The organism is Aquiflexum sp. (genome assembly GCF_041749095.1).
In the GTDB taxonomy this organism is placed as follows: domain Bacteria; phylum Bacteroidota; class Bacteroidia; order Cytophagales; family Cyclobacteriaceae; genus Aquiflexum.
Window position 1 is genome coordinate 1 of record NZ_JBGTCA010000492.1, and the last position, 50,409, is coordinate 50,409.

A 50,409-nucleotide genomic window follows, 5' to 3' on the forward strand; every position below is an offset into this window, starting at 1 on the left:
ATGTGTCGCTCAAGGTGTACCTTTTGCAAGAGAATATGGAGGATTATTAGCCAATCGTTCTTTTGGCGGTGCGCAGGTTTCAAGAACTTTCTATGCCAAAGGACAAACCGGGCAACAGTTGCTTTTAGGAGCTTATTCAGCTCTCAGTAGGCAGGTAGCCAATGGAAAAGTGAAATTATATCCAAGGACAGAAATGATGGACTTGGTGACAATTGATGGTAAAGCCAGGGGAATTGTTACCAGAAACCTTATTACGGGAGCAATTGAATCCCATGCTGCCCACGCAGTATTGCTCTGCACAGGTGGATATGGAAATGTGTTTTTTCTCTCCACCAACGCAATGGGATCGAACGTAACTGCGGCTTGGAGAGCGCATAAAAGAGGTGCTTTGATGGCAAATCCGTGTTACACTCAGATCCACCCAACTTGTATTCCTGTATCAGGTGATCATCAGTCAAAATTGACTTTGATGTCTGAATCCCTAAGAAATGATGGTAGGGTATGGGTTCCTGCAACAGTTGAAATTGCTGAAAGGTTGAGAAAAGGTCAGTTTTCAGCCAATGAAATCAAAGAACAAGACAGAGATTACTTCTTGGAGAGAAAATATCCTTCTTTCGGCAATTTGGTTCCCCGTGATGTGGCATCAAGGAATGCCAAATATATGTGTGATGAAGGAAGAGGCGTCAATGAAACCGGCGAGGCTGTATTCCTGGACTTTAGAGATGCCATCAAGCGTGACGGAAAAAGCACCATTGAAGCCAAATACGGCAACCTCTTTGACATGTACATGCAAATTACGGGAGATAATCCTTATGAGGGACCAATGATGATATATCCTGCTGTTCATTATACCATGGGAGGTCTTTGGGTAGATTACAACCTGATGACCAATGTTCCCGGCTTATATGCTTTGGGAGAGGCAAATTTCTCTGATCATGGTGCCAATAGATTGGGGGCCTCTGCGCTGATGCAGGGTCTTGCAGACGGATATTTTGTTATTCCGTACACTATGGGAGATTATCTTGCTCAATCGGCTGCCGCTAAGTTGGATTTAAATCATCAAGCGTTCAAAGATGCTGAAAAAAATGTGAAGGATAGGATTAAAAAACTTCTGAGCATCAGCGGCAATAAAACAGTTGATCATTTCCATAAAAGATTGGGTAAAATCATGTGGGATTATTGTGGTATGGCAAGGTCAGCAGAAGGTTTGACCAAGGCCAAGGCCATGATCAAAGAATTGAAAGCAGAATTCTGGTCAAATGTCAATGTACTTGGCGATAATGAAGAATTGAATCAATCTCTGGAAAAAGCCCATAGAGTAGCAGATTTCATTGAGCTTGGAGAGTTGATGGTGGATGATGCGCTTAACAGAGCTGAGTCCTGCGGGGGGCATTTCAGAGAAGAATATCAGACTCCGGAAGGTGAGGCCCTCAGGGATGACGAAAATTTTGCCTACGTCGCTGCCTGGGAATATTTGGGAGAAGGTAAAGATGAAGCTCTTCACAAAGAGCATCTTGTGTTTGAAAATGTGAAGTTGACCCAAAGAAGTTATAAGTAATCAGAAAATTAAAATCATCAGAGCAATGAATCTTACATTGAAAATCTGGAGACAGAAAAATCACTCCGATAAGGGAGGCTTTAAAGAATATAAAGTAACGAATATTTCCAAAGACATGTCGTTCTTGGAAATGCTGGATGTGCTGAATGAACAGTTGACCAATAAGGGAGAAGATCCGGTCCATTTTGACCATGACTGTAGAGAAGGTATCTGTGGTACCTGTTCCTTGTATATCAATGGCCATCCTCATGGACCATTACAGACCACTACCTGTCAGCTTCACATGAGGTCTTTCAAAGATGGGCAGACCATCACCATTGAACCTTGGAGGGCCAAAGCTTTTCCGGTGGTCAAGGATTTGGTAACTGATAGGTCATCATTTGACAGGATTATTCAGGCAGGTGGATATGTATCAGTTAATACAGGTGGTGTTCCTGATGCCAATGAAATCCCTATCACAAAAACCATCGCTGATATGGCCATGGACGCTGCACAATGTATCGGATGTGGTGCCTGTGTAGCTGCCTGTAAGAATGCCTCAGCCATGCTGTTTACTGCAGCAAAAGTCTCTCAGTTGGCCTTATTGCCACAAGGCAAAGTAGAAAGAAAGACCAGGGCAGAAAAAATGGTTGCTCAAATGGATACTGAAGGATTCGGAGCATGTACCAACGTAGGGGCATGCGAGGCTGAGTGTCCAAAAGCTATCAGCATTTCCAATATAGCCAGAATGAACCGGGAATATTTCGTTGCGGTGGTAAGCAGTCAGAATGTTTAAAAAATTAAATTTAAATTTCCGAAAACTCCGGGTTATTTTCTCAGAGTTTTTTTATTGCATTTAATCCTTTGTCTCCGCGCTGCGGAAAGTTTTCCGAGGAGCAGATTTCTCCGCAATGCAGAAACAATTCCATTTTTTTAAAGAAGGCAATACGACTTGACCAATCTCGGGGAGTACAGCAGTATCTATTTTCACATAGGGATTTTGCCCAAGCTCCGTAGGAGTGGACGATATACAAACATGGATTTGAATCCTAGGGAAAGCTGTAATGGTGGAAAGAAAAAGTGCCATAGGCACGACCGAAAAATATGGGCAAGAACCCTTCCTGAAAAAAACTTTTCTACTCGAATCCTCAGCAATAACAATTTTATATGTATGGGGAATGTTATAGGTCCGGAAGATGGTGATGTTTGGGAATGGCAATTTAAAGGTAATATCTTTGTATTGGAAATAGGTTCTAAAATTGATTTGCTTCCCAAAACATCCCTAACTCAAAGCCTTCTGTACCAGCTCCAATGCCTTATCTGAATGCCCCATTTTCAAAGCAGCCTCATGCCCTTTATCTGACATTTTTTTCCAGGTCTTTTGGATGATGTCGATGATTTTTTCCTCCTCTTCGGCATGTTTCGCAATAAACTCACCAAAGTAATATTTCAGGAAGACCAGACAGACCACATCTTCCAAGCATTGTGTCTCGGGGTCGGTTTTCAATCTTCTTTTGTTGATGAGGTAATCGACATGCTGAATGTCTTCAGGTGGGTAGCCGTATTTTTCCATAATGGAGGAAACCAGTTTCCCATGGATTTTCTTGAGCTCCGTCCTCCACATCAGGTATCCTTTTCTATCCATGGGATAGGAATCCCTTGGAATCGTCCACCTTTGGATATGCTGTCCCCGTGCTGCGATTTTCAAGGTTTCCGAAGCATTTTGGTCAAATTCCAACAACATGGTGGACATCCTTTGGCCATAAAGGAGTTCCTTGGGAATAGACTTTCCATCCTTGTTCTCCATATTGGGATCCTGGGCGTTGAGGCGGTCTATTTCGGCAATGGTATCGTGAAATCTATCTTGGGACATTTGGTCTATAAAAATTTGCTTTAATATAAATGTAGGAATTTTGGGCTACAAATGGGAAATAGCTTCCTTCAATTCATGGTTTGGTTGAAGTCTTTCTGCTACCACCTGCCCTATAACCATAATGGCAGGTGCCTCAATCCTAGCTTCTTCCTGTTTTATTAGAATGTTCCCCAGGTTACCAATGAGGGTTTTTTCATGGGGGAGGGAACCGTTTTGTACCAATGCAATGGATTCCCTTTTCCCTCTTTCTTCCTTAAAAATCCGGATGATCTCCGGGAGTTTGGATATGCCCATCAATATGACGACCGTTGCACTTGTCTGTGCCGCTAATTTCAAGTCCTTTGAAATACTTCCATCCTTCAAGGTTCCTGTAATGACCATAAAGCTTTCATTTGCTCCTCTTTTGGTCAAAGGAATACCTGCCAATCCCGGAACAGCTATCGCCGAACTGATACCAGGTACATAAGTTCCGGGAATTCCATGCATCTTGGCATATTCCAATTCTTCGTGTCCCCTACCAAAAACATAAGGATCACCGCCTTTGAGACGCACTACATGTCCCATGGTTTTCGCATAGCCTACGATCATCTTGTTGATCTCTTGCTGCTGCCTATAATGGAGACCGGCCCTTTTGCCAACAAAGATTTTCAGAGCCGTAACAGGCGCATATTCCAATAGGTCCGGATTGGCCAGGGCATCATATAATACAACATCGGCACTTTGAAGTGCCTTGATTCCTTTTAAGGTGATCAGCTCCGGATCCCCCGGACCTGCCCCTACCAATGATAGTCTAGGTGCTGGTTTCATTTTTCTTCTAAGTATAACGTGAAATAAAATTAAGTAAAAATACGTAAAAATACTTAGATTATTGAAATTTAATTTTTACTTTAGCGGTGTGTTAAAACCTTTGATTCCGCACCTGTGGAATCGAAGCTTTTAGGGTCAGGAGAAAAAGTTTCTGGTCAGAAAGGAAAAAACCTTCGAGATCCTGTCATCGCGGTAGGGAAGACCTCAAAGGTTCCGGGTTTAACCTTTGAGGTTTTTTTTCAAACCTCGAAGGTTTTGGGTCGGGAGAAGGGTTTGATTAAAAGGAAAAACCTTCGAGGTCCTGTCGTCGCGGTAGGGAAGACCTCAAAGGTTTTCAGAGTTAACCTTTGAGGTTTTTTTCAAACCTCGAAGGTTTTGGGTCAAAAGAGGAAAAACCTTCGAGGTCTTGAATCCCAGTGAATAGGATTTCAAAGTTAATTCTAATAGACCTCAAAGGTTAAAAACATAAAACAACTATGAAAAAAATCGTTGTAGTCGGAAACGGCATGGTAGGTTACAAATTCTGTGAAAAATTGCGGGATGCCGATAAAGGGGAGAAGTATGAGGTAAGCGTTTATGGTGAAGAACCTTGGCCTGCTTATGACCGGGTACATTTGAGTTCCTATTTCTCAGGAATGGGGGCAAAAGACCTAATGATGGCCCCATTGGAGTGGTATTATCAAAACAAGATCCAACTTCACACCAAAGAACTGATTGTCAAAATTGACAGGGAAAACCGGAAAGTTTTCAGCCACCTGGGCAATGAGGAATCTTATGATTTTTTGATCTTGGCCACAGGTTCAGGCGCATTTGTTCCATCTATTCCCGGAGTGGAAAAAAGAGGCGTTTTTGTTTACCGGACTTTGGAGGACCTGGATGCCATGAAAGCATATGGCAAGCATGTGAAATCCGCAGCGGTTTTGGGTGGGGGGTTGCTTGGGCTTGAAGCAGCCAAAGCGGTGTTGGATATGGGATTGAAAACCCACGTAGTGGAATTCGCACCCAGATTGATGCCAAGACAGTTGGATGAAAGCGGTTCCGCATTGTTGAAATCCAAAATGGAAGATTTGGGGATTTCAGTCCACTTAAGTAAAAACACGCAGAATATTGAAGGTAATGGTAAACTGACAGGGATGTCTTTTGCCGATGGCTCATTTTTAGATGTAGACATGTTGGTCATTTCAGCGGGTATTAAGCCTAGAGATGAGCTAGCCAAAGACTGTGGGCTGCCTGTTGCACAAAGAGGGGGAATAGTGGTGAATGAAAATTTGCAAACGTCAGAGCCGAATATTTACGCCATAGGGGAAGCAGCTTCTTATAATAATATGGTGTATGGATTGGTGGCACCTGGCTATGAAATGGCCACTCAGGTCGTCAATCAGTTGATGGGAAAAGAAGGGAAACCATTTCAAGGGTTCGACATGTCCACCAAACTCAAGTTGATTGGAGTGGAAGTGGGCAGTTTTGGAGATCCTTTTGGGGAAACTGAATCTTGCAAACCTATCGTTTACGAAAACAAAAGCTCTGGTATTTATAAGAGAATCAATATTTCACAGGACGGCAAAAGGCTTATTGGGGGTGTTTTGGTTGGTGACACTTCTGCCTACAACATGATGTTGCAGATGGTGCAGAACAATATGCCTTTGCCTCCAGAACCTGAAGATCTGATACTCGGGTCTAGGGGGGGCGACAAGCCTGCCGGACTTGGGATAGCCAATTTGCCGGATACGGCACAAATATGTAGTTGCGAGAATATCAGCAAAGCTGATCTCTGTGGTGCCATTCAGGATGGCCAATATGACATTGCTTCCCTGAAATCCTGTACCAAAGCAGGTACGGGGTGCGGTGGCTGCCTTCCGCTGATGGGTGACCTCTTAAAGCATCAGCTTCAGGCCATGGGCCAAAAAGTTAAAAACGTATTGTGCGAGCATTTTGACTATTCCCGACAGGAATTGCTCGATATCGTCAAAATTAAAGGCATCCGAACTTATGATCAATTGTTGGATGAATTTGGGAATGGAGACGGCTGCGAGACATGCAAGCCGGCTGTTGCCTCCATACTTGCAAGTACGTGGAATGAACTCATCACCAAGCAGGATACCATTCAGGACACCAACGACAGGTTCTTGGCCAATATCCAAAAGGGTGGGACTTACTCTGTAGTTCCCCGAATTCCCGGAGGAGAAATCACACCAGAGAAACTAATTGTGATCGGTCAGGTAGCCAAAAAATATGATCTCTACACCAAAATTACCGGAGGGCAACGCATTGATATGTTCGGGGCAAGGGTGGAGGATTTGCCGGATATCTGGGAAGAATTGATCAATGCAGGATTTGAAAGTGGACATGCCTATGGCAAATCCCTTCGGACAGTAAAAAGCTGTGTAGGTTCCGTTTGGTGCCGATATGGAGTTCAGGATGCGGTTTCTTTTGCCATTGAGGTGGAAGAAAGGTATAGGGGATTGAGATCTCCCCATAAACTCAAGGGGGCAGTTTCGGGCTGTATCCGTGAATGTGCTGAGGCCCAAAGCAAGGATTTTGGTATTATTGCCACTGAAAAAGGGTGGAACCTGTACGTCTGCGGCAATGGAGGTTCCAAACCCCAACATGCGATTTTGTTGGCCAATGACATAGATTCCGAGACTTGTCTGAAATACATCGACCGTTTTTTGATGTTTTACATCAAGACTGCCGAACCACTCAATAGGACTGCCACCTGGCTGAACAAAATGGAAGGAGGCATTGATTACCTGCGGGATGTGGTGGTCAATGATTGCCTGGGCATTGGAGATGAACTGGAAAGGGAAATGGAGTTTATGGTAGAAACGTACGCTTGCGAGTGGAAGGAAGTCGTCAACAATCCCGAACTGAGGGCCAAGTTCAGACACTTTGTCAATGTGGAAGAAAAAGACCAAAGTGTGGATTTTAGGCCTATGAGAGGACAGAAGGTGCCTGTCGAGTGGGCGGTGAAGGCGTGAGAAGTGAGATGCGAGATACGAGATGCGAGAGCCTAGAAACAAGAAACAAGAACCAAGAGACAAGATGTAAGACCAAATGAAAAATGAAGGTTTCACAATTTAGCAAGGCAAAGAAATTAAAAAAGGCTTTTCCTTGTCATGTCGATCCCGACAGCTGTACGGGAGAGACATCTATTGAAGGCATGAGATGTGGGACCTGGTCTGTAAAGCAAGAGGTAAGACACAAGGATGACGTTGTCCTAAGGTTTTACCTTCGGGCCACTGGGTGTATGGAGTTTCTAACTCCATTAGTAGATGTTAGCCAGAGGCTCAGAACTCAGCAATCCGAAGCCAGAGGCTTTGGATAACTTGAACCGAACAGACCTGCCAGGTTTTTAAAACCTGGCAGGTCTAAGGAAATCCGAAATAAGCTTTAGTCAATCAATAACCCAAAATCAACCTATTTTCATTTCAAACCTATTAAAGCTATTGCCAAATGTTTACAGAATTTGAAAAATATCGAAAAGCAGTACTTAGTACAGATGTCACATGGTTCAAAGCAGCTTCGGTCACTTCCTTTCCGGAAAACGGTGGAGCATGTGTCAAATACAAGGACCTTCAGATTGCCGTGTTCAACTTTAGCAGGAGAGGGGAGTGGTATGCCTGTCAGAACCTCTGCCCACATAAAATGCAGATGGCCTTGTCAAGGGGAATGATCGGTTCCTGTGAAACGGAACCAAAAGTAGCCTGCCCTTTTCACAAAAAGACCTTTTCACTCAAAGATGGCAAAAACCTGAATGGAGACGATTGCACCATTACCACCTATCCGGTAAAAGTGGAAGAAGGATACGTGTATATTGGTTTTGATCAAAATTACTGAGAAAGAAATATTGCAAAACCATTGATCAGAAATTAATGGTTTTATTCTAAGTGGATTTACGTAAATTACCGAATTAATATACCAGAATGGCAAACGCTAAAAACGAAAAAGGCTACAGGCAGTTTGAGGATCTCCGATGGAGGTACCTTTTTGCATTATCAGCAATTGCACTGACCATCATAATTTCCCAGGCCATTCTGCAGTATTATATTTCGCAACAGGTAAGTGATTCCATTGAAGTGAACCTTTCGGGAAGGCAGAGGATGTTGAGTCAACGCATTACCAAATCAGCTATTTTATTGCTTTCGACTGAAGACAGTTTGTCCTGTAAAAACTATTTGGCTGAGTTGAAACAAAGTCTTCAGGAATGGAAAAGAGCTCATGAAGCTTTACAAGTAGGAGATCAGGGACTGGGAGTCAGGGGAACTAATAACAAAACCATACAGGGACTTTTTGCCGAGATACAGCCCAATTTTGAAGCTATGGTTTCAGGAGGAGAAAGGTTGGTCGAAGGATTTCAATATGGGACAGATGATGTATCCGATTCTCAGGCTTTATCCTCCATTTTGATAAATGAACCGGGATTCCTCAAAGGAATGGATGAAATCGTATTCCAGTTTGACCGACAGGCCCAAGCAAAAGTGGCCCGATTGCGAAAGACGGAGATTATCCTTTTGGCTGTCGCCCTTTTCCTGATATTCATAGAAGTCAGGTTTATATTTTGGCCTTCAGCAAAACTCATCAAACAGAATTTCCAGCAATTGGCCGAAAAAGAAGCCAATTCCCGGAATATGGCATTGGAAATCACATCCCTTTACGACTCTTTGGAAAAATCCTATCTGGAACTCGCTGAAGCAGAAGTGGAAGTGGAAGACCTGACACTATTTGCCAACTGTTCCGCTACAGGGGATTTCCAGTATTTCTCAGAAAGGTTTTGTGAAGTGATGGAATTTGGTGCGGATAAGCCGGGCAATTTTTTTGGATGGTTGGAAAATCAGGGATACAATGCCAAATATGTCCATAAAATCCAGGATTTGGTGAGTCAGGGCAAAACCTGGGAAGGAGACCTGAAACTGGTCAATGAGGAAGGTGATTTTGTCTGGCTCAAACTACACCTTGTACCTGTCCTTGGTCAACAGGAGCAAGTGGAAGGGTTGATGCTGATTTCTGTAGATGAAACAGAAGTCAAAGAAGCACAGGCCAAATCACAGGAAATCCACAAGGAAAAGCTTGAAAAGAAACTTAAGGAACAGCAATACCGATCTGCCCTAATCCTGGAAGGCCAAGAGGAGGAACGAAGGAGGATTTCCCGTGACCTTCATGATGGAATTGGTCAGTACCTTACTGCTCTAAAATACAGTCTGGATGGTATCAATGAAGTAAAATCATATCCTGAAGAAAAACGACTGGAAGTTTCAAAGAGGCTGATCGGGGATGTGATCAAAGAGGTCAGAAGAATTTCTTTCCACCTCACCCCTGTTGCCCTTTCCGATTACGGCCTGACTTCTGTGCTGAACAAATTCAGTGAGGAAATGACCAAGATTTCCAAAATCCCTGTCGTGTTTGAAAATCCAACTGGCTTTATGTCACGGTTGGAAGCGAAAGTTGAAAATAATATTTACAGGATTGTGCAGGAAGCCGTGAACAATGCGATCAAATATTCCGAGGCAACCGAAATCAAAATCAGTCTTTCCCATAATTCCAAATATCTCTACCTTCAGGTTTCGGACAACGGCAAAGGTTTTGATTACAACAAACTGAAAGAAGACGGACATTTTAGCGCCTCCGGTCACGGGATCTTCAATATCAAAGAAAGAGTCAATTTTATCAATGGCCAGTTTCAAATGGAAACTTCACCTGGAATGGGAACCATCATCCATATAGAACTGCCATTGGAATCATAGTCATAAACCCAAATAAATGGAAGAAATAAGCGTAGTATTGGCAGATGACCATGTGGTGGTCCGAAACGGCATCAAAATGCTGTTGGAAAATGAAGGTGAAATCAAAGTAATCGGAGAAGCTTCGGACGGCTATGAGGCATTGGAAGCGGTGAAAATCCTGCAGCCTGATGTGTTGGTGATCGATATCCGCATGCCTAATATGGGCGGATTGGAGGCTACCAGTAAATTGAAAAATTATTCAGAAAAAACCCGTGCCTTGATCTTATCCATGCACAATGATGAAGACTATATCCTGCAGTCAGTGGAAAGCGGTGCATCAGGTTACCTGTTGAAGGATACAAGCAAAGATGAGTTTTTGAAGGCCATTCGGTCAGTTTCCCAAGGCGGGAAGTATTTCAGCGGGGACATCAGCAATGTCCTGGTCAATTCCTACCTGACCGTCAAAAACCCAAAATCCGGAACTTCGAAAGACCAAGGCAACGACTATGACCTGACCAAAAGAGAAAAAGAGATCCTCAAGTTGATCTATGAAGGGGTTGGTAACAAGGAAATCGCCGAGCAGCTCAACAAAAGTATCCGGACCATCGAAACACACCGATTCAATATCATGAAAAAACTCAAAGTGGGCAATGTGGTGGAACTGTTCAAAAAAGTGGAGGAGGAAGCTGCTTTGAAAAGGAGTTTGGGAGTGGGGGGTGGCTAAATCAAATTTAAGCATTTGTTTTTTCTAATGATGGGGTTCTCCCACCTAAATCAATTTTTGCATAAATGTCCAAACTAATATATTTGCCATTTTTAAGTTCACAATCTTCCATTAATCCTTCATAGTTAAAACCAAGTTTGGCCATTGCTTTTTTGCAATTTATATTTTCTGTCTCCACAAAACCTTCGATTCTATGGAGTCCTAAATTGTCAAAGCCATAGTTGCATATGATTGGCATTGCCTCTGCCATAATACCTTTACCCCAAAAGTCCGGCATTAACCAAAATCCTATTTCTGCTTTTTGGTGATCTTTGTTTACATTATTTAGTCCACCTGCACCGAAAAAAGTATCGTTGGCCAAAGAACAAACTGCCCACCAAATTCCAGTTTCATTTTTTTCCAGATCGGCAAAGAATTTCATTTGTTCTTCTGCCGCTTCCAATGTCTGATAACTCACACCATAATATTTGATGATGTCCGGGTGGGAAAGACCTTTGAATACATTTTCATGATCGGTGTCAACAAATTGACGGAGCAAAAGTCCTTCTGTTTTTATAACCGGAAATGTTTTCGGCATCTTAATTTGATCTTGTTTATGAAATTAAAATCATCTTGGCCCTCCTTTGTCAAAAAATAATAAAGGAAGAAACCTGCCAGGTTTATATGCTGTAGATGCAATAAATTAACAATTTAAAGGGTTAAAAACCTGGCAGGTTTTTAACTCATTCCCAAACATACCAAAGTAGGAATGGTCTTCCCCCAAAAACTATTTCACAACAAATTCCCAACCTCTATTAATCAATCACCAATTCTCTTTCAACCCCCCGAGAATGGTGGCAGCAGTGCAACTTCAGCACCAAGCGGTATCATGGTTTTTCCAACAGCCTGCTTTTTATTGACTGCGAGGCTGAATTTGATATGTTTGAGGTCGGGAAACTGTTGGTGAAGAAAACCAAGAAGGACTTCGGTATCTGGCATGTATTGCAATTCCAATTCGTTAGTCTTTAATTTTTCGGCGACCATTCCGAAGGCTTTAATCTTAATCATACGCTATTATTTTTGAGACATTAATTTAATCAAAATCCATTACCCTGTCCAGATTAATTTGACAGCAGCAATAAACAGGACTACTGTGAGCAAGTATTTGATGGCAACAGGATTGAACTTTCTGGCACCCAAATAAGCACCAAGCCCTCCTCCCAAAATAGTCAGGGGCATCACAATCCATAATTGCTGATCAATCTGAATCTGAAAGCCATCAGCCCCCAGAAAACCGGAAACTGAATTCAGGAAAATAAACAGGGCACTGACCGCAGCGGTTTCTTTCATAGTGGTCCAGCCCAACATCAACAGAATAGGGGATAGGATGATTCCACCACCAATTCCTATCAATCCGGAAAAGAAACCGATCAACAAACCCAAAAGAGGAGCCATCCACCATTTTTGATCAACTGAATTGCCTTCATTGATAGGGAAGACATTCAGAAATCTCAGGATAGGGAAGAAAAGCAAAATGCCTAAAATCCTTTTGTATAGAATGGTATCCACCAAAATTGAACCGCCAAGATAAGCTGCGGGTATGGAAAAAATGATCAGGGAAAGAAACAGTCTATTTGGGAAAACTACAGTCTTTCTGAATCCGAGAAAGGCCATCATGGACACAAACATATTCATGATAAGTGCAGTGGGGCGGATCTGCTCGGGTGCAAAGTTCAACAAAGCCAATACCATCAGATAACTGCTGGCACCTCCATGACCCACTGAAGCATATAAAAATGCCACCAAAGGAAGGATCAGATATAAAAAAAGATCGCTCAGCTCCAATCCCATATCTTACCAAAAATAAATTTTCACGGGATCGCCTGTTTTAGAAAGGTGTCCTAAGTTTTGTTCGAAGTAACTCATCTGCCTTCTCCGGATTCAAGCCTTCCTCGTCCCATACTTTATTGGCCGATTCAATGGATTTTTTGGCAAAAAAGTCCGCAAGCATGTCCTTTATTTGAACAAGGTCTTCCTCACTCAATTGATGCGAAAAGGCCTTGAGCAGTTCGAGCTGTAAATTTGACAATGGTCTTTCTAATGTCTCCATACGCTTTCCTGATTGAATTTCTTTCCAATATAACATTTTTTGTAGTAAATGGCTCATGAGAGCGTTGAGTTCCCTTTCGCCATAAATCACCAATCCGTCTCTTGATGTCCCACCGACTTTTGGCTTACCATCCGTATACAGGGACTAATGCTCCTGCTTGCAGGGATTCTGTTTCTTCTCCTATCTCTGCTATGCAATTTGCAGTTCCATATGAAATCAGATTAAAAGATTCCTGTCCCGGCAGGATGTGTACTGAGCCATTTTCTAATTTTGCTTTGAGGAAGAGTGTGATTCCTGGTTTTTTGATGAAATCATATACCAATGGGAAACTTCCGAAAGGTTCCCAAACATTTGTTTTGCCCATCCAAGCCATCAGACAGGGCTTGACATATTGGTTGAAACAGGTGAGGGTGGAGGCCGGATTTCCGGGTAAGGCAAAGATCCATTGGTTTTCTCTTTGGCCTACAAAAAGCGGTTTGCCGGGCTTTTGCCTGATTTTGTAGAAAAGTTCTTTTACTCCTGCTTTTTCCAGACTCCCTTTCACAAAATCATAATCACCTACCGAAATGCCACCGGAAATCAGGACTACATCGTATTTTTCAAGAAAACGATCAATGGTTTCCTGCAATTTGGCTGGTTCATCCAAGGCCGTGGCCAATTCAATTTCATCGACTCCCAACTGTTTGAGATAGGTTTTGAGAACAGGGCCATTGGAATTATAAACTTTGCCAAAACTCAGGGGTTTACCGATTTCCTCTAACTCATCCCCTGTCAGAATGATTCCTAGCGTGGGTTTGGAGAAAACCCGGGCTTCATGAAGGCCAACCGAAGACAGCAAACCGATCATTCCCGGAGTTATTTCGGAACCTTTTAAGGCTATGATATCGCCAACTTTATTTTGGGCTCCCTGAGACCTGAGGTTGGATCCTTTTTCAAATTTATCTATCTCAAATGAAAATGTATCTCCGTCTATTTTCACCCATTCCTGAGGGATAATGGTATCTGCACCTTTAGGAACAGGGGCTCCTGTAAAAATCCGAATGGCTTCATTTTCACCCAATACAAAATCCTCCAATTCCCCCGCCCTGATTTTAGTCTCAGGCCTCAACTTCCTCTTGTTTTCCCCATCCTTCCAGGCAATGGCATAGCCGTCCATCGCTGAGTTGTCAAAAAATGGGATGTCATAATCCGAAGGAATATCCTCCGCCAAAAACATCCCCAAGGACTCCTCTAAAGGCATGTAAACGGATGAACCCTGAATGATATGTTTTGATAAAATCTCTTTGGCTTCTGTTACGGATATCATAATGGTCTTTGATAGTTTCCAATTAAAAAAAATCGGGAATCAACCTCCTATTTTGATCATACTGCGGTTTTCGATTTTATCGGCATCGGCCTTTTCGTAATCCTGGGTAAACTGTCCGCCCAGGATGGCATGTTTCCTAAAAATAGAAAGTTTGATCAGGGGAAGTATATCTTCACCTTTTCTTAAGGTTCCCAATAGGTCCATTTCTTCTTTTCCAAAAAGGCAGTTTTTCATCTTGCCGTCCGCAGTGATTCTCATCCGGTTGCAGGTACCGCAAAAATGCTCACTCATGGTGGTGATAAAAGCAAAGGTGCCTTGATGGCCTATAGCTTTGAATTTTTTGGCAGTATCGTGTTTTTCGTCCACCAATTTGACGGTATCAAATTCAGTCTGTACCGTTTCCAGCATTTGGCGGGCAGTGATTACTTTATCACTTTTCCAGTGATTTCCGGTGAAAGGCATGAATTCAATAAAGCGTACGTGCAGTGGTAATTTTTCGGTGATTTTTACAAATCCCAAAAGTTCTTTTTCAATGATCCCATTGAGGGCCACTGCATTGATTTTGACACGAAAGCCATGGTCCAACAGCAACAGGATATTATCCCAAACTTGTTGGAACTGATTTCTTTTGGTCAGTTTGAAAAAAGTCTCCGGATCCAAAGTATCCAGGCTGACATTCAAGGAACGGATGCCGGCTTCTTTGAACAGCTCCAAATGCTTGTGCACCAATACCCCGTTGGTAGTCAGGGTCAGTTCAACGGGAAGTTTGGCTAACCTTCGGACAATCTCGGGAAACTCTTTCCTCACCAATGGTTCTCCACCGGTCAGTCTGATTTTGTTGACCCCCAAACCCACAAATGTCCTGGCAATGGTCTCAATTTCATCAACAGACATCAAATTCGAATTGGGCATGCATTCGATCTCCTCATTGGGCATACAATAGGCACAGCGGAAATTACAACTGTCGGTCAGCGATATCCGGAGGTAATTGTGAATCCTTTGATGTTGGTCTATGAGCATTTATTCCTGCTTGGATGAATAACAAAGATGCCTATTAAATGAAAGAAATGAAAGGATAATCTGTTGTATGGAATGGAAGTTGGAAGTCCGAAGTCCGAAGAAGTCCATCATCCAAGGTTAACTATCTCTTTGATTGAGGCGGAATATTGGTGAATTTCTGTAATTTTCCAATAACAGATTGGGTATTAGTTTAATATTTGACGCATTCAAATCCTTGTTCCCCATTCAGTTATCGGAACATTTAAATTTTGTTATATTATTTTTAGTTTTGGGATAACCAACCATAACCTGGGAGGTTAGACTTCCAACCTAAACCGTTCATAAGTAAATGAAATCCATCAAAACCATATTCATCTTGTTGATCTTATCCCACAATATTCAAGTAATTTATGCCATTGACCCGGATAGAGAATATATCCGCACTCCAACAGATTTAGGTCTCGATTACGAATCTTTGGTTGTGCGAACAGGCGATTGCTATGATATCAATACCTGGATCTATACAGCTGATGTAGAGAAGGACAATGGTAGACTGCTGATCTTGGCTTACCCTGATGCCGGCAATATGTCCTATTTCGTTTATCATGCTGCAATTTTTGCGAGCCAGGGATATACTGTGGTTACGTTTGATTACCGTGGATTTGGAAAAAGTTCTGACTTCGAGATTGTCAAGGATAGCTTGTATTATAATGAATTTGCTACCGATTTAGTTGCCGTTACAGAAGAAGTCGAACATAAATTCAAAAATAAGCGAATTGGTATTTGGGCAATGTCCATGGGAACAATTATAGCAGTGAAAGCACTGGGTTCATTGGAAGGAAAGGTAGATTTTTTGGTGACAGAAGGTTTTGTCTCTGACACATCCCTTATTGTTGAAAGGACATTTGCAAATAAGGGCAAAATCCTAAGCCTTCCAGAGAAAAGTAGTGCTTACTTAAGCGATCTTAAAAAGATCAACATTCCCACGATAATATTTGCTGCGAGTAAAGATAAAATGACCACATACGAAGATGCAATAGGTGTGAAAAAAACCATATCCGCAAATTGTGAAGTAGTTAGATTCGAAGGTGAGCATCTGGGAGGTTTTAATTCAGGGGATGAAGAATGGGGAGAATATTATATTGGTAAAATTAACCGATTTATAAAGGAAGCTTTTGGTTAATTTGTGAAATGGCGTTATTAAAGAGTTTTTCAATTAGATTTTTCGGAATTATATGAAAAATATCCTTCGGACAGAAAGACTTATAATCAGGAAATTGAATCTAGAAGATTGCACCTTTATAGTGAAACTGTTGAATAGCCCCGGTTGGCTAAGGTATATTGGCGATAGGGAAGTGAAGACAAAGACGGACGCAATAATTTATCTTCAAAACGGCCCTCTGCTCAGTTATGAAAAATATGGATATGGGCTATATCTAGTCGGTTTAATTGAGACAGGGAATCCTATTGGCATGTGTGGCATTCTCAAAAGAGACAGTCTAGAGCATCCTGATTTGGGTTTTGCCTTCTTACCTGAATTTATTGGAAAAGGATTTGCTTATGAGGCAGCCAAAGGGGTTGTACAATTTGCAAGAGAACAGCTCAAAATCAAAAATTTATTGGCTATCACACTTCCTGAAAACTCATCATCTATCAAACTTTTGGAAAAATTAGGAATGAAATACGAGGGTGTAGTCAAATCACCTGATGGGAAGGAAAACCTGAATCTTTACAAATTGGAATTGAAGAATGATTAATGTTTGTTTTTAGATTTATGGAACGCAGATGACGCTGATTGGGCTGATGCACACAGATAAAAAATCAGTGGAAATCAGCTTGATCAGTGTCATCCGCGATCTATAAAATGATTCTACAGAATCTCATGAATATTAACTGATCAAGGAAGTTCGATTTCCTTTCAGTGATTTTATCCCCTCTTTTTCAAATCTGGTTTCTTTGACCAAGGGCTTCTCTTTGATCAGAGGTTTCAGGATATTTTCCCATTTTTTGGCCAATGGCCATTCCCCATCTAGGTCTGATAATTTATCGCAATCATAGATTTCCAACTCATGCAATCCGTCGATAGAGTCTATTTGGATTGCCAAATGGTCCAAGACCTGTTTTTTTTCTTTTCCATTGCTTATTTCATGTTCCGTTTTTTGGAGAGAAATTTTATGGGCCTTTTGGAGGTCTATGATCTTTGTTTCTGATGGTGTTCCATAATAAACATAGATGAGCTTTTTATTTTTGATATCGAGACCCAAACCATATAAACCCCTCCAATGATCTTCATGATCAAAGTGAAGTTGAGAAGATTGACGGATTTTGTCAAGAAACTCTTGTTGGGATTTCAGTTTGAGTTTCTGTTTTCTGCTGTAATAATATAGTGGCCAAATAAAAGCCAACAATGCAATCAGGGATATACCCAATGACGCAGGATCAATGTCTAACATGATGTAATTGTAAATTTGTGGATGTAAAAGGAAGAATTTGGGAGAACCGAAAATTATCGGTAATCCATAAATCAGCTCAAAGGAGAAATTGTACCTTTTGCTACTTTTTCAAATCATTTACAGGAAAAAATGGAATGGGTATAGGAGCTTTTGAACATCGAAAAATCTCACTTGCTTTTTAAACCAATCCAATCGAAGCGTATTACTCTCCAAAATTCCGGAGTGTTCTTTAGGAAGCAGGAACAAACCGGCATCTCCCAAACTTTTTACTTTAATGGAAGGGATAAGGATTTTTTCAGATGAGGTTTCTAAGAAAAAATTGAAATCACCATCAACCTGAGAATCGCTGAGAATGTCCTGCTCAAAAGACTGCAACTTATCCGCATGACCGGAAAAGCCACTTAATACACTGTTTGATCCAATGACCAAAATCAGTAGTATGGATAAGGAGTTGAAGAGGCTTTTCATTTAACTTTTGAGAATCTGTCAATAGAGAACAAATATCATTTTTATTTTGCTCAAAATGTGATCCAATTATTAATTTATTTTCAACAAAATGTTTAAATGATTCAAACAAACACTTTCTTTGCTTCAATATCTACCAGCTTATGATTATCTCCATCATTTTACTCCTTATAGGATTTGTGCTTTTGGTTTATGGTGCCGAAAAATTGGTGGATGCTGCATCGGCTTTAGCCGCAAATTTTGGGATTCCCAATATTGTCATAGGCTTGACGATTGTAGCATTTGGTACTTCCGCCCCGGAGTTGGTGGTCAATATTTTTGCCGCAGTCAGTGGTTCATCCGAAATGGTGATGGGCAATGTTCTGGGAAGTAATATTTTCAATGTGCTTGGGATTTTGGGGATTTCGGCTCTGATTTATCCGCTTACTGTCAAATCAAATACAACTTGGATAGAAATACCATTGAGTTTGTTGGCAGCCGTGCTGATTTGGATTTTGGCAAATGACATGCTTTTGGATTATCAGGTTGGCAATTTGATATCCAGGTCTGAAGGTTTGGTATTGATCTTGTTTTTTGCGGTTTTTTTGGTTTACAACATTACGGTTTCGAATAGCTCCCAAGAGACGGGAGAAACGATTGAAATTCCGTTGGGTTACACCACGACAAAGTCCGTCCTTTGGATTGTGGTTGGATTGGCAGGGTTGATAATCGGAGGAAAATTGATAGTGGACAACGCCGTTGAAATAGCCAAGATATTCGGAATGTCGGAAAGGTTGATTGGTCTGACCATTGTTTCTATTGGCACTTCCCTGCCAGAGTTGGCCACTTCTGTAGCAGCAGTCAGGAAGAAGAAAGTAGATATAGCCATAGGCAATGTGGTGGGTTCCAATATTTTTAACACCTTTTTGATTTTGGGCCTTTCATCCATCATCATGCCGGTAGAAGTCAATCAGGCCAGTAATCTCGATATCCTCGCCAATATTGTGGCAGGGCTGTTATTGTTCCTGTTTATTTTTACGGGAAAAGGTAGGGCACTTGAAAGATGGGAGGGAGGTATTCTTTTGGCTTTATATATTGGCTATTTGGTGCTTTTGGTATTCACTTGATATGTATTCCGACTTTCTTTCGACCAGAGAGATTTAATCTTGTTTATTCCAGATTTAGATATTTGTGGATGATATGTTCCGATTTTTTCGGGATTAGACTTCCTTTGATAGTTATTCTCTGAGGTATTTTAGATCTGATCTAAATGATATTCTACATCTTTTTGCTATAATGTCATTTACACAAAAAGACTCAGCCAGCCAAAAACAAACCCCAAAAACCCTCCTACAATCAGCTCGAAAAGGCTGTGTCTTTTCATCTCCAATCTTGACCAGGATATCAGTAAAGCCAAAACCAATAAAATTATTCCAGGCCATAAGCCTATACTGAAAACAGATACAGCAATATAAAATGCTATCCCCGCATGCATGGAAGCTTTTAATCGAAGGTTGATCAATGCCATCAACAAGACCATTGCAAAAAATAATAGAGACTTTGAAATCACCTCTTTTGGAAAGTCAAATACCCAAAAAACCAAAAGCAAAACAATAAATAAAGTGATGGCAAAGGGATAAAACCCTTTTCGTTGTTGCTGGTCTGAAACATCAAAATTGGTATAAGTTCCTTTTTTGGTTTTTCTCCAATTATTTAAAACGATAGGTACAGTAATAAGGCAAATAACTGAAAGAGAAACTGCCATTGCAGTTTGATTGGGCAGGTTGTGAAAACTCATCAATATCACATACAAGCTTCCCAAAAGTAGCGGATGGCCAATGATTGAAATGGTTCTAGCCAATTTCATTGTTTTCTTCCTTATTGTGGGATTGCAGGCTCAATAAGGTCCCAAAGGTTTCCATACAAATCTTTGAAAACCGCAACTTTTCCAAAGGTCTCTACGCTTTTTTCTCTGAAAATCCTGATCTCTTGGTCAAGGAGGTTTTGGTAGTCTCTATCAAAATTATCGGTATATAGGAATAGAAATACCCGGCCCCCACTTTGATTGCCCACTGCTTTTTCTTGTTCTTTCCCAACTGCTTTTGCCAACAAGATGTCACAGTTGCCTTCCTGATGCCCCGGAGGGGCGATTCTTACCCACCTTTTGGTTTCAGACATAGCTGTGTCTTCCAAAAGTTCAAATTGTAGTTTCTGGGTATAAAATTCAATGGACTCATCATAATCTCTGACCACCAAGGAAATTCTTGCAATGAATTGTTTCATTTTTTTCTAATAATGCTCAATCCAGTTAAAGTATAGTTTTCGTAAATCAATATAAGAAAACTATTATATGCATGTACTCAATTATGCCAGAAGATTGGACATCCATGTTAATTCTCGTCTGAGGACTGAAATGCCCGATATATCGGTCTTCCGACTTCGGTCTTCCGTCCCGATTGAAGAAGAATATAGGGTTACTGGCAAAGAAGCGTATATCCATAAACTATTATTATCTATCTCTAATTAAAACACTGTTTGCGGTTCAGTTTGTGGTTAATTTTTTGGACTTTCAGGTGACCCCTAGCGGGTCATCTGTTTTTATGGATCGACAAGAGTGTTTCTTTCGCCATCAATTCATAACCTTTGTCTGATGGATGTATGCCGTCCGAAGCCAATAGATCAGAATAAATCTCAAATTTGAAATTATTGAAATCCAAAATGGGTATTCTTTTCCCTAAAGATTTTAGTTCCTGGGTCAGGACACTCCTGTGCATGCCCAAGAAAAAACGCATTATTCCCGGGATTGAAGGGAAATGTTGCACAGTTGCGATGGATAGGATGATAATCTTTTTGACTGACTTTTGGTTTTGCAAAGAACACCAAGCTTTCCGAAAAAGCCTGGTGTTTGATGAATTACAAAACAAGAAATTAAGTGGTGTTGAATAGGCCTTTAACCCCCGGATTTTTTGGCTTTATAACCTTCCTGAAGTAAAATCTGCAAAACCTTATCCCGATGGTCTCCTTGGACAAGTATTTCCCCATCTTTGGCACTGCCACCCACTCCACATTTGCTTTTCAGAAGTTTACCGAGTTCTTTAAGGTCATCTTCCTTACCAATAAAGCCATCAACCAACGTCACTTGTTTGCCACCTCTAGACTTTTTATCCAGCATGACTTTGAGGTTTTGTTGTTGGACAGGAAGGGTGTTGGCTTCGGCATCACCATCAAAATCATAATTGAAATCTCCCCGGGTCGAATAAACAACCCCATCCCTTTTCTTCCAATCGTTATTCTTGTTTTTTGACATATTATTTTTTTGCTTTCATAGTCCATACAGGCCTTTTGGCTGCATTGACCACATCCTCAGCGATACTGCCGCTCAAAAGATGCAAAAAGCCTGTTCTGCCATGAGTTGCCATGGCAATCATATCAGCTTTCATGTCTTCTGCATATTCCAAAATCCCATCTTCTTCCGAGGAACTGTTGTAAACCACCATTGAAGCGGCATCTAATTCATGATCTTTGACAAAGGATTGGATTTTTTGAAGGGATGACCTGGTGTTTTCAAAAATACTTGGTGTATTGATTTTCACCAGATGTAATTCAGCTTGAACGGTGCTGATGATAGCTTTGAGTCTGTTGATGACATCACCGGGGACTTCATTGAAATCACTGGCAAAAACTACTTTGTGGATATCCTTGGGTGATATAGGGCTTTTGATGGTGATAACCGGGCACGAGGCGTTTCTTACCACTTTTTCTGTGTTGCTGCCTATCAATACCTCTTCCAGTCCGGAAGAACCTTTACTTCCCATGATGACGATATCTGCATTGGCATCCGCTATTTCCTTTGATATGCCGGCAAAAGGATTTCCAAATACCATTTTGGTTTCGAATGAAAAACCTTGGTCTTTGAATTTGGATTCAAATTCAGCCATTTGTTTTTTTCTTTTTTCGACCAATTCAATCATGAAAATCTGGGATGCCTCATTACTGGATGCCATAACATCTCCCATACTGTTAAAACTCTGTGGTGTGGGGAGTTCTATTACATGGAAAAGTTTTAAGAGGTTTTTGGTCCTTTTTGCCATTTCGCGGGCAAATTCAAATGCATATTCAGCTTCTTTGGAAAAATCATAAGGTACGAGAATTGTTTTCATGTCTAAGGGTGTTTTATTGATTCAGTAAAATACAAAAAATACATCAATCCCATCAATAGCTTTCTGTTTTTATCAAAAAAATATTAAACCCACCCCAAAAGCCAATACCCATAGTAAAGTGGAAACTGCCATTTTCTTTAGATAAGGATCCAGTTCTTTTGAACTTGTTTTTTTACTTACTGCTTTACCCACTTTCAGCATCAGAGGGAGTACAATCAAGGCTAGCAAGCAACCCCAACTTTGATCTGCAAATGCAAACAGCAACAAAAATAAATTTCCTCCAATGATCAATATCCAATTGTAAACTACCGCTTTTTCCCGCCCTATTCTCACCGGAATTGATTTTTTTCCGGCATTAATGTCAGAGGAAATATCCCTGATATTATTGATGTTCAATACAGCCGTACTGAACATACCCAAAGAAACAGCAGGTAATAATACGGTGGGATCAAAGGAGAGACTATGAAGATAATAGGTGCCCGAAACCCCCAATAATCCAAAAAACAGAAATACAGAAATATCTCCAAATCCGGCATAGCCATAAGGTTTGTTGCCCGAGGTATAAGTGATGGCAGCAACTATGGCCGCTATACCAAGACTTAAAAACACAATGAACAGTTTCATGTCCTGAAGGGCAATATAAAGTAAAATCAGACCTGTGATAAGAGATAAAGCGGTAAAGAGAAAAATAGCTTTTTTCATCTCAGAAAAACTGAGTATTCCTGACTGTACCGCACGTATCGGACCTTCTCTTTCGGAACTGTCGGCGCCATGCACACTGTCTCCATAGTCATTGGCAAGATTGGAGAGCATTTGCAGAAATACAGTGGTCAAAGCTGCAAAAATCAGAACATCCGGCCGGAATGCCTGTTTGTGGGCGGCAAGGAATGTTCCAGCTAAAATACTTGATAAAGCCAATGGCAGTGTTCTCAATCTGAGGGCATGAAGCCAAGCTTCTTTTTTACTGGACAGGATAATCTCCACGGTTTGTTTTTTGGCAATGATAGTAAAAAGACCTGTCTCCTAAAAGAAAACAGGTCTGATCGGGACAAACAACTTTTTAAGCTTGAATTAATTTTATAATTTCTTCGTCCATTGGTTTGACTGATGAGGGGAAGAATTTAACCAATTCTCCATTTTCATTGATAAAATACTTACAAAAATTCCAGGAAGGCTCTTTATCGTTCCAACCGTTCATGTCCTTATCGGAAAGCCATCTGAAAAGGGGATCCTTGTCTGCACCTTTTACTGAAACTTTATCCATCATTTTGAAGGTGACTCCATAATTTTCAGAACAGAACTGCTTGATTTCTTCATTGGTACCTGGTTCCTGACCACCGAAATTGTTGGCAGGGAATCCGATGATGGTTACTTTGTCCCCATGTGCTTCATGCAGCTTTTGCAGATCTGCATATTGAGGCGTATAACCACATTTGGAGGCAACATTGACCAATAACAATTTTTGACCTTTGAACTTGGAGAAATCAACCAATTCTCCGTTGATGTCTTTCATTTTGAAATCATAAATTGATTTTTCCATAAGTAGTTGGTCCAAAGTGGTGATCTGACTGTTGTCAGATTTTTGTTTCTGAATACCGGAAGTGCAAGCAAACGCGATAATAGCGAATAGAAACAGGATTTTTCTCATAATTACATTCTATCTGGGACATTAATTCCTAATAACTTCATGCCTGCTTTGATTGTTTTGGCAGTCATGACAGAAAGTGCAATTCTAAATGATTGGACTTTTGGATCCGATTCATTAAAGATAGACAATTCTGCATAGAACCTGTTATATTCTTTTGCGATATCAAAAAGATATTGGGCCACTTGGGAAGGAGAGAATTCTTCTCCTGCCTGCCTGATTTTTTTCTCAAAGTCATTCAAAACCACAATCAGGTCTCTTTCTGCATCTTCAAGTTTATCTAATCCTTCATATCCCTTTGGGGAATAATCCACCCCGATCTGATCAGCTTTTCTCAATATGGACGATATTCTTGCATGGGAATATTGGATAAACGGTCCGGTGTTTCCCTGAAATTCTATTGATTCCTGTGGATTGAACAGCATTCTTTTTTTCGGGTCAACCTTGAGGAGGAAATATTTCAAAGCTCCCATTCCCAGTGTTTCGTACAATTCTGCGGCTTCTACTTCGGTGAATCCATCTATTTTCCCCAATTCTTTGGTGTGGGATTCTGCAGTGGAGATCATCTCGTTCATCAGGTCATCCGCATCCACTACGGTACCTTCCCTTGATTTCATTTTGCCTGTAGGAAGATCTACCATGCCATAAGATAGATGGTAAAGGCCATCGCCATAAGGTCTGCCAAGCTTCCGCATAATTTTGAACAGCACATCAAAGTGATAATCCTGTTCATTGCCTACGACATATACGGATTTGTCAAATTTGAAATCCCTGTATTTGAGTTCGCATGTACCCATATCCTGGGTGATGTACACAGAAGTCCCATCAGCCCTCAAAACCAGTTTTTCATCAAGCCCTTCTTCACTAAGGTCAACCCAGACGGATCCATTTTCTTTTTTAAAGAATATTCCTTTTTGAAGGCCTTCCTCCACAATGTCCTTGCCCAACAAATAGGTATCTGATTCATAATAAAACTGATCGAAATCAACCCCCATTTTCCTGTAAGTGGCATCGAAACCCTCATATACCCAATTGTTCATGGTTTTCCAAAGGCCAACAACTTCGCTGTCCCCAGCTTCCCATAATCGCAACATCTCTTGGGCCTCTACCATCAAAGCTGCATTTTTCTTAGCTTCCTCCTCTTTCGAGCCGTTTTCGATCAATTCGGCGATTTGCTTTTTATACTCCCTGTCAAAAATCACATAGTATTTTCCGGCCAGATGATCTCCTTTCAATCCACTCGATTGGGGAGTTTCTCCGTTGGCGAAATGCTTATAGGCAACCATGGATTTACAGATATGGATGCCACGGTCATTGACCAGGTTGGCCTTGATGACTTCGTAGCCATTTGCTTTTAGGATTTCCGCTACCGAATATCCCAAAAAATTGTTTCTGAGATGTCCAAGGTGGAGGGGCTTGTTGGTGTTGGGTGAAGAGTATTCCACCATTACTTTTTGTCCGTTTTTTGGAAGTCTTCCAAAATCCGCGTTTTTGGATAATTGGGCAAAAATATCCAGCCAGGAAGTTTCTTTGACAGAAATATTGAGAAAGCCCTTGACCACATTAAAACCCTTGACCACATCACAATGGGCAGTCAGGAATTCACCGATTTTGGTTCCGCTGACTTCAGGGTTGAGCTTGGTGACTTTCAAAAAAGGGAAAACCACAAATGTAAATGTACCTTCAAACTCCTTATTGGTAGGCTGAAGTGATATTTTATCGTCACTGACTTCGTGGTCAAACAGCTCGTTGAAAGCTTGTTGGATAGTTGTGGATATTTTTTGTTCTAAAGTCATTTAATAGATATGAGATATTAGATGTGAGACATGAGACAAAAGACTCCTCCGTGGTTGGGGAGACTTTTACGAGAAGTCCAAATTTAGACGGAATGAAGAAAGTTGCTCTACTTTAAGCCCTTTATATCGCTAATGTCATTATTTAAAATTTTTGCACCTCAGAAATTGTCCACTAATGATTTTGTGGTGGCTTCAAGGATATCGAAGGCATTTTCAGCCATCAGATTTTCGGTGTCCAAGGTAGGGTTTACTTCCACGATTTCCCAACAGCAGACCCTTTTGTCTTTGATCAGTTCCTCATTAAGCTGTAAAGCTTCTTCAACAGTCAACCCATCAGGAACCGGGGTTCCCGTACCGACAGAAATGGAAGAATCCAGACTATCCACATCAAATGAAATGTAAATCTGATCGCAGTCTTTAAGGATTTCCAAGGTTTCTTTGGCAATGGTTTTGATCCCTTTAGATCTCACTTCGGACGTAGGGAAGTTTTTGATTCCATGTTTTTGGATAATATGGTCTTCAGGCTCTTCTGTATCCCTAACTGAGATAAATACGATATCTTCCGGATTTAAATTAGGGGATTCTCCTCCTATTTTCTTGATTTTCTCCCAAAACTGAACGGTGTCTTCTGAAGGTTCATTTACCTGACATTCCTTGTTGTCGATCTGAAGGCACATAGCCAATGGCATTCCGTGCATATTCCCTGATGGGGTAGTGTAAGGTGTATGGAGGTCAGCATGTGCATCAATCCAGATGACGCCGAGACGTTTTTCAGGATGTGCTGCCTTGATTCCCATGATCGTACCTGCCGCAGTGGAATGGTCACCTGCCAGGACAATCGGGAATTTTTTGTCCAACCTTAACGATTCAATGCTGCTATATACATTTTTCAGCACATGGTAAACTCCGTCAATATATTTGGCATTGGAAAATTTATTGGCCCTGAACAGGAAATTGTTGGCGTCCTGCACATGGACCGGATCAAATTGACTGAAAAAATCAGATGTTTTGTCAAGACTTGCTATTTTGAGGGCATCAATGCCCAAACTTGCCCCTCTGGTACCAGCGGCGATTTCAGAGCGGACTTCTACTAGCTTAATATCTCTCATAAAATTATATCAATAGGGTTTATAATAATTCTTTGTTTTGGTGCCGCAAAAGTAGGGATTTGGGAGGGGAGAACCAAGGGGTTTGAAGGATGAAGGATGAGGGATGAAGGATGAAGGTGTCATGAGAACTTGATGGCTTGCCGTCATTGCGAGGAGCACTTCATTTTTACTTTCCAATATGGAGAACCCTTTATGCGACGTGGCAATCTCATGGGGTGAGTTAGAAGCTTGTAAAGTAAGCCAACCACAAGGATATGAGTGGACACACTCACATGGGCAACAACATCCAAACAACCTTAAAACCTTTTTCAACCATTGATAGGAAAGTCTTTTTGGATTGGGAATAATCTTGGTAAGTTTGGTGGTATTTTTATTTGATCGTAAGACAAACCACCGTGTTGAAATAATTAATAATGCTTGAGTCCAAATTGCCACATATAGGCACCACCATTTTTACAGTAATGTCCAAAATGGCGGCCGACCACAGTGCCATCAATCTTTCTCAGGGCTTTCCCGGCTTTGACTGCTATCCATATCTGAAAGATCTGGTCAGTAATTATATGGATAGCGGTCACAATCAATATGCTCCGATGAGTGGGGTGGAGGATTTGAAAAACCGGTTGGCAGAAAAAACCAAAACCGTACATGGAATCCAATTGAATGCGGAAGAGGAGATAACTATAGTTTCGGGAGCTACTGAAGCATTATATGCCGCAGTTACGGCCGTGGTCAGAAATGGAGATGAAGTAATTCTTTTGGAACCGGCCTATGACAGTTATGCGCCTTCTGTGGTGTTGAATGGTGGTGTTCCGGTTTATGTCTCTTTGGATTTGCCTGATTTTTCTGTTAACTGGGAAAAGGTAAAAGCTGCCATTACTGACAAAACAAGGCTGATCATGGTCAATACACCACATAATCCCTGCGGGTATGTATGGACACAGGAAGATCTGAATACTTTGGCAGACCTGATCAAAGACAGGGAGATTTACGTGGTCAGTGATGAGGTGTATGAGCAAATCACCTTTGACGGCCAAAAACATCTTTCTTTAATGACCCATCCATTGCTCAGGGAAAGGACTTTTGTATGCTGTTCTTTTGGCAAGACATTTCACATTACCGGTTGGAAATTGGGCTATTGTCTTGCACCAAAGAACCTAACAACGGAATTCAGAAAGATCCATCAGTTTCTGACCTTCAGCAGCTGTACCCCAATGCAGTATGCTTTGGCAGAATATATGACTGAGCCCTCCCGTTATATTTATCTGAATGATTTTTACCAAAAAAAGAGGGACTTTTTTTGTCAGGGGCTAAAAAACACACCATTTAAATTCACCCCGGCGCAAGGCAGTTTTTTTCAGTTGGTTTCTTATGGACATCTCTCAGATGAATCTGATTATGACCTTGCGGTCAGGATGACCAAGGAAATCGGTGTGGCGAGTATTCCGGTATCGGTTTTTTATCATGATCAAAAAGACCACAAATTGCTCAGGTTTTGTTTTGCAAAAAATGAAGATGTTCTCGAACAGGCCTTGGAATTGTTGTGCAGTCCTATTTTCTGATTTCAACCGATTTTGGTTAAAAGAATGACAATGGAATTGGCCTTCAGGTGATAGGATCCGTTGGCAAGAGGTTTTGCATGCTGCCAAAGGCAGATATCATCGGGTGATTCCAAGGAGGTATCTATCCATCTTCTCCAGGTTACTTTTTTGCCGTCCACTTCTTGGGGGACTTCAAAGGTCAGTTGTTTTCTGTAAGCATTGACCATATAGTGCATGGCCATCTTACCGCTCAGGGCATTGATGGTCATGGCAATGCTGTGTGAATTTTCGGACCAATCGGGCTGTTCGAGTTTGATTCCATGCCATTGAATGGTGGACTGGGTCAGAAATTCCCTTAAATTGAGGTTGAAATTTGCTTGGGCAGATTCCCTTTTCAGTCTTTTTTTGATCAGGATTTTTACAAATCTGAAAATGTCTTTATTTTTTTTGATAAGGTCCCAATCAAACCATGAAAGTTCGTTGTCCTGACAGTAGGCATTATTGTTGCCATTTTGGGTATGCAGGATTTCATCGCCCATCAACAGCATCGGGGCGCCAAGGGAGAGCATATTCAATGTCAAAAAGTTTTTTATCTGTCTTCTTCTAAGCTTAAGTATTTTTGGATTATCGGTAGGTCCTTCTACACCACAGTTCCAGCTTAGGTTTTCATTGTTGCCGTCTTGGTTGTATTCACCGTTGGCCTCATTGTGCTTCTTATTGTAAGAAACAAGGTCATGCAAGGTGAATCCATCATGGCAGGTAATAAAATTAATGCTTTGTTCCAATTCCCTTTCTTTGGCTTCATACATATCAGGACTTCCGATCATGCGGGTCACAAAAGCACCTACTTTTCCTTTGTCCCCTCTCATAAAGCTCCTGACATCATCCCGGAATCTTCCGTTCCACTCTTTCCAACTGTCTCCGGTAAAATTGCCAACCTGGTACAGACCTGCTGCATCCCATGCTTCCGCAATCAACTTGGTCCCGGCAAGAATTGGATCGGACTCAATGTCCCAAAGAATAGGTGGATTTTCAATAGGATTGCCTCTTTCATCTCTGGACAAAACAGAAGCAAGATCAAATCGAAATCCATCCACATGCATGTCCCTGACCCAAAAATGAAGACTTGAAAGAATCATTCTCCTCACAATGGACTGATTTGCATTGAGGGTATTTCCGGTACCTGTATAATTCTTGTACTTGGATCTGTCTTTTTCGAGGATATAGTAAACACTGTTGTCAATTCCTCTGAAAGTGCAGGTAGGACCCTCTTCATGATTTTCTGAAGTATGGTTGTAGACCACATCTAAAATCACCTCAATACCCGCTTTGTGCAAGGCTTTGACCATGTCCCGGAAATCATCCAAAACCTGGAGGGGGTTTTTTCCGGTGCTGTATCCCTGGTGGGGAGCAAAAAATGAAATAGGGCTGTAGCCCCAGTAATTTACCCTGCCTTCAGGTGCATCCTGTCTGTCAAATTGAAATATCGGAAGCAATTCCACTGCTGTGATACCCAATTCAACCAAGTACGGGATTTTCTCAATCAAGCCAAGAAATGTTCCTCTTTTACTTTTCTCCACGTCTGAATTGGCCATTTTGGTAAATCCTCCTACATGGAGTTCATAGATCACTGTCCGTGAAAAAGGTCTTCTAGGATGTTCATCTCCCTCCCAATCATATTTTTTAAGGTCAACCAATACACTTTTCATAGACCTGGCAGTGGAATCTCCGAAAACACTCAAGGCTTTGCGGTCATATCCATCAGGTATGGCTACAGATTTGGCATAAGGATCCAGAATCACTTTTGAAGCATCAAAACGATGACCTTTGGATGGCTCAAAAGGACCATGGATGCGATATCCATATAATTGACCCGGTTTTACACCTTCTACATATACATGCCAATACTTATAAGTCTTGTTGATGTTTGGATGCAATTTGATTGTTTGGATGGGTTCTATGTCTTCTGCTTTATCAAAAAACAATAACTCCACCCATTCCGCATTTTTGGAGAACAGACAAAAGTTGATTCCGTCTTCCATAAAGGAAGGACCAATGGGAAAACTCTGCCCAGGGCTATGCTTGTATTTCAATTTTCGGGGTGACATAGGGTGATATGTTCAACAAAGGAAAGGATAAATTGTTAAGAAACAAGGGATGTATTGTGGCTGTAAATAGTCCTAATGGTGTAAATTTTCTTTAAAAAGCATGAACTGCTTATTCGTTTGTTTATGAATCATTATATTGATTTTTTTAAGTAAACTTAATTTAAAAAAAAATATCCATGAAGTAATTGGAACGGCCTTTGAAAAAAAATCAATTGTGAAAAAAAGAGATTACGATGCGATAGTAGTGGGTTCAGGACCAAACGGATTGGCGGCAGCCATAAGGATGCAGCAGAAAGGATTGGCTGTGCTTTTGATTGAGGGTGCGGATACCCTGGGTGGAGGGATGCGGACAAAGGAATTGACCTTGCCCGGATTCCGTCACGATGTTTGTTCGGCTATCCACCCTTTGGCTGTTTCCTCGCCATTTTTACAAACCTTACCATTGGATAAGTTTGGACTAGAATGGATGGAACCTGAAGTCTTGGCTGCACATCCTTTTGACGATGGTACTGCTGCATATCTATATCACTCAATTGAGGAAACCGCAGGAGAATTGGGCAGTGATGAAAAAGCTTATCGTGATTTGATTCAGCCGATCGTCAGGGATTGGGAAAATCTGGCAGTGGATTTTTTGGCACCCTTGGGAATTCCCCGACATCCCATTTCTTTTGCCAAATTCGGCATCAAGGCTTTGAGATCTGCCAATGGACTGGCCAGATCAATTTTCAAAACCGAAAAAGCCAAAGGGCTATGGGCCGGTATGGCTGCCCATTCGATCCAGCCTTTGGACAAACTCACCACTTCCGCTGTGGCACTTGTGCTGTTGGCTTCAGGACACCACCGGTCCTGGCCAATTCCCAAGATGGGTTCCCAGTCTATAGCCAATGCCATGTCAGCCTTTTTTAAATCCCTGGGAGGTGAAGTACAGATCGGTTTTTATGTCAGGCATTTAAATGAATTGCCAAAAGCCAAAGCTTATTTGTTTGATGTTACGCCCAAGCAACTGATGGAGATAGCCGGGGAAAAATTTTCCAGGCTGTACAGGTGGCAGTTAAACAGGTTCAATTATGGGATGGGGGTGTTCAAAATTGATTGGGCATTAAAGGAAACCATCCCATTTTCTGCCGAAAAAGCCAGATTGGCCGGGACGGTACATCTTGGAAACACTTTACAGGAAATAACAAAATCCGAAAAAGAAATTTGGGAAGGCAAGCATCCGGATCATCCTTATGTACTGCTCGCCCAGCAAAGTATTATAGACAAAAGCAGGGCACCTGAGGGAAAGCATACGGCATGGGCTTACTGCCATGTGCCCAATGGTTCCAGGCAGGACATGACGGCAATAATTGAAGCCCAGGTCGAAAGATTTGCTCCTGGATTCAGGGATATAATTATTGGAACAAGCACCATGAATGCTATGGAGATGCAAGATTATAACCCTAACTATATCGGGGGCGATATCAATGGAGGTGCCATGGATATTACCCAGCTTTTCAACAGGCCGGCACTGAGGTGGTCCCCATACCGGACTTCCTCTAATAGAATTTATATCTGTTCGTCATCCACCCCACCCGGTGGAGGGGTACATGGGATGTGTGGATTTCATGCCGCCGAAAGGGCAATTAAGGACCTGTTTCGTTAAGTTGAAAGACCTACCGGACGGATGGCAAAGTGTAATTCAAGAGAGGTATTTTTAAAAATGCCGATATAACTGATTGATTTTTATGGTTTTTAGTAGAAAAATACCCTGTTTACGGGATTGTTTAAAGATCTTTTGGTTATTAAATTTGGTTAGTTCTTAGTATTTTCCGGGTTTTTAAATTTTTATTTTTATGTACATCGAGAGAAAACATTGTGAATACTGCGGCAAATTGGTTCATGGTAGATCAGATAAAAAATTTTGTGATGATTACTGTAGAAGCAGTTTCAATAATGAAAGACGGGTATTTGATTCCAAAGGAATGAGAAATATCATCAACACCCTCAAATTGAACAGGAACATCCTCGAAAGTATAGTTGCAGGGGGTGTTGAAAAGGTCAAGGTACCAAAGGAAAAACTGGTCAGGTTGGGCTATAATTTCAAATACCATACACACATCTTTACCGATTGGAAAGGGAATTTTTATACCTATAGTTTTGATTATGGATTCCTGCAATTGGAAAACGAATGGTTGTTGGTGCTTCGGGATATCAAAGAACTAAACTATAATGGTGAAACCTGAGAGGAGTTATTTTCATCATTATTTTGTTAAAAAAGAAAGTAAATTACAGCGAACTAAATTGTGTAATTTGCACCTCATTTTGAAACAAACAAATGGCTTCTCCTGGATTACAAGTACCTGATTTATATGAAGAAATTGCATTTGCAGAACTTACTGCATGGCTGTATAAAACCAAGCAAAAACCATCCATTCTTAATAGAATTACAAAAAGTACACAAAGAGGAATAAATAATCTGATACCAGAGAAAATCCATAAAGTAATTACCTATGCCATCGAAAAGATGGTGAAGGGCGTATTGTTTGGGACAAAGTTTATTACCCCTAGACCAATGCATGAACATCGCTTGGAGTTGAGGGAGTTGAAGGTCAGGAAAATCATAAAGATTTATAGAAATTCAGCATCTGCTGAAGGTGCCATTACCGGTGCAGGTGGGATTTTGATGGGATTTGCTGATTTTCCCGCTTTTTTGACCATAAAAATGAAAATGCTTTTTGAGATAGCAGCGGCATATGGTTACGATGTCAAAAGGCTGGATGAAAGATTGTTTTTACTGCACATTTTCAAATTGACCTTTTCAAGTCAGGAAACCAGAAAAAAGACCGTCGCAATCATTGAAAACTGGCATGAATATGTAAAGATAATCCCAACCAATGTAGAAGAATTTGATTGGAGGGAATTTCAATTGGAATATAGGGATTATATGGATCTGGCAAAACTTGCCCAATTGATTCCAATCGTTGGGGCAGGAGTAGGGGCAGTTGCCAATTATAGTCTGGCCAGCAAACTTGGAAATACAGCAATGCAGTGTTTTAGGCTAAGGTATTTCGGATATAAAATTTGAGGTTACTGGTAATTTTCAAGATTTTATGCTGTTTTCTTCTAAATTTCTAATATGTTTATCACCAAATTCTATGTTTGAAATCAAATTCCTAGAATTTATGAAATCTCCCGATTTGGTATATTTTTAGTCCCAATTATATTTTGCTGATTTTTTTGCGTTATTTTTGAAATGGTTTGGCTAAATAGGTAAATGAAAGGTTAAACTGATATATCCTTGGAATCAAATAAAGAAATAACATTTATTACAGGAAATTAGATGGTCAGTCCACAAACTGAAGTAAGATGGGTAGGTGAAATTAGGTTTTTTTAAAAAAAATCTTTCGAAAAACTTAAAATCAAAAAAAATATATTTAATTTTGTCTCATTAAAACTGTATTTTGTTAAATTAAAAATGTATCTCATGTTAAAAAGTTCTAAATTATTTATTCTCGCTATTTCATTAATGTTTTGTTTTTCTTTAGTATTCTCATCTTGCATTAAGGAAGAAGACCCTAAAGAGGTAATAGTTGGAGAGCCTTTTGGAGGAGGCGTTGTAGGTCATATTTTCCAGCCAGGTGACCCGGGATTTGTCTCAGGTGAGACACATGGAATTATTATTGCGCCAGTTGAACAGGTATTTGAATCTCAATGGGGATGTCAAGGTTCAGCTGTAACGGGTACTTCAACAGAAGTAGGGTTTGGAAGGATCAATACTGAAAAAGTATTGGCTTTCCATGATGCATTGCCTAATTTTTACACAAATCCAACTCAATGTCACCCTAATAATGATGGAACGGTTGCTGCAAGATTGACCCTTAATTTTGCATCAGGAGGATTTAATGATTGGTTTATGCCAAGTTTGAAAGAAATGGATTTCTTGTATCAAAACAGGGATAAAATTGGAGGGTTTTCAACCGTGGAATATTGGAGTTCTTGTGAGTCCAATGCGACAAATGCCTGTGTAATGTCCTTTATTACTGGGGAGCAGCTTTCCAAACCCAAAAGTGAAGTAAGAAGAGTTAGGGTTATCAGGTTTTTTTAAGGTTTTTTACCAAAAAAATTAAGAGGGTCATGAAATTCAGTTTCATGACCCTCTTAATTTTTTGTCAAAAATCTGTTCCTTTTTTGCCTAGATCTAAATCTTCCATCCAGATATTTCGATAGAGGACATTGTATCCCTCAGCCTGTAATTTAATTCCTCCGGGTCGATCGGTGATTCCTTTTCCATCATCATTTCCACCATCCTGACCCGAATTAGGTCCCCCCCACACCTGACTGATTTCCTTGTCTTCGTGAATTTTGATTCCATTGAAGTAAATGGTGACCCTGGCTTTTTCAGTTAATTTACCGTTTTCAAATCGGGCAGCTTTGAACAGGAAGTCATAAGCATTCCATTTCCCAACGCCATTGTAAGCTTCTACTTTTGGTAAATGCTCATTGATAATGGCTGCCATGCCATGCATTCCATAATCTCCATCGAGGATCTGAATTTCATAGCGGTTTTGTAAATAAACACCGGAGTTACCACCTTCTTCCTGAACCAAAAATTCAACATGTAACCTAAAGTCTCTAAATTCTTCTTTGGTTACAATATCAGCTGCCCCGTATAGACCTCCTGCTGCAGCAGAATCGTTACTGTTCAGAACTGTGCCCTTATCTACGGGATCTTTTACAATTTCCCATTTGATGGGAAGCTGGGCTTTGAATCTTGGACCTTCCCAATAAGTCCAGTTTTTATCCAACATTTTTTTACTTCCATCGAAAAGCATTTTTGCCTCCTTTGGTTTTTTGGCACCTACACCAACTTGGGAGAAGCATAAGAAGGGAATTGCCAGCAGAATGATAGTTAGTAATGATTTTAGTGAGACGTTCATAGTATTTGATTTTGGGTTTGATAGATAAATTTAGTTAGGATTTCCTGGTTATTTTGAATGATTTTATCCTGAATTTTTTAAACAAAAGATCTTTATCTTGCTTTCAATTATCAATTAGATCATTACATGATAAAGGTAAAGTTACTCCCATTTATTTGTTTTTCCTTTTTGATTTTCTTTTCCTGCCAAAATCAGGAACGATCAGATAATATTAGCATTGATGACCATCAATCAGAAGTTGAGGATTGGTATTCTAAAAGGGTTACTTCCTTAAAATCAGAAGAGGGATGGCTTAATTTAATTGGGTTGTTTTGGTTGGAAGAAGGAGAGAATTCTTTTGGGTCAGACCCAAAATCAGATTTAAATCTTGAATCAGAGATTTCCCCTATTTCATTGGGGATTTTTGAACTGGAAGAAGGTAAGGTTTTTTTTGCCCCCAAAACAGGTGGCATAAAAACCCAAGAAATGGAATTGGAGGAAAGAACCTTGATTTTTGATTCTGTAAGTAAGGTGTCTTACAAACTTGCCTATCAAAGCCTGAGATGGAATGTCATCAATAGACTTGATGCTTATGGTGTGCGGGTAAGGGATTTGGAAGCTAAGGCGGTTACCGAATTTGAAGGGATAGAAAGATACCCTGTTTCTTTGGACTGGCGATTGGAGGCTAAATATATTCCTTACGAACCTGTGAAGCATATAGCCATTACCAATGTATTGGGGCAGACTAGCCAAAATCCCTGTCATGGTTATGTGGAATTTGAAAAAGACGGCAAAAAATATCAGATCGATGCTTTAGAAGAGGGCGATGAGTTGTTTTTGATTTTTGCGGATGGCACAAGTGGGGGAGATACCTATGGTGGAGGACGGTACATCTATGTTCAAACCCCCAAACCTAATGGGATCACCATATTGGATTTCAACAAAGCCTATAATCCCCCTTGTGTTTTTACCCCGTATGCAACCTGTCCCTTACCGCCAAGACAAAATATATTGGATCTTGAGATTACTGCAGGTGAAAGGAATTTCGGAGAACACTGAAATTAAAGGATGAAGGTTGAATTATAAAGGATGAGCGAGGTTTGTGTACAAATTAAGGCGTGGGAACAAGTTGTACCAAGTACCATGAACAAATTACCAAGAACAAAGATGCGAGAACCGAGATGCCAGTATCAAGATGCGAGAACCGAGCTTGCCCCGAGTATACCAATTACTTAAATCTGAGTAGCCGTCATGCTGACGCAGGAAGCATCTCTCGAGGATCAGGAAAAGGATGATTTTGACCCAAAAGGTTAAACATTTTTCCAGTAATTCAACCGTTAATTGTACCGCTGGAGATCCCTCGTGCCTACCAATAACATAAATCGGAGCGGCAGTCATGCTGACGCAGGAAGCATCTCACGAGGTTCAGGAAATGATAAATTTGAACATAAATAGGACCTCAGGAGATTCCTCGTACCTACCAATGACAGATTTAGAAATGATGGTTTAGAACTATGAATAGCATTCAAATCTTGTAAATGACTTGGCCTTGTCACCTCGACGTCAGGAGAGGTCTGCAGCCCGATTTGATGTCATTACCTTTTCTGAACATTTACAAAATGTTGGGGTCTCGGCGCTTGCCTGCCGTAGGTAGGAGAAACTTGATGTCATTACCTATTCTGAACATTTACAAAATGTTAAGGACTCGGGGAAGTAAAATCAAGACTCTTAAATTTCAATGGAAAATTTACCTTCTAGTGAATTCAAAAAAAAGTCGAAAATGAAAAAACAGCATCTCCCAACCAAAGTCTGCCCTGTCTGTAACCGTCCTTTTGCTTGGAGGAAAAAGTGGGAGAAGAATTGGGAAAATGTTAAGTACTGCTCAAAAAAATGTGCAGGAAAAAATCTCTGAGTAGCCCAATTGGCGTTTTTTCCAATTGGGCTACTCAGAGATTTTTAATCAATATTCAAAATCGCAACTAAGATCGGTAGTGCCGATGGGTGCGCCATCGGGGATGGTCAATTCCGCCGGGATGCTGAATTCTTCTTTTTGGTTGATGAAGTTATGGATTTTGTCGGCCAGGAATCTATGGAAATCTTCGTTTGTTGATTTTACATACAAGGATTTGGAAGCATCGATTTTAGTTTTTGAATCTTTGCTACCATACAAATAGGCGATTTCTTTGAGTTTGTTTCTACTGATGGCCTTGACAGAGGCTGTTGCTTTAGGGTCTTTTGACAGGTTGATGAGATGGTCTGTCAATTTGTTTTGAATCATCAGGTTGATTTCTCCCTTGTAGGTCCCGTCAAAATCACTTCCAAAAACCTGCTTGGTAGTCCTGTCCAAAACCTCTGTAAAAGAAGGCAAAGCATTGTCAAATAACTTTTGTTGGTGCAACCTGTTTGCCCTTCCTGCTTCAAACATAAACCCGAAAGTCATGTCAACAATATTTTCTCCGGGAGCTAAAGGATCAAAATTCAATCCGTTTCTGGAAGGGAATGTCTCCCTATTTCGGGAATAACCCATTGGACGGGGTGGAATCCTGTCTATGATTTGGTTGGGGACTGCCAATTGGATGGGTTGAATCGTGAATAACAGGGCATCCATAGCGGCATTTTGCTTTGAAGCTTCCAATCTGGATTGGACTCTTTGGTTGTCACCTTTTATCTTATAGGTATAATCCAACCCTCCCAAAAGCTTGCTTGTGGCTTCTATCTGATATCGGTGCATTAAAAACAGAGGTACAAGAACTTCTTCCATCAAGGCCTCAGGTTGGTTGTCTTCAATGGCATTCAGCCCAAAAGTCTCCAGTTTTTTGGACCGCATTTCCAACATTCTCATCAATTCAGCAGGAGCGGATTCGCCATTGTCCCAAAGATGGGAAGTAGGATGACTGCCGCTTGGATGTCTGGAGTCTGTATCTGAAATAAATGTGTGGCCCGCCGCATAGGTGTCTTCAAGCAGTTTTTTTAAATGTTCCTCCTCTGTTTTACCTTCAGGCACAGTCTCATAACCATACCTGACGGCCCATTTGTCCCAATCCCCGATTTTATCATCATAGGCATCACTCAGGTCGATATTACCATTTGCATCCATCTTGATCAGCGGATAGGGATAATCCATGACGGAAGCCCGATTGGTAGGAGAGGAGGCATAAGAATGTGCCAAGCCTATGGTATGTCCGATCTCATGCGCGGAAAGCTGTCGCAGTCTTGCCAAAGCCATTTCGAGCATTTCAGGATTTTTGGGTTTGCCATCTTCAAAGGGTTGCAATAAACCCTGGGCTATCAAATAATCCTGCCTGACTCTCAGGGAACCTAGGGATACATGACCTTTAAGGATTTCGCCTGTTCGGGGATCTCTTATGGATGAACCATAAGACCAACCCCTTGTTGAACGGTGTACCCATTGGATGACATTGTACCTCACATCCATTGGGTCCATGTCTTCCGGGGCCAATTCTACCCGATAGGCATTTTTGAATCCTGCGGCTTCAAATGCTTCGGCCCACCAGTTTCCCCCTTCCAACAATGCGGTGCGTACCGGTTCAGGTGTTCCCCTATCAAGGTAATATACGATGGGTTTGACAGGTTCTGAAACTGCCGCTTTTGGGTCTTTCTTTTCCAGCCTATGTCTTGAAATGAATTTCTTTTCCATTGGTCCACCAATGGGAGAAGTAAAGTCCATATAGCTGATATTGAAATATCCGGCCCTTGGGTCAAACTCCCTTGGCTGGTAACCATCGTCAGGAAGCTCGATAAAAGAATGTCTTTGTCTTACCGTAACGGATTCAGGTGATGGGGTAACTGACCGGATATGACCTCCTGCAGGGGTTCCGGTCACTGTCACAATCGCCTCTACCTCGGTATTTTTTGGAAAGTTTTTGGTCATGGGATAATGCAATGCACTCCTACTGGGTTCGGGCTTATACGTCCCTTGTTTGGTTCTTCCAAGAGTTTCTACAACCATGTGTGCATCCTGCATATAGAATGTGGTGGCATCAATCAGGTGTTTTCCTTCTTCTGAATTGCTGATTTCAAAACCCCATAATACAGATTCTGCAAAAGCATCCTGAACGGATTTGACCTCAGCGGGATTGTCACTATAAGCCCTAAAGTCATAATTCTTTTGCACCAACAATAATTTATTCCCTGCTTTTCTGAACTCGACGATTCTGGTTCTGCCAAGTTGGCCACGATCCAACCCAATGTCATTTGACCCTATTCCTGCCGGCATAGAATTGACATAGAGGAATTCATGGTTGAGTTTATCGATTTCCAGATAAATCTTTCCCTTGTCTTCATCAGTGTAAAATGTAATGAATCCTTCTTTTTTGGATAACTTACTTTTATCAATACTCTGGGAAAAAACCAGGTTAATGGAATAAAATACAAGGCAAAAGATCAATAGTAATGTTTTTTTCATGACAGGTGGTTTTGTTTCGAAGTTAAAAAAAAGGTGCGACAAGGCTTTACCGATAATGGAAATTATCTGTTGAATTGATACCGCAACTGAAAAACGGTTTCAGTCTGTCGGAATCCGTTGATTTGTTGAAGCCCTGTGCCGATGACTTCCCGGTCTGTAAAGATGGTTCTCGAAAACCGGGCCCAAACGCTCAATTTTGGACTCAGTCTATATTGCCCCAAAATATAATACCTCATCCCCTGACCGCTAAGGGCTGGAATGGAAAATTGCCAAAGCACATTCCTTTCATAGATAAATTGCCTGTTGTCCCAATCCTCTGTATCAAACAATGCCACTCTCGAGGAGATTCTCCATCTCTGAAAATCAACATTGACATCCTGACTGATGGCAAAACCTGTGGTCTTATTCCCATTAAAATTAAATGAACTAGCCATGACCCGGGATTTGATACTCCAATGCTTATCGATGCCATAATCCAAATTGAATACATAATTCCATTTATTTCCCTGACTGAGCAGATAGGAGGATTGAAAAGAGGGGTATTCACTGATGTTTCTGGCTTTGGATTCCTCCCTGATCTGGACAAAAAGCAGCAATTTTCTGGAAGGGGAATAGGCAAACCGGGTCAACCATTCATGCCCCGAGGAAGGTGCATACATCCTGTAGCGCAGCCAAGGAAACCTAAAATAGTCATAGTAAAATGACCAAGTGTACTTTTGGTTGGGCTTGAAGTTAAGGCCAAAATATAGCCCATGTTCGTTGATGGGCCTGGTGATTTCTGAAAAAGCATTTCCATAGAAGCTATGGAAGTTTCTGTCAAACCTCCTCCAAAGTACAGAAAATCCGAGTTTGGGATGTAAGGAGCTCATCATTCCCAGAATATTCCCCGAGCCTCCACTTTTTGAAACAGCAGATTCCCCGAAGAAAAAGTAATTCTGATAGTTGTATGCAAAATAAAAACTATGGACATGGTTCTCCTGTCCATAAAACTCAAATTGGTTGTAGATCTGAGGATTCCTGTTGAAGGATTGTCCGAATCTGGTGAAGAGTGAATTGACACCGAGTTGTAGACTTTTGTCGGGACTGTTGTAGTGGATATTCCCGCCAAGGTTGCTTTCCCGGATCCTGCTTTTGTTGGCAATTTCGGTTGGAGTCCGGTGGAGTCCATTGCTTTGAAGTGAGGTAATGATGGCTTCTTCTCTTTCCAGGGTGTCGATCAGAATACTCACATTCCCATCCCTTGGGGCATTTGATGCCATCAAGGTAACATTTATCGGCCCTGCCTGATAGGTGGTGGAGATACCTCTGAAAAACCCAAATTCAAGTGCTGCTGTGTATGGTCTTATTCCAATGGAACTTCTTCGGACCGTGGTGATGGTTTCCCCTCCTTTACCCACAGCGAATCCGGCACCGTACACCAAGCCCTGCCCAAATTGCATTTGAAAATCCCCTATTGAAATGGCTTTCCATTTCCCTTGATTGTAAAGGGTGGCATGGTAAGAGAAAAAGTTGAAACCATACCTTTTGGTAGCGGTATCCCAGATAAACTGCTCGCCCGGGTCTTTGTCAATGGTAAATCCAAAGCTGAAATCCTTGGTGTGCTGTACCCGAAACCTGCCATACAGGTTATTGGGGTCACCAAGGTACCTGCTACTAATCCTTCCGCCACTCAATGTGTCGGGCAGCGTGAAACCTCTTCTTGTTTCCCAGACCCGGCTATGTCTGAAGATAAAATAGGCATCCCTCGATTCCATGATCCTTTGGGAAAGCGGGCCATGGATTTTTTCACTGTCATCCAAAACCACAAAGGGCAACAGTTGGTATATCGTCTCCAGATCAAATTCGGGAATTGCCTGTAGTTCATATAAGGATAGGAGTTTGCCAAAGTTTTTCCGGTATTCAAAAAAACTGTTGATCTGGATAGGGCTCAAAATGTAAATTGATTTTAACTCTTCGGGATTGGTCTTATTGAGGTTGATGGGATTTAAAAAAACCTGGAGCAAACTTTCATACAGGTCTTCATAATTATCGTCTGTCCGCTGAATGCCAAACAATTCCTCAACAAAGTTCTCCATATTGATTTCCCCTTTTCTATAAGTCTGGGCTTTTCCTTGGAAGCAGAAAAAAATTACCAAAAAACCTATGGAGAAAAGGATTTTCATTTTTGGACAAATACATAATTGAAAGAAAAATGATGGAAATTTCCCAGGTTAGGATGTTGGGTCATGGCATAGTCAAGGTGGAAATTGCGGGGTTTGAATCCAATGCCGAAAAACAATTTCCCCGGATTGGTATTCATTCCTGCCCTGGCCCAGAACCTGTCCAAGAGGTTGTATTCGACCCCGGTTTTGATCAGAGGATCCAGCAGGATGTCTTTTTCGGCTTCAATGTTGACCATGACCTTTTCGGATGTGCGATAGGAGATACCTGTTTTTACCACTGTTGGTAATCTTTCCAGGGAGTTTTTCCCATATTTCGCCATGGTAATGTTGTACACATGCGCTCCAAAAAACAGTTCGGGAGTCAGTTCAGCCACCCCGCCAAACTCCAGCAATGGACTTGCGCCTCTACCAAATCCCTCGATGCTGGTCTGAAAATAACTGACTTTGACGCCCAAGCTTGTGATGCCCAATTGGTTTGAAAATCCGATCCCGATCTGGTTTTGGGAAAACAGTTCGGATCCAAAACTTGAGACTCCCAAACCAAATGCTGAATTCTCCCCCTTTATCACAGCACCTGCTGAAAGCGTGGTCAGTTCGTTCATATTCATCCTGTGGTCATAGGCAAAAGTGACCTGGGAGGAAGAAATATGGCTTAATGCCCCGATATTGTTAAAAATACTCCAAACATCCCCTAAAGTAGTATGTGCATTTCCGATGCCTACACTCCTTGCGCCTCTGGGCAGTGCCTCCAGTCCGGATTGGGCCAAAACCTCCACCTTTACAAGGACAGCATAAAATAGAAATATAAAAACAAGTCTTCCCATGGGTATAAAAAATATGATCCAACAAAAAGCCAACAGAATAAATTTAAAAAAGCCGGATTTCAGAAAAAAATTAAGGACCGATATTATCCGTTTAATTTCAAAGTAGGCTTTAAAAGTTTAATAATGTCCCTCTTTCCGCCGATGTTTGGGTCTCCCCTCATGGCCGATGTTTGTGTCTTCACAAACATCACCAGCCGGCCAGTGCTTGGAAACATCTTTTCTTGAGGGGATGGATATAAAATTTTTTAGGCTAAAGCCCTGAGAGAATAGGGTATTCTGTAATCGTCCAGCTAAAGCAGGACGCAATTGATGCAAGTCAGATAGCAAAGTTTTTATCCCAAAATCGGAGTTTTTATCAATAGGAATCAGCCCATTCACAAAGAAATAATAAAAGTTAATGGGCTTTAGCCAAAAGTAATTTTTTTCCCCGTCTTCCACTGAGTAATTAAAATTTACTTCTCCTTGTAATTTCGAACAAAGAGAGAAATTAATCCTCAAGTTATATCTGCTGTCAGGTAATTAGGTTGCACCCCTACTTGGTACTTTGTACATTATACTTGGTTCATCCTTCTCCCATCTCAAATCTCACCTCTCGCCTCTAAAAAATCTCAAAAAGGTGCCCTGAAATTAAAGAAAAATGCACCTTCATTTTGGTTGTTGAGGGAGTATTCAAATCTGAAAACCATGTCGTAGAGGGTGACCAGGTCGAGGCCCAGGCCATAGCCAAATAGGTATTGGTTGGTCAGTCTTAGATTTTCGGGAAGCTTGTTTTTGTCATTGACAAAGCCATGGTCAAAATTGCCACTGAGGTAAAGCTTAATGGGGAAATATGCAAATTCCTCAAAGGGAACATATTGACCAATATCATAACCAACATTGATCAGATTGAACCGGAGACTGTTTTTGTGGACAACGGTCTGCTGTCCCTCGACCACATTCAGTTCATAGCCCCGGATAAAAAACGGATTGTATCCAATACCCCTTACCATGGTAAATGGTTGTCTATCTCCTAAAAAGGTATTCAGGGAAAGTCCGGAAACAAAATGGAATTTTTCGTTGAACTTCAAGTACTTATTTGCATTGATGGTGAATTCCGTGTCCTGCACATTATCACTTCCAAAGAGTCCATACCTAGTCAAACCAATATTGAGCAATTGGCCTTGAGTGGCATATAGGACATTGTCCCTATTGTCATGCCTGAAATTGTACCCCATTACAAAATAATTCAGCTTGTTGCTACTATGCAGAAAATAATTGGGGTTTTGGGTAAAGACATCCTCATTGATCAATGTGTTGTTGAACCCCAAAGTCACTAAGTGGAAGTTGTAATAACTGCCCCTGTAAGTGTACCTTAGAAAAGCAGACCGGTTTCTTCGCAGTACATCTTCGTTTTCATTGGTGTAGAAAACCTGCCGGTTGTTTGCAGACCTGACCTGAATGGTTTTTTGGGTAAAATAGGTCAACTGTGCAGCGATGCCATGTTTTTGTTTTTTGTCAATGTAGGGGATACTATAGAGCATCTCAAAGGCTTTGACAAATCCCAATTGCCCACCGATACGCAATTTTTCATTTCTTCCCCCGACATTATTGTGCATGAGCCTTGCCCCATAATTCACCCGGGAGAAATCCCTGTTCTGATTGGTCCACCATTCTGCCAGGTTCCTATCCGCCAGATCGAAAATGATATTGGGCAAAATATACCAACGCTCTGTCACCGCTACCAAAAGTTCAATGTCTTCAGTTCCTGTAAAAAGTGGTGTGATCTCCACACTGTTGAAAAGCTGTAGGTTATATATTTTCTTTTGATCCGCCTCGATCATCATTAACAACTCCGCCCAATCATAGGTTACTCCTACCTGAAGGTCTATTTCACGCAGAATGATGTTTTTCTTTGTTTTCTCATTTCCTATTATAAAAATATGGTTGATTACAACTTTATCCGGAATCTCAATACTATCCAAAACAGCCTCCCCACTTTGTGCATGGGCCATGGGAGCTTGTGCTATGCCGAAGCATATCAAGTAAAAAAGAAGGCCATATAATCTGATGATTTTCAATGGATATGTTAATCTGTTTATAATTTGGAACTATTGAAGACCTAAATGCTTTATTTCAGAAATATCAGGACTTGAAAACATTAATCCGCAAAATCGCCATTTTCCCTGTTTTGGTATATCAATACCTCATTTCTCCATTGTTCCCTTCAAGCTGTAGGTACACACCCACCTGTAGTCAATATACGAAGGAAGCCATTTTAAAGTATGGGGTTTTTAAAGGAGGTTGGTTGGGAATAAAGAGGATTGCCAGTTGCAACCCTTGGGGAGGTCATGGACATGATCCCGTTCCTTAGGATTTTTCAGATTCTGGTTTAAATCCTTTTTTTAGCGCCAGACCCATTAAAACCAATCCCCCGATCACCAAAGGGATACTCAAAGCCTGACCCATATTGAAGGCCAATCCCTCCTCAAACTCCACTTGGTTTTCTTTGAGAAATTCCCAAATAAACCGCATTCCAAATACTGAGACTAGGAAAAATCCGAGAAACAAGCCATCGGGAAGCCGGGATTTATAACGGTTCCAGGTGAGATAGAGTATCAGAAAGATGATGAAATAGGAGATTGCCTCATAGATTTGTGTGGGATGCCTTACAACCCCTTGCGTATAAATTGTAGCCAGATAGTGGTCGCCCCTATCGCTTAAATCCATTTTCAATGGTGACGATGGGTCTTCTGAAAGGTATTTCTGGGAACTTTTGAAACGTGTCAGCACATATTTGACGTCCGTCTCCAAGGCCGTCCTCAAATCACTTTCACTATAGCCACCTTTTTCAATTTTGATTTCAAAATTGACAGGAACTATTCCGTTACCGTTAAGCTCTTCTTGTCTGTTGTCAGGTCTATATGCATTGACGGATTCTACCGGGATTCTGAGTGTCTCCAAAATTTCTTCCGCATCCCTTGCAAACACAAACCCACTGTCATTACCGGTCGGTTTGCCGCCGATCTCAGAATTCATGAGATTCCCTACTCTGATCATAGCACCTGTCATGGCCACCACAATCACAATCCTGTCCACTACCCATAGGTAGGTCTGTGTTGGGATTTTACGGGCATAAAGGTACAATGCAATCAAAATCGCAATGGCAGCGCCATGGGAAGCCAATCCACCTTCCCATACTTTCAGAATGTCTATCGGATTGCTCAGGTATTTTTCCGGTTCATAAAACAGCACATGGCCAAGTCTTGCCCCGATGATGGTTGCTATTACCATGTATATTGTCAGTCTGTCCACCAATCTTTCATCCTGACCTTCCTTGCGGTAGATGTAAATCATGATCTGCTGGGAAATGATAAATCCCAGAGCAAATAGGAGACTGTACCACCTTAGCCTTTCAAACCCTGGAAAAACAGCCGGGTCAGGACTCCAGACAACATAACTCAATATACTTTCAATAACCATCATACTGTGTTTTTATAAACAAGGTGGTGAAATTAACCTTTGTTCAGTAAGTATCCAATTCCTTTAATTCTTCCTGAAATCCTCCTGACAAAATCGGAAACCTGCACCAGGTTTTTGGATCAATATTGAATTCATCCAGATGAAAAGACGGTGCCAGTCTTTCTCTTTTCCACTGGTTTTGTGCCCAAAGTCTGAAGAATTTTTTGATATAAGATTTCAATAAAGCACTATCTACGTCCAATTCTTCTTTTAGGATCAAAAATATATCCAAAGGAGATCGCCTGTCCCTGATGGCCAGTCTTTCTATTTCCACAATGAGGGCATAGGGCATCAGGTCGTTTTCATCGGTCTGTTGGTTTTCCGCCGGTCTCAATTCGGCTGTGGGCTGTAGGCTGTTTACTTTTTTCAGTCCGGTATAGTTCAGTTCTTTTTCTGCCCATTTCAACCATTGCAGTACAAAGTATTTGTCCACAGCGGCGATAGGGGAAATACTTCCACTCGTATCCCCGTCCATGGTAGTGTAGCCTACATCGCCTTCGCTTCGGTTTGAAGTACTCAGCAGGAGGGCATTTTTAACATTGGCCAGCATCCAGATGATTGGTGACCGGGTCCTCGCCTGAATATTCTGGAGTGCAATGTCATCTGTTTTCCAGGTCATTCTTCGGCCCAGGGCCTTTTCAATCTTTTCGGTGTAAGATTTTACTTCATCGCCGATTTCCCAATTCAGGAATACTGCACCAATATTTTCGGATAGCAACTTGGCGCTCTGAAAAGTGGCAAAAGATGAATTCTCCGAAGACTGATAAGCAGTGGTGAATATCTGTCCTACGATCTCTTTGACAGGGTTGTTGGTTTGGGGAATATAGTTCAATCCCAGTTTTTTCAGAAAAACAGTAACACCCAGTTCCTCAATACCCCTTCTGACCATCTCTGAAACCAACACGGCAATGGTGGAGGAATCTGCACCACCGCTCAATGAAAGCACAAAACCCTTGACTTTGCTTTTCCTCAAGTAGTCGAACAGCCCCAAAGCAGAGGCTTTGACAAACTCCTCATTTTTATCATGGCTGCTTTCAACCTCCTGATTGGATACGTTTCCTTTTTGATAATCAAAAGTCCTGACCTGGAAATCTTCAAAGGAAAGCAGTTCATTTTTAAGTAACAATTTACCTTCATGCGCTACCATGATTTCACCATCGAAAATCATTCTTCCGGTTTCATTTCCCAATAAATTGACGTAGATATAGGTGGCGCTGAGTTCAACTGAACTTTCTTTTACCAGTTCTTCTCTCAGGATACTTTTTCCCATGGCAAAATGACTCGCACTGGGATTGAAAATTAGATCCATATTCCGGTCTTTCAACCTATATCCGGGCCGGTGTGAACCCCTCCAAGCATCTTCACAGATTTCAAAACCATAGGAGACATTGTTCTTTTCAAAAACCAGGTCACCCAATTGGACACTTTGACCAAAAAAATCTATGTCAATCACTTTGCCATGTTCCCAAGGGGTAAACCACCGAAACTCATAATGGACCCCATCAATGGCCATAAATTGTTTGGCCACAAAACCCTTCAATGATGCATCCTCAATGATGGCCATGCAGTTGTAAACATTTGAATCTATCCTGACAGGAACTCCCACAGCCACCGAAATGCCTGTGCAAAAAGGAATGAGTTCATTAAGTTTCTGAAGTGCTTTTTTGGGATACCAGTAACTCAGAAACAGGTCTTCGCTGCCATATCCGGTGATGGATAATTCCGGGAAACATAGCAGGTCTATTTGCTGTTTTTGGGCTGAAGTGATTGCTTCAAGGATATGGTCTAAATTTCCTGCCCAGTCGAGCGGTGTTTGATTGACTGTAGCACAAGCTATTTTTAAAGTTGACATGTATTGGTTCCAAAAAGATAAAACTCCGATTTCAAAGATACTGTTCTAAATGGCTATTTTGAGAATTTCGCAGGCATTTTTAGCAGCTTCCTGTTCTGCTTTCTTTTTGGTAGCACCTTTGCCAGTGGCAACCACCTCATTGTTGATATATAGGTCCACAGCAAACTCCTTGAACCGCTGTGAACCGCTTACAGAAACTGTCCTGAAATCCACCTCCACGCTTTCCTTTTGGGACCATTCTATCACTTTACTTTTGAAGTTTGAGGTAGTCCGGATAATGCTGTCCAGGTCAAAATGGATGATAATTCTTTTAAGAATAAACTTTTTACAAAAATGATATCCCCTGTCCAAATATACCGCACCTACCATTGCTTCCAATGCATCGCCATAGAGTGATTTATGAGCGCTTAAATTTCTTCCCTTGTATTCTTCCTCAATAATTTTAGAAAGTCCGACTTTTATGGCGATTTGGTTCAGGGCTTCCCTGTTTACCATCCGGCTTCTGGTTTCGGTGAGGAATCCCTCATCTCTATATGGGAATTTGATAAAAAGAAACTCCGCCACAACTGCGCCCAATATGGCATCACCAAGATACTCCAACCGCTCATTGGAGATTTTCATACCATTGATAGAATCCTCAGATGCGGAAGCATGTTTGATGGCAAGTTGGTATAAAACCAAATTAAAAGGCTTGCTGCCTACCATGTGTTTGATGGAGGCAGCAAGCCTTTTTTCATATTTTGAATAAAACAGGGACCTAAGCCGGAGTAATCTGGAAAGTTTCAATTTACTCACTGATTTTTTTGAAAATGACAGAACAGTTATGTCCACCAAATCCAAAAGTATTGCTTAATGCGGCCCTGACTTCTCTTTTTTGAGCTTTATTGAAAGTCAGATTTAATCTTTTATCAAATTCCTCGTCATCCGTAAAGTGGTTGATGGTAGGAGGGATAAGGTTGTTTTTAACAGCAAGTATGGAAGCTATTGCTTCAACTGCACCGGCTGCACCCAGCAAATGTCCCGTCATCGATTTGGTGCTGCTGATGTTGAGGTTGAAGGCATGTTCACCAAAAACTTTCTGAATGGCCTTTATTTCACTGACATCACCCAATGGTGTGGAAGTACCGTGCACATTGACATAATCAATGTCTTCAGGCTTCATTCCTGCGTCCTCAAGTGTCTGCAACATCACATTGGTTGCACCTTCACCTTCAGGATGTGGGGCTGTGATATGATATGCATCAGCAGTCATTCCACCGCCCACCAATTCAGCATAGATGTTTGCGCCCCGGGCCTTAGCATGTTCATATTCTTCAAGAATAAGGATACCTGCGCCTTCTCCTAAAACAAACCCATCACGGTCTTTGTCAAAAGGCCTTGATGCTGTTTCCGGAGAATCATTTCTTTGGGACAGTGCTTTAAGGGCATTGAACCCGCCAACTCCGGCCTCTACCACCGCCGCTTCCGAACCGCCACTGACAAAAATGTCAGCTTTGCCCAAACGGATATAATTGAATGCATCAATGATAGAATTTGTAGCTGAAGCGCAAGCTGAAACGGTTACAAAGTTTGGTCCTTTAAATCCGTATTTGATGGAAATGAAACCAGCGCTGATATCTGCAATCATTTTAGGAATGAAAAATGGATTATACCTTGGAGTACCATCCCCCAAAGCAAACCCTGATACTTCATCCTGAAAAGATTTTAATCCTCCGATTCCGGCGCCTAGGATGACACCTACTCTTGAGAGATTTATTTTTTCGAGATCCAATCCTGAATCCTGAATGGCTTCATCAGCGGCAATCAAAGCATATTGGGCAAAAGGATCCATTTTCCTTGCCTCTTTTCTATCTATAAATTGGTCTATATCCAATCCTTTGACTTCACAGGCAAATTGCGTCTTAAAAAGCGAGGCATCGAATTTAGTAATAGGTGCAGCACCACTTACACCCTTTGAAAGACCTTCCCAAAATTCAGGAACAGTATTTCCAATCGGTGTAAGGGCACCAAGACCTGTTACTACAACTCTTCTTAAATTCATAAATGAATTTTAGTGATTTATTATTTAACGTTGGCTTCCAGATAGCTGATAGCCTGACCTACAGTGCCGATTTGCTCAGCCTGATCATCCGGAATAGAAATGTTGAATTCTTTTTCGAATTCCATAATGAGCTCAACTGTATCCAGTGAGTCTGCACCAAGATCATTAGTGAAGCTTGCTTCAGGAGTTACTTCAGATTCTTCTACGCCTAACTTATCTACGATAATGGCTTTTACTTTTTGTGCAATTTCAGACATTTTTTGATCAGTTTAATTTAAAACACTTCGCAAAGAAATATATTTAAAACCTTATTGCCAAAAAAATATGGTACCTAAATCAATATAATATGGGAGAACCTTGAAGTTGGGAGATTATTTTTACCTTTGTTTGACTCAATTCTTCC

47 protein-coding genes are annotated in these 50,409 nt (G+C 41.2%); 17 read left to right on the forward strand and 30 right to left on the reverse strand.

Annotation, left to right across the window (positions count from 1 at the left end; genetic code table 11):
* Together ACEW8O_RS22375 and ACEW8O_RS22380 are read left to right on the forward strand one after the other, a co-directional pair.
* Positions 1–1,558: fumarate reductase/succinate dehydrogenase flavoprotein subunit (locus ACEW8O_RS22375; RefSeq protein ID WP_373496855.1), on the forward strand; the 1,558-nt coding region annotated here is incomplete at its 5' end.
* A 25-nt stretch (positions 1,559–1,583) separates the two neighbouring features.
* Positions 1,584–2,333, forward strand: a complete 750-nt coding sequence (locus ACEW8O_RS22380; RefSeq protein ID WP_373496856.1) for a succinate dehydrogenase/fumarate reductase iron-sulfur subunit — start codon at positions 1,584–1,586, stop codon at positions 2,331–2,333.
* A gap of 486 nt (positions 2,334–2,819) precedes the next feature.
* On the opposite strand, the gene ACEW8O_RS22385 is transcribed toward ACEW8O_RS22380, so the two are convergent.
* Both ACEW8O_RS22385 and cobA read right to left on the reverse strand, forming a co-directional pair.
* Entirely contained in the window at positions 2,820–3,410 is a 591-nt protein-coding gene (locus tag ACEW8O_RS22385) for a DUF4202 domain-containing protein (RefSeq protein ID WP_373496857.1), read from the reverse strand.
* 45 nt (positions 3,411–3,455) lie between these two features.
* Entirely contained in the window at positions 3,456–4,217 is a 762-nt protein-coding gene (gene cobA, locus ACEW8O_RS22390; RefSeq protein ID WP_373496858.1) for a uroporphyrinogen-III C-methyltransferase, read from the reverse strand.
* A 476-nt stretch (positions 4,218–4,693) separates the two neighbouring features.
* Here cobA and nirB point away from each other — a divergent pair, with 476 nt between their 5' ends.
* The 4 genes from nirB (at position 4,694) to ACEW8O_RS22410 (ending at position 10,661) form a co-directional block, all read left to right on the forward strand.
* Positions 4,694–7,195, forward strand: a complete 2,502-nt coding sequence (gene nirB, locus ACEW8O_RS22395) for a nitrite reductase large subunit NirB (protein ID WP_373496859.1) — start codon at positions 4,694–4,696, stop codon at positions 7,193–7,195.
* Positions 7,196–7,670: 475 nt separating this feature from the next.
* The gene (gene nirD, locus ACEW8O_RS22400) at positions 7,671–8,054 is read left to right on the forward strand and encodes a nitrite reductase small subunit NirD (protein ID WP_373496860.1); all 384 of its coding nucleotides are present in this window, start codon (positions 7,671–7,673) and stop codon (positions 8,052–8,054) included.
* A gap of 86 nt (positions 8,055–8,140) precedes the next feature.
* A complete protein-coding gene (locus ACEW8O_RS22405; protein WP_373496861.1) occupies positions 8,141–9,958 on the forward strand; it encodes an ATP-binding protein in 1,818 nt (605 codons plus the stop codon).
* A 16-nt stretch (positions 9,959–9,974) separates the two neighbouring features.
* Positions 9,975–10,661, forward strand: coding sequence for a response regulator (locus tag ACEW8O_RS22410; RefSeq protein WP_373496862.1), 687 nt, complete (start codon positions 9,975–9,977; stop codon positions 10,659–10,661).
* A gap of 7 nt (positions 10,662–10,668) precedes the next feature.
* Here the strand turns inward: ACEW8O_RS22410 and ACEW8O_RS22415 are convergent, their stop codons facing one another.
* The 6 genes from ACEW8O_RS22415 to moaA form a co-directional block, all read right to left on the reverse strand.
* A complete protein-coding gene (locus ACEW8O_RS22415) occupies positions 10,669–11,238 on the reverse strand; it encodes a GNAT family N-acetyltransferase (RefSeq protein WP_373496863.1) in 570 nt (189 codons plus the stop codon).
* A gap of 239 nt (positions 11,239–11,477) precedes the next feature.
* Positions 11,478–11,708 (reverse strand): MoaD/ThiS family protein, encoded by a 231-nt coding sequence (locus tag ACEW8O_RS22420; protein WP_373496864.1) that lies wholly within the window; start codon positions 11,706–11,708, stop codon positions 11,478–11,480.
* Positions 11,709–11,747: 39 nt separating this feature from the next.
* Positions 11,748–12,491 carry a sulfite exporter TauE/SafE family protein gene (locus ACEW8O_RS22425; RefSeq protein ID WP_373496865.1) on the reverse strand — a complete coding sequence of 248 codons (744 nt, stop codon included), beginning with the start codon at positions 12,489–12,491 and terminating at the stop codon, positions 11,748–11,750.
* Positions 12,492–12,528: 37 nt separating this feature from the next.
* Positions 12,529–12,750: a hypothetical protein gene (locus tag ACEW8O_RS22430; RefSeq protein ID WP_373496866.1), complete on the reverse strand. Its 222-nt coding sequence runs from the start codon at positions 12,748–12,750 to the stop codon at positions 12,529–12,531.
* A 124-nt stretch (positions 12,751–12,874) separates the two neighbouring features.
* Complete coding sequence (locus tag ACEW8O_RS22435; protein ID WP_373496867.1) at positions 12,875–14,056, reverse strand: molybdopterin molybdotransferase MoeA; 1,182 nt, start codon at positions 14,054–14,056, stop codon at positions 12,875–12,877.
* 39 nt (positions 14,057–14,095) lie between these two features.
* Positions 14,096–15,076, reverse strand: a complete 981-nt coding sequence (moaA, locus tag ACEW8O_RS22440) for a GTP 3',8-cyclase MoaA (RefSeq protein ID WP_373496868.1) — start codon at positions 15,074–15,076, stop codon at positions 14,096–14,098.
* Between the two features lie 328 nt (positions 15,077–15,404).
* Here moaA and ACEW8O_RS22445 point away from each other — a divergent pair, with 328 nt between their 5' ends.
* Complete coding sequence (locus tag ACEW8O_RS22445; protein WP_373496869.1) at positions 15,405–16,238, forward strand: alpha/beta hydrolase; 834 nt, start codon at positions 15,405–15,407, stop codon at positions 16,236–16,238.
* Positions 16,239–16,290: 52 nt separating this feature from the next.
* The gene (locus tag ACEW8O_RS22450; protein WP_373496870.1) at positions 16,291–16,812 is read left to right on the forward strand and encodes a GNAT family N-acetyltransferase; all 522 of its coding nucleotides are present in this window, start codon (positions 16,291–16,293) and stop codon (positions 16,810–16,812) included.
* A gap of 132 nt (positions 16,813–16,944) precedes the next feature.
* On the opposite strand, the gene ACEW8O_RS22455 is transcribed toward ACEW8O_RS22450, so the two are convergent.
* Together ACEW8O_RS22455 and ACEW8O_RS22460 are read right to left on the reverse strand one after the other, a co-directional pair.
* Positions 16,945–17,508: a hypothetical protein gene (locus tag ACEW8O_RS22455; protein WP_373496871.1), complete on the reverse strand. Its 564-nt coding sequence runs from the start codon at positions 17,506–17,508 to the stop codon at positions 16,945–16,947.
* 117 nt (positions 17,509–17,625) lie between these two features.
* Positions 17,626–17,976, reverse strand: coding sequence for a hypothetical protein (locus tag ACEW8O_RS22460; protein ID WP_373496872.1), 351 nt, complete (start codon positions 17,974–17,976; stop codon positions 17,626–17,628).
* Between the two features lie 140 nt (positions 17,977–18,116).
* On the opposite strand from ACEW8O_RS22460, the gene ACEW8O_RS22465 reads away from it, so the two are divergent.
* Entirely contained in the window at positions 18,117–19,079 is a 963-nt protein-coding gene (locus ACEW8O_RS22465; protein WP_373496873.1) for a calcium/sodium antiporter, read from the forward strand.
* A gap of 176 nt (positions 19,080–19,255) precedes the next feature.
* On the opposite strand, the gene ACEW8O_RS22470 is transcribed toward ACEW8O_RS22465, so the two are convergent.
* From ACEW8O_RS22470 to rocF, 9 genes are all read right to left on the reverse strand, one after another.
* Positions 19,256–19,819 (reverse strand): hypothetical protein, encoded by a 564-nt coding sequence (locus tag ACEW8O_RS22470; protein ID WP_373496874.1) that lies wholly within the window; start codon positions 19,817–19,819, stop codon positions 19,256–19,258.
* Positions 19,820–19,830: 11 nt separating this feature from the next.
* Positions 19,831–20,235: a VOC family protein gene (locus ACEW8O_RS22475; RefSeq protein ID WP_373496875.1), complete on the reverse strand. Its 405-nt coding sequence runs from the start codon at positions 20,233–20,235 to the stop codon at positions 19,831–19,833.
* Between the two features lie 305 nt (positions 20,236–20,540).
* Positions 20,541–20,744 carry an SGNH/GDSL hydrolase family protein gene (locus ACEW8O_RS22480; RefSeq protein WP_373496876.1) on the reverse strand — a complete coding sequence of 68 codons (204 nt, stop codon included), beginning with the start codon at positions 20,742–20,744 and terminating at the stop codon, positions 20,541–20,543.
* A 158-nt stretch (positions 20,745–20,902) separates the two neighbouring features.
* The gene (locus ACEW8O_RS22485; RefSeq protein ID WP_373496877.1) at positions 20,903–21,259 is read right to left on the reverse strand and encodes a translation initiation factor; all 357 of its coding nucleotides are present in this window, start codon (positions 21,257–21,259) and stop codon (positions 20,903–20,905) included.
* 1 nt (position 21,260) lies between these two features.
* Positions 21,261–22,112 (reverse strand): universal stress protein, encoded by an 852-nt coding sequence (locus ACEW8O_RS22490; RefSeq protein ID WP_373496878.1) that lies wholly within the window; start codon positions 22,110–22,112, stop codon positions 21,261–21,263.
* A gap of 72 nt (positions 22,113–22,184) precedes the next feature.
* A complete protein-coding gene (locus tag ACEW8O_RS22495; protein ID WP_373496879.1) occupies positions 22,185–23,096 on the reverse strand; it encodes a 1,4-dihydroxy-2-naphthoate polyprenyltransferase in 912 nt (303 codons plus the stop codon).
* A 76-nt stretch (positions 23,097–23,172) separates the two neighbouring features.
* Positions 23,173–23,760, reverse strand: a complete 588-nt coding sequence (locus tag ACEW8O_RS22500) for a glutathione peroxidase (protein ID WP_373496880.1) — start codon at positions 23,758–23,760, stop codon at positions 23,173–23,175.
* A 2-nt stretch (positions 23,761–23,762) separates the two neighbouring features.
* The gene (gene argS / locus ACEW8O_RS22505; protein WP_373496881.1) at positions 23,763–25,553 is read right to left on the reverse strand and encodes an arginine--tRNA ligase; all 1,791 of its coding nucleotides are present in this window, start codon (positions 25,551–25,553) and stop codon (positions 23,763–23,765) included.
* Between the two features lie 158 nt (positions 25,554–25,711).
* The gene (gene rocF, locus ACEW8O_RS22510; protein WP_373496882.1) at positions 25,712–26,662 is read right to left on the reverse strand and encodes an arginase; all 951 of its coding nucleotides are present in this window, start codon (positions 26,660–26,662) and stop codon (positions 25,712–25,714) included.
* A gap of 413 nt (positions 26,663–27,075) precedes the next feature.
* Here rocF and ACEW8O_RS22515 point away from each other — a divergent pair, with 413 nt between their 5' ends.
* Positions 27,076–28,221 carry a methionine aminotransferase gene (locus tag ACEW8O_RS22515; RefSeq protein WP_373496883.1) on the forward strand — a complete coding sequence of 382 codons (1,146 nt, stop codon included), beginning with the start codon at positions 27,076–27,078 and terminating at the stop codon, positions 28,219–28,221.
* 2 nt (positions 28,222–28,223) lie between these two features.
* Here the strand turns inward: ACEW8O_RS22515 and glgX are convergent, their stop codons facing one another.
* Positions 28,224–30,308, reverse strand: coding sequence for a glycogen debranching protein GlgX (glgX, locus tag ACEW8O_RS22520; RefSeq protein ID WP_373496884.1), 2,085 nt, complete (start codon positions 30,306–30,308; stop codon positions 28,224–28,226).
* A 214-nt stretch (positions 30,309–30,522) separates the two neighbouring features.
* On the opposite strand from glgX, the gene ACEW8O_RS22525 reads away from it, so the two are divergent.
* The 4 genes from ACEW8O_RS22525 (at position 30,523) to ACEW8O_RS22540 (ending at position 34,392) form a co-directional block, all read left to right on the forward strand.
* Positions 30,523–31,950 carry a phytoene desaturase family protein gene (locus ACEW8O_RS22525; RefSeq protein WP_373496885.1) on the forward strand — a complete coding sequence of 476 codons (1,428 nt, stop codon included), beginning with the start codon at positions 30,523–30,525 and terminating at the stop codon, positions 31,948–31,950.
* A 190-nt stretch (positions 31,951–32,140) separates the two neighbouring features.
* Positions 32,141–32,530: a DUF2116 family Zn-ribbon domain-containing protein gene (locus tag ACEW8O_RS22530; RefSeq protein ID WP_373496886.1), complete on the forward strand. Its 390-nt coding sequence runs from the start codon at positions 32,141–32,143 to the stop codon at positions 32,528–32,530.
* A 92-nt stretch (positions 32,531–32,622) separates the two neighbouring features.
* A complete protein-coding gene (locus tag ACEW8O_RS22535) occupies positions 32,623–33,372 on the forward strand; it encodes an EcsC family protein (protein WP_373496887.1) in 750 nt (249 codons plus the stop codon).
* A gap of 399 nt (positions 33,373–33,771) precedes the next feature.
* Positions 33,772–34,392: a hypothetical protein gene (locus ACEW8O_RS22540; RefSeq protein WP_373496888.1), complete on the forward strand. Its 621-nt coding sequence runs from the start codon at positions 33,772–33,774 to the stop codon at positions 34,390–34,392.
* A gap of 64 nt (positions 34,393–34,456) precedes the next feature.
* Here ACEW8O_RS22540 and ACEW8O_RS22545 read toward each other — a convergent pair whose 3' ends face one another.
* Positions 34,457–35,224, reverse strand: coding sequence for a DUF1080 domain-containing protein (locus ACEW8O_RS22545; protein ID WP_373496889.1), 768 nt, complete (start codon positions 35,222–35,224; stop codon positions 34,457–34,459).
* A gap of 126 nt (positions 35,225–35,350) precedes the next feature.
* Here ACEW8O_RS22545 and ACEW8O_RS22550 point away from each other — a divergent pair, with 126 nt between their 5' ends.
* Together ACEW8O_RS22550 and ACEW8O_RS22555 are read left to right on the forward strand one after the other, a co-directional pair.
* Entirely contained in the window at positions 35,351–36,262 is a 912-nt protein-coding gene (locus tag ACEW8O_RS22550; RefSeq protein ID WP_373496890.1) for a DUF1684 domain-containing protein, read from the forward strand.
* Positions 36,263–36,983: 721 nt separating this feature from the next.
* Positions 36,984–37,115, forward strand: coding sequence for a DUF2256 domain-containing protein (locus tag ACEW8O_RS22555; protein ID WP_373496898.1), 132 nt, complete (start codon positions 36,984–36,986; stop codon positions 37,113–37,115).
* Between the two features lie 48 nt (positions 37,116–37,163).
* On the opposite strand, the gene ACEW8O_RS22560 is transcribed toward ACEW8O_RS22555, so the two are convergent.
* The 4 genes from ACEW8O_RS22560 to ACEW8O_RS22575 form a co-directional block, all read right to left on the reverse strand.
* Positions 37,164–39,629 (reverse strand): zinc-dependent metalloprotease, encoded by a 2,466-nt coding sequence (locus tag ACEW8O_RS22560; RefSeq protein ID WP_373496891.1) that lies wholly within the window; start codon positions 39,627–39,629, stop codon positions 37,164–37,166.
* 62 nt (positions 39,630–39,691) lie between these two features.
* Positions 39,692–41,791: a helix-hairpin-helix domain-containing protein gene (locus tag ACEW8O_RS22565; protein WP_373496892.1), complete on the reverse strand. Its 2,100-nt coding sequence runs from the start codon at positions 41,789–41,791 to the stop codon at positions 39,692–39,694.
* Positions 41,788–42,615: a hypothetical protein gene (locus ACEW8O_RS22570; protein WP_373496893.1), complete on the reverse strand. Its 828-nt coding sequence runs from the start codon at positions 42,613–42,615 to the stop codon at positions 41,788–41,790. The genes ACEW8O_RS22565 and ACEW8O_RS22570 overlap by 4 nt, the downstream gene beginning before the upstream one ends.
* Before the next feature lie 608 nt (positions 42,616–43,223).
* Positions 43,224–44,606 carry a BamA/TamA family outer membrane protein gene (locus ACEW8O_RS22575; protein ID WP_373496899.1) on the reverse strand — a complete coding sequence of 461 codons (1,383 nt, stop codon included), beginning with the start codon at positions 44,604–44,606 and terminating at the stop codon, positions 43,224–43,226.
* 137 nt (positions 44,607–44,743) lie between these two features.
* Between ACEW8O_RS22575 and yidD the strand changes: the two genes are divergently transcribed.
* Positions 44,744–44,965 carry a membrane protein insertion efficiency factor YidD gene (gene yidD / locus ACEW8O_RS22580; RefSeq protein WP_373496894.1) on the forward strand — a complete coding sequence of 74 codons (222 nt, stop codon included), beginning with the start codon at positions 44,744–44,746 and terminating at the stop codon, positions 44,963–44,965.
* Here yidD and ACEW8O_RS22585 read toward each other — a convergent pair.
* The 5 genes from ACEW8O_RS22585 to ACEW8O_RS22605 are packed head-to-tail and all read right to left on the reverse strand — an operon-like array spanning position 44,962 to position 50,263.
* Entirely contained in the window at positions 44,962–46,077 is a 1,116-nt protein-coding gene (locus ACEW8O_RS22585) for a prolipoprotein diacylglyceryl transferase (protein ID WP_373496895.1), read from the reverse strand. The genes yidD and ACEW8O_RS22585 overlap by 4 nt on opposite strands.
* Positions 46,078–46,117: 40 nt before the next feature.
* Positions 46,118–47,965: an NAD(+) synthase gene (gene nadE / locus ACEW8O_RS22590; RefSeq protein WP_373496896.1), complete on the reverse strand. Its 1,848-nt coding sequence runs from the start codon at positions 47,963–47,965 to the stop codon at positions 46,118–46,120.
* A gap of 45 nt (positions 47,966–48,010) precedes the next feature.
* A complete protein-coding gene (gene rnc / locus ACEW8O_RS22595; protein WP_373496900.1) occupies positions 48,011–48,751 on the reverse strand; it encodes a ribonuclease III in 741 nt (246 codons plus the stop codon).
* A gap of 1 nt (position 48,752) precedes the next feature.
* Positions 48,753–50,006, reverse strand: a complete 1,254-nt coding sequence (fabF, locus tag ACEW8O_RS22600) for a beta-ketoacyl-ACP synthase II (protein WP_373496897.1) — start codon at positions 50,004–50,006, stop codon at positions 48,753–48,755.
* 20 nt (positions 50,007–50,026) lie between these two features.
* Complete coding sequence (locus ACEW8O_RS22605; RefSeq protein WP_008629501.1) at positions 50,027–50,263, reverse strand: acyl carrier protein; 237 nt, start codon at positions 50,261–50,263, stop codon at positions 50,027–50,029.
* Between the last annotated feature and the right edge of the window lie 146 nt (positions 50,264–50,409).

What these genes read in the sequence shown, in the direction of transcription:
- ACEW8O_RS22380 (WP_373496856.1), top strand. Translation starts at nt 1,584, where the DNA reads ATGAATCTTACATTGAAAATCTGGAGACAGAAAAATCACTCCGATAAG.
- ACEW8O_RS22385 (WP_373496857.1), bottom strand. Translation starts at nt 3,410, where the DNA reads ATGTCCCAAGATAGATTTCACGATACCATTGCCGAAATAGACCGCCTC.
- cobA (WP_373496858.1), bottom strand. Translation starts at nt 4,217, where the DNA reads ATGAAACCAGCACCTAGACTATCATTGGTAGGGGCAGGTCCGGGGGAT.
- nirB (WP_373496859.1), top strand. Translation starts at nt 4,694, where the DNA reads ATGAAAAAAATCGTTGTAGTCGGAAACGGCATGGTAGGTTACAAATTC.
- nirD (WP_373496860.1), top strand. Translation starts at nt 7,671, where the DNA reads ATGTTTACAGAATTTGAAAAATATCGAAAAGCAGTACTTAGTACAGAT.
- ACEW8O_RS22405 (WP_373496861.1), top strand. Translation starts at nt 8,141, where the DNA reads ATGGCAAACGCTAAAAACGAAAAAGGCTACAGGCAGTTTGAGGATCTC.
- ACEW8O_RS22410 (WP_373496862.1), top strand. Translation starts at nt 9,975, where the DNA reads ATGGAAGAAATAAGCGTAGTATTGGCAGATGACCATGTGGTGGTCCGA.
- ACEW8O_RS22415 (WP_373496863.1), bottom strand. Translation starts at nt 11,238, where the DNA reads ATGCCGAAAACATTTCCGGTTATAAAAACAGAAGGACTTTTGCTCCGT.
- ACEW8O_RS22420 (WP_373496864.1), bottom strand. Translation starts at nt 11,708, where the DNA reads ATGATTAAGATTAAAGCCTTCGGAATGGTCGCCGAAAAATTAAAGACT.
- ACEW8O_RS22425 (WP_373496865.1), bottom strand. Translation starts at nt 12,491, where the DNA reads ATGGGATTGGAGCTGAGCGATCTTTTTTTATATCTGATCCTTCCTTTG.
- ACEW8O_RS22430 (WP_373496866.1), bottom strand. Translation starts at nt 12,750, where the DNA reads ATGGAGACATTAGAAAGACCATTGTCAAATTTACAGCTCGAACTGCTC.
- ACEW8O_RS22435 (WP_373496867.1), bottom strand. Translation starts at nt 14,056, where the DNA reads ATGATATCCGTAACAGAAGCCAAAGAGATTTTATCAAAACATATCATT.
- moaA (WP_373496868.1), bottom strand. Translation starts at nt 15,076, where the DNA reads ATGCTCATAGACCAACATCAAAGGATTCACAATTACCTCCGGATATCG.
- ACEW8O_RS22445 (WP_373496869.1), top strand. Translation starts at nt 15,405, where the DNA reads ATGAAATCCATCAAAACCATATTCATCTTGTTGATCTTATCCCACAAT.
- ACEW8O_RS22450 (WP_373496870.1), top strand. Translation starts at nt 16,291, where the DNA reads ATGAAAAATATCCTTCGGACAGAAAGACTTATAATCAGGAAATTGAAT.
- ACEW8O_RS22455 (WP_373496871.1), bottom strand. Translation starts at nt 17,508, where the DNA reads ATGTTAGACATTGATCCTGCGTCATTGGGTATATCCCTGATTGCATTG.
- ACEW8O_RS22460 (WP_373496872.1), bottom strand. Translation starts at nt 17,976, where the DNA reads ATGAAAAGCCTCTTCAACTCCTTATCCATACTACTGATTTTGGTCATT.
- ACEW8O_RS22465 (WP_373496873.1), top strand. Translation starts at nt 18,117, where the DNA reads ATGATTATCTCCATCATTTTACTCCTTATAGGATTTGTGCTTTTGGTT.
- ACEW8O_RS22470 (WP_373496874.1), bottom strand. Translation starts at nt 19,819, where the DNA reads ATGAAATTGGCTAGAACCATTTCAATCATTGGCCATCCGCTACTTTTG.
- ACEW8O_RS22475 (WP_373496875.1), bottom strand. Translation starts at nt 20,235, where the DNA reads ATGAAACAATTCATTGCAAGAATTTCCTTGGTGGTCAGAGATTATGAT.
- ACEW8O_RS22480 (WP_373496876.1), bottom strand. Translation starts at nt 20,744, where the DNA reads ATGCGTTTTTTCTTGGGCATGCACAGGAGTGTCCTGACCCAGGAACTA.
- ACEW8O_RS22485 (WP_373496877.1), bottom strand. Translation starts at nt 21,259, where the DNA reads ATGTCAAAAAACAAGAATAACGATTGGAAGAAAAGGGATGGGGTTGTT.
- ACEW8O_RS22490 (WP_373496878.1), bottom strand. Translation starts at nt 22,112, where the DNA reads ATGAAAACAATTCTCGTACCTTATGATTTTTCCAAAGAAGCTGAATAT.
- ACEW8O_RS22500 (WP_373496880.1), bottom strand. Translation starts at nt 23,760, where the DNA reads ATGAGAAAAATCCTGTTTCTATTCGCTATTATCGCGTTTGCTTGCACT.
- argS (WP_373496881.1), bottom strand. Translation starts at nt 25,553, where the DNA reads ATGACTTTAGAACAAAAAATATCCACAACTATCCAACAAGCTTTCAAC.
- rocF (WP_373496882.1), bottom strand. Translation starts at nt 26,662, where the DNA reads ATGAGAGATATTAAGCTAGTAGAAGTCCGCTCTGAAATCGCCGCTGGT.
- ACEW8O_RS22515 (WP_373496883.1), top strand. Translation starts at nt 27,076, where the DNA reads ATGCTTGAGTCCAAATTGCCACATATAGGCACCACCATTTTTACAGTA.
- glgX (WP_373496884.1), bottom strand. Translation starts at nt 30,308, where the DNA reads ATGTCACCCCGAAAATTGAAATACAAGCATAGCCCTGGGCAGAGTTTT.
- ACEW8O_RS22530 (WP_373496886.1), top strand. Translation starts at nt 32,141, where the DNA reads ATGTACATCGAGAGAAAACATTGTGAATACTGCGGCAAATTGGTTCAT.
- ACEW8O_RS22535 (WP_373496887.1), top strand. Translation starts at nt 32,623, where the DNA reads ATGGCTTCTCCTGGATTACAAGTACCTGATTTATATGAAGAAATTGCA.
- ACEW8O_RS22540 (WP_373496888.1), top strand. Translation starts at nt 33,772, where the DNA reads ATGTTAAAAAGTTCTAAATTATTTATTCTCGCTATTTCATTAATGTTT.
- ACEW8O_RS22545 (WP_373496889.1), bottom strand. Translation starts at nt 35,224, where the DNA reads ATGAACGTCTCACTAAAATCATTACTAACTATCATTCTGCTGGCAATT.
- ACEW8O_RS22550 (WP_373496890.1), top strand. Translation starts at nt 35,351, where the DNA reads ATGATAAAGGTAAAGTTACTCCCATTTATTTGTTTTTCCTTTTTGATT.
- ACEW8O_RS22555 (WP_373496898.1), top strand. Translation starts at nt 36,984, where the DNA reads ATGAAAAAACAGCATCTCCCAACCAAAGTCTGCCCTGTCTGTAACCGT.
- ACEW8O_RS22560 (WP_373496891.1), bottom strand. Translation starts at nt 39,629, where the DNA reads ATGAAAAAAACATTACTATTGATCTTTTGCCTTGTATTTTATTCCATT.
- ACEW8O_RS22565 (WP_373496892.1), bottom strand. Translation starts at nt 41,791, where the DNA reads ATGAAAATCCTTTTCTCCATAGGTTTTTTGGTAATTTTTTTCTGCTTC.
- ACEW8O_RS22570 (WP_373496893.1), bottom strand. Translation starts at nt 42,615, where the DNA reads ATGGGAAGACTTGTTTTTATATTTCTATTTTATGCTGTCCTTGTAAAG.
- ACEW8O_RS22575 (WP_373496899.1), bottom strand. Translation starts at nt 44,606, where the DNA reads ATGGCCCATGCACAAAGTGGGGAGGCTGTTTTGGATAGTATTGAGATT.
- ACEW8O_RS22585 (WP_373496895.1), bottom strand. Translation starts at nt 46,077, where the DNA reads ATGATGGTTATTGAAAGTATATTGAGTTATGTTGTCTGGAGTCCTGAC.
- nadE (WP_373496896.1), bottom strand. Translation starts at nt 47,965, where the DNA reads ATGTCAACTTTAAAAATAGCTTGTGCTACAGTCAATCAAACACCGCTC.
- fabF (WP_373496897.1), bottom strand. Translation starts at nt 50,006, where the DNA reads ATGAATTTAAGAAGAGTTGTAGTAACAGGTCTTGGTGCCCTTACACCG.
- ACEW8O_RS22605 (WP_008629501.1), bottom strand. Translation starts at nt 50,263, where the DNA reads ATGTCTGAAATTGCACAAAAAGTAAAAGCCATTATCGTAGATAAGTTA.